Source organism: Komagataeibacter rhaeticus (assembly GCF_003207855.1).
In the GTDB taxonomy this organism is placed as follows: domain Bacteria; phylum Pseudomonadota; class Alphaproteobacteria; order Acetobacterales; family Acetobacteraceae; genus Komagataeibacter; species Komagataeibacter rhaeticus.
In genome coordinates, this window is the sequence record NZ_NKTZ01000004.1 from 228754 (window position 1) to 285884 (window position 57131).

Annotated in this window: 56 protein-coding genes and 1 tRNA gene (2 of these 57 only partly in view); 44 read left to right on the forward strand and 13 right to left on the reverse strand. The window is 64.9% G+C overall.

The genetic code is table 11. The features are described from left to right. Positions 1-549, reverse strand: partial view of a LabA-like NYN domain-containing protein gene (locus CFR78_RS06700; RefSeq protein WP_007399154.1) — the 5' portion only. It extends 60 nt beyond the left edge of the window; 549 of the gene's 609 nt are visible here — the first part of the coding sequence; its start codon is at positions 547-549; its stop codon lies beyond the left edge, outside the window. 196 nt (positions 550-745) lie between these two features. On the opposite strand from CFR78_RS06700, the gene folK reads away from it, so the two are divergent. The 20 genes from folK to gloA all read left to right on the forward strand — a co-directional run bounded on the left by folK (position 746) and on the right by gloA (position 20026). Continuing rightward, the gene (folK, locus tag CFR78_RS06705; RefSeq protein ID WP_007399155.1) at positions 746-1279 is read left to right on the forward strand and encodes a 2-amino-4-hydroxy-6-hydroxymethyldihydropteridine diphosphokinase; all 534 of its coding nucleotides are present in this window, start codon (positions 746-748) and stop codon (positions 1277-1279) included. 82 nt (positions 1280-1361) lie between these two features. Continuing rightward, positions 1362-1757 carry a DNA-directed RNA polymerase subunit omega gene (gene rpoZ, locus CFR78_RS06710; protein ID WP_007399156.1) on the forward strand — a complete coding sequence of 132 codons (396 nt, stop codon included), beginning with the start codon at positions 1362-1364 and terminating at the stop codon, positions 1755-1757. Positions 1758-1817: 60 nt separating this feature from the next. Next, entirely contained in the window at positions 1818-4109 is a 2292-nt protein-coding gene (locus CFR78_RS06715) for a RelA/SpoT family protein (protein WP_110581046.1), read from the forward strand. A 3-nt stretch (positions 4110-4112) separates the two neighbouring features. Continuing rightward, positions 4113-4526 (forward strand): holo-ACP synthase, encoded by a 414-nt coding sequence (acpS, locus tag CFR78_RS06720; RefSeq protein ID WP_034929181.1) that lies wholly within the window; start codon positions 4113-4115, stop codon positions 4524-4526. A 127-nt stretch (positions 4527-4653) separates the two neighbouring features. After that, on the forward strand, positions 4654-5460 hold the full coding sequence (gene lepB / locus CFR78_RS06725) for a signal peptidase I (RefSeq protein ID WP_110581056.1): 807 nt from the start codon (positions 4654-4656) through the stop codon (positions 5458-5460). Between the two features lie 2 nt (positions 5461-5462). Continuing rightward, positions 5463-6239, forward strand: coding sequence for a ribonuclease III (rnc, locus tag CFR78_RS06730; RefSeq protein WP_007399160.1), 777 nt, complete (start codon positions 5463-5465; stop codon positions 6237-6239). Continuing rightward, positions 6236-7153, forward strand: a complete 918-nt coding sequence (era, locus tag CFR78_RS06735) for a GTPase Era (protein ID WP_034929184.1) — start codon at positions 6236-6238, stop codon at positions 7151-7153. Before rnc ends, era begins: the two co-directional genes overlap by 4 nt. A 116-nt stretch (positions 7154-7269) precedes the next feature. After that, positions 7270-8013, forward strand: a complete 744-nt coding sequence (gene pyrH, locus CFR78_RS06740; RefSeq protein WP_007399163.1) for a UMP kinase — start codon at positions 7270-7272, stop codon at positions 8011-8013. Between the two features lie 55 nt (positions 8014-8068). Beyond that, positions 8069-8635, forward strand: a complete 567-nt coding sequence (gene frr / locus CFR78_RS06745) for a ribosome recycling factor (protein WP_007399164.1) — start codon at positions 8069-8071, stop codon at positions 8633-8635. Positions 8636-8764: 129 nt separating this feature from the next. Next, entirely contained in the window at positions 8765-9439 is a 675-nt protein-coding gene (gene uppS / locus CFR78_RS06750; protein ID WP_237701102.1) for a polyprenyl diphosphate synthase, read from the forward strand. Next, positions 9423-10265 (forward strand): phosphatidate cytidylyltransferase, encoded by an 843-nt coding sequence (locus CFR78_RS06755; protein WP_083824476.1) that lies wholly within the window; start codon positions 9423-9425, stop codon positions 10263-10265. The genes uppS and CFR78_RS06755 overlap by 17 nt, the downstream gene beginning before the upstream one ends. Positions 10266-10309: 44 nt before the next feature. Beyond that, entirely contained in the window at positions 10310-11467 is a 1158-nt protein-coding gene (gene dxr, locus CFR78_RS06760) for a 1-deoxy-D-xylulose-5-phosphate reductoisomerase (protein WP_034929190.1), read from the forward strand. A gap of 48 nt (positions 11468-11515) precedes the next feature. After that, positions 11516-12625, forward strand: a complete 1110-nt coding sequence (rseP, locus tag CFR78_RS06765) for an RIP metalloprotease RseP (protein ID WP_034929194.1) — start codon at positions 11516-11518, stop codon at positions 12623-12625. Positions 12626-12817: 192 nt separating this feature from the next. After that, the gene (gene bamA / locus CFR78_RS06770) at positions 12818-15235 is read left to right on the forward strand and encodes an outer membrane protein assembly factor BamA (RefSeq protein WP_007399169.1); all 2418 of its coding nucleotides are present in this window, start codon (positions 12818-12820) and stop codon (positions 15233-15235) included. Between the two features lie 7 nt (positions 15236-15242). Further along, on the forward strand, positions 15243-16100 hold the full coding sequence (locus CFR78_RS06775) for an OmpH family outer membrane protein (protein ID WP_007399170.1): 858 nt from the start codon (positions 15243-15245) through the stop codon (positions 16098-16100). A 10-nt stretch (positions 16101-16110) separates the two neighbouring features. Next, positions 16111-17196, forward strand: coding sequence for a UDP-3-O-(3-hydroxymyristoyl)glucosamine N-acyltransferase (lpxD, locus tag CFR78_RS06780; RefSeq protein ID WP_371440422.1), 1086 nt, complete (start codon positions 16111-16113; stop codon positions 17194-17196). Between the two features lie 94 nt (positions 17197-17290). After that, positions 17291-17776, forward strand: a complete 486-nt coding sequence (fabZ, locus tag CFR78_RS06785; protein ID WP_007399172.1) for a 3-hydroxyacyl-ACP dehydratase FabZ — start codon at positions 17291-17293, stop codon at positions 17774-17776. 130 nt (positions 17777-17906) lie between these two features. Next, a complete protein-coding gene (gene lpxA / locus CFR78_RS06790) occupies positions 17907-18758 on the forward strand; it encodes an acyl-ACP--UDP-N-acetylglucosamine O-acyltransferase (protein WP_007399173.1) in 852 nt (283 codons plus the stop codon). Continuing rightward, on the forward strand, positions 18748-19620 hold the full coding sequence (locus tag CFR78_RS06795) for an LpxI family protein (RefSeq protein ID WP_034929201.1): 873 nt from the start codon (positions 18748-18750) through the stop codon (positions 19618-19620). Before lpxA ends, CFR78_RS06795 begins: the two co-directional genes overlap by 11 nt. A 16-nt stretch (positions 19621-19636) precedes the next feature. Beyond that, positions 19637-20026 (forward strand): lactoylglutathione lyase, encoded by a 390-nt coding sequence (gene gloA / locus CFR78_RS06800; RefSeq protein ID WP_007399175.1) that lies wholly within the window; start codon positions 19637-19639, stop codon positions 20024-20026. A gap of 15 nt (positions 20027-20041) precedes the next feature. On the opposite strand, the gene CFR78_RS06805 is transcribed toward gloA, so the two are convergent. Continuing rightward, positions 20042-20269 carry a hypothetical protein gene (locus CFR78_RS06805; protein WP_166498127.1) on the reverse strand — a complete coding sequence of 76 codons (228 nt, stop codon included), beginning with the start codon at positions 20267-20269 and terminating at the stop codon, positions 20042-20044. A gap of 152 nt (positions 20270-20421) precedes the next feature. Between CFR78_RS06805 and rpmH the strand changes: the two genes are divergently transcribed. The 9 genes from rpmH to CFR78_RS06850 all read left to right on the forward strand — a co-directional run bounded on the left by rpmH (position 20422) and on the right by CFR78_RS06850 (position 27484). Beyond that, positions 20422-20556, forward strand: a complete 135-nt coding sequence (gene rpmH, locus CFR78_RS06810; RefSeq protein ID WP_007399178.1) for a 50S ribosomal protein L34 — start codon at positions 20422-20424, stop codon at positions 20554-20556. A gap of 76 nt (positions 20557-20632) precedes the next feature. After that, the gene (rnpA, locus tag CFR78_RS06815; RefSeq protein ID WP_034929207.1) at positions 20633-20983 is read left to right on the forward strand and encodes a ribonuclease P protein component; all 351 of its coding nucleotides are present in this window, start codon (positions 20633-20635) and stop codon (positions 20981-20983) included. Next, on the forward strand, positions 20980-21276 hold the full coding sequence (yidD, locus tag CFR78_RS06820; protein WP_110581047.1) for a membrane protein insertion efficiency factor YidD: 297 nt from the start codon (positions 20980-20982) through the stop codon (positions 21274-21276). Before rnpA ends, yidD begins: the two co-directional genes overlap by 4 nt. Beyond that, positions 21276-23030 carry a membrane protein insertase YidC gene (yidC, locus tag CFR78_RS06825; protein WP_034929212.1) on the forward strand — a complete coding sequence of 585 codons (1755 nt, stop codon included), beginning with the start codon at positions 21276-21278 and terminating at the stop codon, positions 23028-23030. Before yidD ends, yidC begins: the two co-directional genes overlap by 1 nt. Positions 23031-23041: 11 nt before the next feature. Beyond that, positions 23042-23713, forward strand: coding sequence for a ribosome biogenesis GTP-binding protein YihA/YsxC (gene yihA / locus CFR78_RS06830; protein WP_034929215.1), 672 nt, complete (start codon positions 23042-23044; stop codon positions 23711-23713). A gap of 72 nt (positions 23714-23785) precedes the next feature. Next, entirely contained in the window at positions 23786-24691 is a 906-nt protein-coding gene (argB, locus tag CFR78_RS06835; protein ID WP_007399183.1) for an acetylglutamate kinase, read from the forward strand. Positions 24692-24813: 122 nt separating this feature from the next. Continuing rightward, positions 24814-25662, forward strand: coding sequence for a 2,3,4,5-tetrahydropyridine-2,6-dicarboxylate N-succinyltransferase (gene dapD / locus CFR78_RS06840; RefSeq protein WP_007399184.1), 849 nt, complete (start codon positions 24814-24816; stop codon positions 25660-25662). Positions 25663-25685: 23 nt separating this feature from the next. Continuing rightward, on the forward strand, positions 25686-26843 hold the full coding sequence (gene dapE / locus CFR78_RS06845) for a succinyl-diaminopimelate desuccinylase (RefSeq protein WP_084149626.1): 1158 nt from the start codon (positions 25686-25688) through the stop codon (positions 26841-26843). Further along, positions 26843-27484 (forward strand): hypothetical protein, encoded by a 642-nt coding sequence (locus tag CFR78_RS06850; RefSeq protein WP_007399186.1) that lies wholly within the window; start codon positions 26843-26845, stop codon positions 27482-27484. Before dapE ends, CFR78_RS06850 begins: the two co-directional genes overlap by 1 nt. Positions 27485-27605: 121 nt before the next feature. Here CFR78_RS06850 and truA read toward each other — a convergent pair whose 3' ends face one another. From truA to def, 3 genes are all read right to left on the reverse strand, one after another. After that, the gene (gene truA, locus CFR78_RS06855) at positions 27606-28433 is read right to left on the reverse strand and encodes a tRNA pseudouridine(38-40) synthase TruA (RefSeq protein WP_007399187.1); all 828 of its coding nucleotides are present in this window, start codon (positions 28431-28433) and stop codon (positions 27606-27608) included. Beyond that, positions 28426-29361, reverse strand: a complete 936-nt coding sequence (gene fmt / locus CFR78_RS06860) for a methionyl-tRNA formyltransferase (RefSeq protein ID WP_034929222.1) — start codon at positions 29359-29361, stop codon at positions 28426-28428. Before fmt ends, truA begins: the two co-directional genes overlap by 8 nt. Before the next feature lie 81 nt (positions 29362-29442). Then, positions 29443-29985, reverse strand: a complete 543-nt coding sequence (def, locus tag CFR78_RS06865; protein ID WP_007399189.1) for a peptide deformylase — start codon at positions 29983-29985, stop codon at positions 29443-29445. A 223-nt stretch (positions 29986-30208) separates the two neighbouring features. On the opposite strand from def, the gene CFR78_RS06870 reads away from it, so the two are divergent. Continuing rightward, on the forward strand, positions 30209-30688 hold the full coding sequence (locus CFR78_RS06870) for an Hsp20 family protein (RefSeq protein WP_007399190.1): 480 nt from the start codon (positions 30209-30211) through the stop codon (positions 30686-30688). Positions 30689-30772: 84 nt separating this feature from the next. Beyond that, positions 30773-31033, forward strand: coding sequence for a DUF1150 family protein (locus CFR78_RS06875; protein WP_034929226.1), 261 nt, complete (start codon positions 30773-30775; stop codon positions 31031-31033). 133 nt (positions 31034-31166) lie between these two features. Here the strand turns inward: CFR78_RS06875 and hpf are convergent, their stop codons facing one another. The 7 genes from hpf to CFR78_RS06910 form a co-directional block, all read right to left on the reverse strand. Further along, the gene (gene hpf, locus CFR78_RS06880; RefSeq protein ID WP_034929229.1) at positions 31167-31802 is read right to left on the reverse strand and encodes a ribosome hibernation-promoting factor, HPF/YfiA family; all 636 of its coding nucleotides are present in this window, start codon (positions 31800-31802) and stop codon (positions 31167-31169) included. A 284-nt stretch (positions 31803-32086) separates the two neighbouring features. Continuing rightward, entirely contained in the window at positions 32087-32878 is a 792-nt protein-coding gene (gene lptB, locus CFR78_RS06885; RefSeq protein WP_007399193.1) for an LPS export ABC transporter ATP-binding protein, read from the reverse strand. Beyond that, positions 32875-34146, reverse strand: a complete 1272-nt coding sequence (locus tag CFR78_RS06890; protein WP_034929232.1) for an LptA/OstA family protein — start codon at positions 34144-34146, stop codon at positions 32875-32877. The genes lptB and CFR78_RS06890 overlap by 4 nt, the downstream gene beginning before the upstream one ends. After that, positions 34146-34883, reverse strand: a complete 738-nt coding sequence (gene lptC, locus CFR78_RS06895) for an LPS export ABC transporter periplasmic protein LptC (protein ID WP_034929234.1) — start codon at positions 34881-34883, stop codon at positions 34146-34148. Before lptC ends, CFR78_RS06890 begins: the two co-directional genes overlap by 1 nt. Beyond that, positions 34880-35935, reverse strand: a complete 1056-nt coding sequence (locus tag CFR78_RS06900; RefSeq protein WP_007399196.1) for a KpsF/GutQ family sugar-phosphate isomerase — start codon at positions 35933-35935, stop codon at positions 34880-34882. Before CFR78_RS06900 ends, lptC begins: the two co-directional genes overlap by 4 nt. 49 nt (positions 35936-35984) lie before the next feature. Further along, entirely contained in the window at positions 35985-36632 is a 648-nt protein-coding gene (locus CFR78_RS06905) for a ribonuclease D (RefSeq protein ID WP_007399197.1), read from the reverse strand. A 252-nt stretch (positions 36633-36884) separates the two neighbouring features. Next, positions 36885-36971: transfer RNA gene (locus tag CFR78_RS06910), tRNA-Leu, on the reverse strand. Positions 36972-37195: 224 nt separating this feature from the next. On the opposite strand from CFR78_RS06910, the gene CFR78_RS06915 reads away from it, so the two are divergent. From CFR78_RS06915 to CFR78_RS16230, 13 genes are all read left to right on the forward strand, one after another. Then, on the forward strand, positions 37196-38089 hold the full coding sequence (locus CFR78_RS06915; RefSeq protein ID WP_034929239.1) for a complex I NDUFA9 subunit family protein: 894 nt from the start codon (positions 37196-37198) through the stop codon (positions 38087-38089). Between the two features lie 153 nt (positions 38090-38242). Then, positions 38243-39697, forward strand: a complete 1455-nt coding sequence (locus CFR78_RS06920; RefSeq protein WP_034929242.1) for an NAD(P)-dependent oxidoreductase — start codon at positions 38243-38245, stop codon at positions 39695-39697. 2 nt (positions 39698-39699) lie between these two features. Further along, positions 39700-44232 carry a glutamate synthase large subunit gene (gene gltB / locus CFR78_RS06925; RefSeq protein WP_034929245.1) on the forward strand — a complete coding sequence of 1511 codons (4533 nt, stop codon included), beginning with the start codon at positions 39700-39702 and terminating at the stop codon, positions 44230-44232. A gap of 197 nt (positions 44233-44429) precedes the next feature. Continuing rightward, positions 44430-46274, forward strand: a complete 1845-nt coding sequence (locus CFR78_RS06930; protein ID WP_110581048.1) for a M3 family oligoendopeptidase — start codon at positions 44430-44432, stop codon at positions 46272-46274. Beyond that, complete coding sequence (locus CFR78_RS06935; protein WP_034929253.1) at positions 46255-47649, forward strand: ABC1 kinase family protein; 1395 nt, start codon at positions 46255-46257, stop codon at positions 47647-47649. Before CFR78_RS06930 ends, CFR78_RS06935 begins: the two co-directional genes overlap by 20 nt. A gap of 70 nt (positions 47650-47719) precedes the next feature. After that, positions 47720-49963, forward strand: coding sequence for an excinuclease ABC subunit UvrB (uvrB, locus tag CFR78_RS06940; protein WP_034929256.1), 2244 nt, complete (start codon positions 47720-47722; stop codon positions 49961-49963). Positions 49964-50006: 43 nt separating this feature from the next. After that, on the forward strand, positions 50007-50900 hold the full coding sequence (locus tag CFR78_RS06945) for an aldose 1-epimerase (RefSeq protein ID WP_034929365.1): 894 nt from the start codon (positions 50007-50009) through the stop codon (positions 50898-50900). Continuing rightward, on the forward strand, positions 50894-51430 hold the full coding sequence (greB, locus tag CFR78_RS06950) for a transcription elongation factor GreB (RefSeq protein ID WP_110581049.1): 537 nt from the start codon (positions 50894-50896) through the stop codon (positions 51428-51430). Before CFR78_RS06945 ends, greB begins: the two co-directional genes overlap by 7 nt. Positions 51431-51541: 111 nt before the next feature. Continuing rightward, the gene (gene gshB, locus CFR78_RS06955) at positions 51542-52552 is read left to right on the forward strand and encodes a glutathione synthase (protein WP_034929258.1); all 1011 of its coding nucleotides are present in this window, start codon (positions 51542-51544) and stop codon (positions 52550-52552) included. Positions 52553-52777: 225 nt separating this feature from the next. Then, a complete protein-coding gene (locus CFR78_RS06960) occupies positions 52778-53491 on the forward strand; it encodes a class I SAM-dependent methyltransferase (RefSeq protein ID WP_007399209.1) in 714 nt (237 codons plus the stop codon). Positions 53492-53669: 178 nt separating this feature from the next. Continuing rightward, complete coding sequence (locus CFR78_RS06965) at positions 53670-55034, forward strand: cbb3-type cytochrome c oxidase subunit I (RefSeq protein WP_240471348.1); 1365 nt, start codon at positions 53670-53672, stop codon at positions 55032-55034. A 2-nt stretch (positions 55035-55036) separates the two neighbouring features. Further along, the gene (locus CFR78_RS06970; protein WP_007399211.1) at positions 55037-55996 is read left to right on the forward strand and encodes a heme o synthase; all 960 of its coding nucleotides are present in this window, start codon (positions 55037-55039) and stop codon (positions 55994-55996) included. Positions 55997-56031: 35 nt separating this feature from the next. Further along, on the forward strand, positions 56032-56181 hold the full coding sequence (locus CFR78_RS16230) for a hypothetical protein (RefSeq protein ID WP_007399212.1): 150 nt from the start codon (positions 56032-56034) through the stop codon (positions 56179-56181). Between the two features lie 370 nt (positions 56182-56551). Here the strand turns inward: CFR78_RS16230 and CFR78_RS06975 are convergent, their stop codons facing one another. Continuing rightward, positions 56552-57131: the 3' portion of a Tim44 domain-containing protein gene (locus CFR78_RS06975; protein WP_034931468.1), read on the reverse strand. It continues 395 nt past the right edge of the window; the window shows 580 of its 975 coding nt (coding positions 396-975); its start codon lies beyond the right edge, outside the window; the stop codon is at positions 56552-56554.

The window sequence follows — 57131 nt, forward strand, 5'->3', positions numbered from 1 at the left end:
GCGCGGTGCGCGGCTTTCGATATGGCGGCGCATGAAGTTGGCCGAAATATCGGCCAGTTCAATGAACTGGTCGGCCTGCCGGCGCAGTTCATCACCGATCAGCGGCGGTGTGGTCTTGATCGAACCGACAACGGTGGTGCGCACGCCCTGACGCTGGACGGATTCCAGCAGGCGGCGGAAATCCGAATCCCCGCTGAACAGCACCGCATGGTCGATATGCGGCGCCATTTCCATCATGTCCACCGTCAGTTCCACGTCCATGTTGCCCCGCACGCGGCGGCGGCCATTATGGTCTATGAATTCGCGCGCGTTCTTGGTGACAAGCGTGTAGCCATTATAGACAAGCCAGTCCGTAAGGGGTTTGAGGGGTGAATATTCCTCGGTATCCAGTACGGCGGAATAGTAATAGGCACGCAGGACATTTGACTTGGCGCGAAAGAACTGCAGCAGCTTGCGATAATCGACCTCAAAACCAAGATTGCGGGATGCGGAGTACAGGCTGGTGCCGTCTATAAAAAGACAAAGCCGCTCCTGAGGTTGAAAAAACATTTATGATCTGTCCCTGAAACAAGAAAGTGAATATGTCATGACCGGGTTAAATTCAGGCTTGGCATGTATTTTGTATCGAGGTGTAAAGTCGTCTTGCAGCAATGATCCTTGATATGCAGAAACCCTGGCCCGACAGGAAGTTCCCCATGGGCAGGGATTACTAACCGACACGAAGCCGCCGGAATACAGTTTTCACATGACAATGCCGCAATATGCTGCCCCGGCAGACGATATAACAATTGCCGTAGGCGCCAACCTGCCACGCGAAAGTGGTGAAACTGCGGCCATGACCTGCCGGTGGGCGGTGCGCCAGCTTGCGCGCCTGCCCGGCCTGCGCGTGGCCGCGGTCTCACGATGGTATGAAAGTGCGCCGGTGCCCCCTTCGGGGCAGCCCCCTTACGTGAACGGAGTCGTGCGGCTGTCCGGCCGGGTGGACCCGGCCTGGCTGCTGGCACGGCTGCACGCGATCGAGGCCGAAGCCGGCCGCAGGCGCACCGTCCGCAACGCCGCCCGCCCGCTGGACCTGGACATCATCACCATGGGTGATCTGGTGCGCGCGGCACCCGACCCCGTCCTGCCGCACCCGCGCGCCACCGCGCGGGCGTTCGTGCTGCTGCCGCTGCGCGATGTCATGCCCGAATGGCGTGACCCCGTAAGCGGGCAGGGGCTTGATGCCTTCCTGCCCGGCGTTGCGGGGCAGGAGATTGCCCCCATGGCCGATGCCGACTGAAATGCTTGCGCCGGGACAGGGCAGCGGGTAATAAGGTAAATTCTGATCAACACAACCAATTAACAACCGGAGTTCATGCCTGATGGCACGCGTCACTGTCGAGGACTGCGTTGAGCGGGTTCCCAATCGTTTTGAACTGGTGCTGCTGGCGGCCCAGCGCGCACGCGCCCTGTCGCGTGGCGAGGAAATGACGATCGACCGCGATAACGACAAGAACCCCGTCGTCGCCCTGCGCGAGATTGCCGACCAGACCGTGGGGCTGGAGCAGATCCGCAGCGACCTTATCCGTTCGCTGGCGCGCGCGCCCGAACCCGAACCCGCGGATGAGGAAGTGGCCGACCTGATCCCGACCGAACACAACATCTTCGGCCTGCAGGATGTCTCGGCCGAGGAAGAGGCGCGTCATGCCGGCGGCGGCATGTCCGCCGAGGAACTGGAAGCCTCGGTCGAGGCCGCCCTGAGCGGACGGGGCCGGTAATATCTGACGAAGGGGTGGAAGGTGACTGACCCGGTCAGATCGGAAACGCCATCTTCCTCCATGCCCGTGCCCGTCACGGGCGGCGTGGCCGCGGATGCGGCCAGCCTTCCCGCCATGGCGGGGGGAGGGGAGCGCGTGATATCGTGCGAGGGACTGATCCGTCGCATTCACGCCTATGACCCCACGGCCGATGCGGACCTGATCCGCCGGGCCTTTGCCGTGGCCCAGGCCGCCCATGCCGGGCAGGCACGCGACAACGGCGATCCCTACATCACCCATCCGCTGGCGGTCGCCAACATACTGGCGGGATTCCATCTCGATACCGCCTCGATCATCACCGCGCTGCTGCATGACACGATCGAGGATACGGGGGTTACGCAGAAGGAACTGCGTGAGCAGTTTGGCGATACCGTGGCCGAACTGGTGGATGGCGTCACCAAGCTGACCCGGCTGGAACTGCAGTCCGACCGGACCAAGCAGGCGGAAAACTTCCGCAAGCTGGTGCTGGCCATGTCACGCGACATCCGCGTGCTGCTGGTCAAGCTGGCGGACCGGCTGCACAACATGCGCACGCTGCATTACGTGCAGCGGCTGGACCGCCGCCAGCGCATCGCGCGTGAAACGATGGAGATCTACGCCCCCCTTGCCGGCCGTATCGGCATGGACAAGGTGAAGGTGGAACTCCAGAACCTGTCGTTCGCGGCCCTTAAGCCCGAGGCGATGGCCACCATCCGCGCCCGCCTGAACTACCTGCGCGGGCAGGGGGCGGACGTGATCGAGGAGATCCGCCGGGAGCTTCAGGCCCTGTGCGCGCAGGCGGGGCTGGAGGGCGTGGAGGTGACGGGGCGGGAGAAGACGCCCTATTCCATCTGGGAAAAGATGCAGCGGCGCAACGTCGCCTTCGAGCAACTGTCCGACATCATGGCGTTCCGTATCCTCGTGCCCTCGCGGGAGGCCTGCTATGTGGCGCTGGGCGCGGTGCATGCCGCCTATCCGGTCATTGCCGGGCGGTTCAAGGACTATATCTCCACCCCCAAGGCCAACGGCTACCAGAGCCTGCATACGGGTGTGACCCTGCGCCACCCGCGCAACCAGAAGATCGAGGTGCAGATCCGCACGCCGGAAATGCATGACGTGGCCGAAAACGGCGTGGCCTCGCACTGGCTGTACAAGCAGTTGCCCGATGCGGCGGGGGGCAGGGAAGCAAAGGGTGTTGTGTCCGGCCTGCGCTGGGTGCAGGACCTGCTTGACATCCTTGAGGACTCGGCCGCACCGGACGAGTTCCTGGAAAATACCAAGCTCGAACTCTATCAGGACCAGGTTTTCTGTTTCACGCCCAAGGGGCAGCTGATTTCCCTGCCGCGCGGGGCGACGCCGGTGGATTTTGCCTACGCCGTGCATAGCCAGGTGGGCGATACCTGCGTGGGCGCGCGCATCAATGGCCGGCTCATGCCGCTGCGCCATGAATTGCAGAATGGCGATCAGGTCGAGATCATGACCGCGCGCGGCGGCACGCCCTCCCCATCGTGGGAGCGGTTTGTCGTGACCGGCAAGGCGCGCGCGCGCATCCGTCGGCATGTGGCGCTGCAGCAGCGTGAGGCGCATCTGGAAAGCGGGCGCGTGGCACTGGCCAAGGCCTTCCGGCAGGAAGGGGTGGACGGGTCGGAAAAGGTGCTGGAAAGCCTGCTGAAGGACCTGCGACTGCAATCGGTGGCCGACCTGTACGTAGCGGTAGGCAACGGGAACCAGTCCGCGCGTGAGGTCGTGCAGCTTGCCTATCCCGAACTGCGCCGTGCGCCGCGTGCGCCACGCATGGTGCCGGGACTGTCCATGCGCGCGCCGGGCGGCGGCGGGGCGGCCAGTGCGGCGGCCGGGCGGCGCAAACCCGCGGCAGGCATGGCGCTGGCCGGTGTGGGTGCGGGCATGGCGGTGCATTTTGCCGGGTGCTGCCACCCGCTGCCGGGGGACCGGATCGTGGGCATCGTCTCCACTGGCAAGGGCATTACGGTCCACACGCTGGGCTGCCAGACGCTGGAGACCTTTGCCGCCACCCCCGAGCGGTTCATGGACCTTGACTGGGATTACGACCTGATTGCCCGCAACGCCACCGGCACCCATACCGGGCGGCTGAGCGTGGTGACCGCCAACGAACCCGCCATGCTGGCCACGCTGACCAATATCGCCGCCAAGCACGAAGGGGTGATGGTCAACCTGCGCATCGTCAACCGCCAGCTTGAATTCATGGAGATCCTTGCCGATATCGAGGTGCGTGACCTGCGGCACCTGACCGCCATCATGGTGGCGCTGCGCGCGGCGCCCGGCGTGGTGCAGGTCGAGCGGGCAAGGGGGTAGGCCATGCTGGTCGGCATCGGGTCCGATCTGTGCGATGCCCGGCGCATCGAGACGGTTCTCGCCCGCCACGGCGCACGCTTTGAGCAGCGCGTCTTTACCGCGCGTGAGCGCGCGGCGGCGGAGCGGCGGCAGGGCAACGCCCGGCTGGGTACCTATGCCAAGCGCTGGGCGGCGAAGGAAGCCTGCGCCAAGGCGCTGGGTACCGGGTTTGCCCACGGCGTGTTCCACCGGGACATGGGGGTGGAAAACCTGCCCGGTGGCCAGCCGGTCATGCAGCTGGCGGGTGGCGCGCTGGCGCGGCTGCAGGAACTGCTTCCCGCCGGGTATGAAGCCCGGATTTTCCTGACCATGACCGATGAACACCCCTACGCCTTCGCCCAGGTCATGATTACGGCGCACAGGGTGGCCACCGCCTGAACCGCGTCCCGGCCCACGGGCCGGTGCTTGACAGGTGGGGCCCGCGTGGGCTTGATCCCTCCCCGTTATTCGTCCGGCAATGCCTGTCCGGTCGATGCCAGATCCGGATAAAAGAACAGTTATGCCCATGGACGATAACAAGACGGTTTCCGCTTCCTCCCATTCCGATGCGCCGCGCCGCGAGGGCGGGATACTGGACCTGGTCCGCACGGTCGTCATTGCGGGCGTGCTGGCGGTCAGCGTGCGCACGGTGCTGTTCGAGCCCTTCAACATCCCCTCCGGCTCCATGATCCCGACGCTGCAGGTGGGGGATTATGTGTGGGTTGCCAAATACAGCTACGGCTATTCGCATTTTTCCCTGCCCGGTTCGCCCAACCTGTTCACCGGCCGGATATGGGACAGCACGCCCCATCGGGGTGATGTCGCGGTGTTCCGCTTCACCAAGGATACGTCGATCGACTACATCAAGCGCATCGTGGGCCTGCCGGGGGATACGATCCAGATGCGCGAGGGCAGGCTGTACATCAACAACCAGGAAATCCCCCGCGAGCCGGAAGGCGAATACACCGCCATAGACGAACACCGTACCCGCATGGAAGGCAACCGCTACCGCGAGATCCTGCCCGGCAGCGGCGGCCACGGGCCGGTGGCGCATGATATCCTGAAACTGACCGATGAGGGCGGCAAGAACGACACGCCGGAATATGTCGTGCCGCCGGGCTATTTCTTCGCCATGGGCGACAACCGCGACGACAGTGCCGACAGCCGCTTCATGGGCGATGAACCGCAGGATCTGGGCTTCGTGCCGATGGAAAACCTGATCGGGCAGGCCAAGTGGATCTTCATGTCCGTCGATGCGGCGCATCCCTTCTGGCAGGTCTGGTACTGGCCGGCGGAGATCCGCTGGGGCCGGCTGTTCATGGGGGTGCGCTGACCGTGGCGGAAGACCGCGTTCCCGCGGCCGAGATCAGGCGGCTGGAAGCCTGTCTGGGCTATCACTTCACCCGGCCCGAACTGCTTCTGCGCGCGCTGACCCATCGTTCCGCCGCCCATGAGCGCAGTGGCAACCGCCGCACGCGCCAGAATGTGGCGACCCGGGGGGCCGGGTCCAACGAACGGCTGGAGTTCATCGGTGACCGGGTGCTGGGCCTGGTCATGGCCGAATGGCTGCTTGAGCGTTTCCCCACCGAGCAGGAGGGCGCGCTTGGTCCCCGCCACGCCCATCTCGTCTCGCGCACGGTGCTGGCGGAGGTGGCGCATGCCATGGCGCTGCAGTCCGCGCTGGACGTGGCCGAGCACGAGGCCCGCGCCGGGGTGCGGCAGATGGCCAACGTGCTGGCCGATGCGGTGGAGGCCATACTGGGCGCCATCTACCTTGATGGCGGTCTGGACCCCGCGCGCGCCTTCGTGCGGCGGATGTGGCAGGACGCCATCGTGGCCCAGGCCCGGCCGCCCAAGGACCCCAAGACCGCCCTGCAGGAATGGGTGCTGGGGCGCGGCCTGCCGCTGCCGCGCTACCGCGTGGTTTCGGCCGAAGGGCCATCCCATGCGCCGCGTTTTGTCATTGCGGTGGACGCGCAGGGAAAAACCGGGCAGGGAGTGGCGGGCAGCAAGCGCGCGGCCGAAAGCGATGCCGCGGCCGACCTGCTGCGCCAGCTGGGCACGGACGGGCAGGCCGCATCTTCCACCGACCGCAGGGGGCATGGACAATGACCGGGCAGGACCACGACACCACAACCACACGCTGCGGGTTCGTAGCCATCGTCGGCGCGCCCAATGCGGGCAAGTCCACGCTGCTCAACCGCATGGCGGGTACCAAGCTGTCCATTGTCAGCCCCAAGGCGCAGACAACGCGCTTCAGGGTGCTGGGCATCCTCATGCGCCATGGCGCGCAGATCCTGCTGGTGGATACGCCGGGCATCTTCCAGCCCAGGCGCAGGCTGGACCGCGCCATGGTCGCCGCCGCCTGGACGGGTTCGGATGATGCGGACATCACGCTGCTCATCGTCGATGCACGCGCGGGCATGACCGATGCGCTGCGCGCCATTGCCGCCCGTCTGGCCGAGCAGAAGCGCAGGCTGTGGCTTGTGCTCAACAAGACCGACCTCGTGAAGCGCGACACGCTGCTGCCGCTTACGGCGGAACTGTCGGCCATCCTGCCGGTCGAACATGTGTTCATGGTCAGCGCGCGCTCGGGCGAGGGGGTGGATGACCTGCTTGACCGCTTGGCGGCAGCCCTGCCCGTGGGGCCGTATCTCTACCCCGAGGACGACCTGACCGACCTGCCCGACCGCCTGCTGGCGGCCGAACTGGTGCGCGAGCAGATCTTCCTGCAGACGCATGAGGAAGTGCCCTACGCCGCCACGGTGGAAACCGAAGCCTTCCAGGAACGTCCCGACGGGTCCGTCCGGATCGAGGTGACGGTCTATGTCGCGCGCGCCTCGCACAAGGCCATCCTGATTGGCGAGCGCGGCAGCCGGATTCGCGCCATTGGCGAAAAGGCGCGCCATGAACTGGGCCGCCTGCTGGGGCGGACATGCCATCTTTTCCTGAACGTGAAGGAGCGGGCGGGATGGGATGAGGAGCGTGCCCGCCTGCGCGCCATCGGCCTGGATGATGCGTCCTGAATCCTCAAAAGAGGGCGGGATCGGCTTGTGGGGGGGGGCATCCCTCTATATGACAGGGCATGGTCGGGCGGCCTGCCCGTCCCCAGTCCTGTTTGCCTGACCTGCGCCGAGGATCAATGACCCAGTCCGTCAAACCCCAAGCCCCGTCATCCTACAAGCGCGTCCTGCTCAAGGTATCGGGGGAGGCCCTGATGGGCAGCGGATCGTATGGTATCGATCCGGCAACCGTTGATGGCATCGCCGCCGATGTGGCCGCTGTCGCCCGCACCGGCATCGAGGTCTGCCTTGTGATCGGTGGCGGCAACATCTTCCGCGGGGTGGCGGCGGCGGCGCGGGGCATGGACCGTGCGCAGGGTGATTACGCCGGCATGCTGGCCACCGTCATCAACGCCCTGCTCATGCAGAACGCGCTGGAGCGGCACAGCATTCCCACGCGCGTGATGACCGCCATCCACATGTCCTCCATCGCCGAGCCCTATATCCGCCGCCGCGCCGTGCGGCACATGGAAAAGGGACGGGTGGTGATCTTTGCCGCCGGTACCGGCAACCCGTTCTTCACCACCGATACGGGGGCCGCCCTGCGCGCGGCCGAAATGGAGTGCAATGCCCTGTTCAAGGGCACGCAGGTCGATGGCGTGTATTCCGCCGACCCGCGCAAGGTGCCCGATGCGCAGCGTTTTGACACGCTGACCTACCGCGATGTGCTGGCCAATGACCTTAATGTCATGGATGCCGCGGCCATAAGCCTGGCGCGTGAGAACCGGCTCCCGATCGTGGTATTCAACATCCATGAGCCGAATGCCTTCTCCCGCGTCATGCAGGGGCAGGGGCGGTTCACCACCATCGTGGCGGCGGACTGAATCCGGGCTGCTTTCGGGCATGTCGCGTGTATGAAGAATTAGAAGGAGGGCCACAGTGTCTGTCGATCAGAAAAGTTTGCTGGCGGATCTGACCCGCCGTATGGACGGCGCGATTGAAAGCCTGCGCCGTGACTTCGCGGGCCTGCGTTCGGGCCGTGCCAGCCCCGCCCTGCTGGAGCCGGTGCGGGTGGAAGCCTATGGCGGTGAAGTGCCGTTGACGCAGGTCGGCTCCATTGCCGTGCCCGAAGCCCGCATGCTGACGGTGCAGGTATGGGACCGCACGCTGGTGGGCGCGGTCGAACGCGCGATCCGTGACGCGGGGCTGGGGCTGAACCCGGCGGCCGATGGCCAGACCGTGCGCGTGCCCATTCCGCAGCTGACCGAAGAGCGTCGCAACGAACTGGCCCGTGCTGCCGGGAAATATGCCGAGAATGGCAGGATTGCCGTGCGCGGCGTGCGCCGTGACGGCATGGACCAGACCCGGAAACTGGAAAAGGCGGGTGACATCAGCGAGGATGATGTCAAGACATGGTCCGATGCCATCCAGAAGCTGACCGACCAGTACGTCAGGCGCGTGGACGAACTGCTGGTCGAGAAAGAGCGTGAGATCAAGCAGGTCTGATTTGATCCGTGAGCCTCATATCCATTCTGCTCCATCGTATGCGTGACTGAGGGGGGCAGCCAGCTCTTGTCGGGATCAGATCATCGTGCCACAGGCCATGCCAGCCTGCCCGGGCACGTCGCCATCATCATGGATGGGAACGGACGGTGGGCCAGCACGCGGGGCCTGCCCCTGCTGGCGGGGCACCGTGCCGGGGCGGATGCGGTGCAGCGCACCGTGCGCGCGGCCATAAGCCGTGGGGTGGGATGGGTCACGCTTTATGCCTTTTCATCTGAAAACTGGCGGCGGGCACCGGGTGAGGTCGCTGACCTGACCGGGCTGCTGCGCTACTACCTGCGCCACAAGGTGGCCGAACTGTCGCGTGAGGGGGTGTGCCTGCGCTTCATCGGTGACCTGGCCCGCTTCCCCGTAGATATACAGGAAGAAGCCCGCCGGGCGGAAACGGTCACGGCGGCCAATACCCGACTGGTGCTGGTGCTTGCGCTCTCCTATGGCGGGCGAGCCGATATCGTGCAGGCCGCCATCCGCCTGGCGCAGGCGGTGGGGCGGGGCGAGCGTGCCGCGACCGATATCGATGAGGCCACATTCGCGGGCGCGCTGCTGACGGCGGGCATGCCCGACCCGGACCTTGTGGTGCGGACCAGCGGGGAATGCCGCCTGTCCAATTTCCTGCTGTGGCAGTCGGCCTATGCCGAGCTGGTTTTCCTGGATACTCCCTGGCCGGATTTTGACGAGACGCATTTCGATACCGTGCTGAACATCTATTCACGGCGTGAAAGGCGATTCGGTGCCCGACCAGCCTGACAGAACGCCCGCCCCGCCCCCGCCGCCATCGGGCAACTGGAAGGACCTGCGTGCGCGCGTGCTGTCCGCCGCCGTGCTGGTGCCGCTTGCCGCACTCTGCGTGTGGCTGGGGGGGCTGGTCTATGGCGCGATGATCGTGCTGGCCATGGCGGGCATGGCGGCGGAATGGGCGCGCATGTTCGGCTTCGGGCTGGATGTGCGGCGTGGCCAGCTGTGTCTGGCATGGGCGGCGGCCATGGGTATTGCGGCCGTGGCCGGGCATTGGGGCGGCGCGCTGCTGGTCATGGCGGCCGGGCTTGTACTTGGGCCTGCGCTGTGGGCGGGGCAGGTGGCCATTGGCTGTGCCGGGCTGTCGCTGCTGTGGCTGCGCTACATGAGCGAGCCGGGTGCGGGGGTCGTGCTGTTCCTTGTTGCCTGTGTGGCGCTGAGTGATACCGGGGCCTATATGGCGGGCCGGCTGTTCGGCGGCCCCAAGCTTGCGCCGCGCATCTCCCCGGCCAAGACATGGTCCGGCTCCATTGGCGGGCTGTGCTGCGCCGTGGTGGCGGGCATGCCGGTCGCGGCCCTGATGCCCGGTGCCCAACCCGGTGCCCTGTGGCGTGGCGCCGTGTTCGGCGGCCTTGTGGCCATTGCGGCGCAGGTGGGGGATCTGGCGGAAAGTGCACTCAAGCGGGCGCGGGGGGTCAAGGATTCCGGCACCATCCTGCCCGGCCATGGTGGCCTGCTGGACCGTTTTGATGGCCTGCTGGTGGCGGCTCCCGTGGCGGCACTGCTTTCTTTGGGGGCAGCGGGTGGCGCCGCTTTCTGGTATGTGGGCCTGCACTGAAGCCATGGTCCCGGCCATGAACAGTTTTGGGGAATGACACAAGAATGAAAACAGTTTCCGTTCTGGGCAGCACGGGCAGCATTGGCTGTTCCACGGTGGACCTGCTGCTGCAGGCGCCCGATCAGTTCCGTACCGGCGCGCTGGTCGGTGGCCGTAATGTTGCAAGGCTGGCGGAACAGGCCCGCGCGCTGGGTGCGCGCCGCGCCGTCATTGCCGATGAAAGCCTGCTGCCGGAACTGGAAAGCCTGCTTGCGGGCAGTGGCGTGGAGACCGCCGGTGGCCGTGCCGGCGTGATCGAGGCCGCAAGCCTGCCGGTGGACTGGACCATGGCGGCCATTACCGGGGCCACCGGGCTGGAGCCGACACTGGCCGCCGTGCGCAACGGCACCCATGTGGCGCTGGCCAACAAGGAAGCGCTGGTCTGCGCGGGCGATGTGATGCTGCGGGCCGTGGAAGAGGCGGGCGCAACACTGCTTCCGGTCGATTCCGAGCATAATGCCGTGTTCCAGTCCATGGCGGACAAGCAGGTGGACCAGGTCGAGAAGATCATCCTGACAGCCTCGGGCGGCCCGTTCCGTCGTGCCACCCTGGAGGAGATGGAGAAGGCCCCGCTCGAAGCGGCCCTGAAGCATCCGACATGGAGCATGGGGGCCAAGATCACCATCGATTCCGCCACCATGTTCAACAAGGGGCTGGAACTGATCGAGGCCGCCCGCCTGTTCAACGTGACGGAAGACAGGCTGGACGTGGTCGTGCACCCGCAATCGATCGTGCACAGCATGGTGCAGTATACCGACGGTTCGGTCGTGGCCCAGCTTGGCTCGGCCGACATGCGCATTCCCATCGCCCATACGCTGGCCTGGCCCAGGCGCATGGCCACCAATTCGCCCCGCCTGGACCTGGCGACGCTGGCGCGGCTTGATTTCGAAGCCCCGGACGAGGTCCGCTTTCCCGCGCTGCGCCTTGCGCGCGAATCCCTGCGCGCGGGTGGCGCCATGCCCGCCATTTTGTCCGGTGCCAATGAAATCGCGGTCGAGGCGTTCCTGAAGCGCGAAATCGGGTTTCTGGATATTGCACGGATCGTGGAGGATGTGATGCACTCCATCGGTGCGCAGCGGGCCGACACGCTGGAGGACGTGCTGCACTGGGATGCGGAATCCCGCCGTGTCGCGCGTCTTCGCACCGTGGCCCGCGCGGCCTGACATGATTCTGGATGGCGTTTCGGGCCATCGGGAGATAGCGTAGCGTTCATGCATGATCTGATACGGACCGTTCTGGCCTTCTCCCTTGTGCTCGGGGTGCTGGTTTTCATCCACGAACTGGGTCACTACCTTGCCGCGCGCTGGCGCGGGGTGCATGTGGAGGTGTTCTCGATCGGGTTCGGTCGTCCGCTCCTGCGCTGGCATGACAGCGTGGGTACGGAATGGCGGCTGTGTCCGGTGCCGCTGGGCGGTTATGTGCGCCCGCACGGATTCGAGGGGCCGGAAGACGCGACCGAGGAGCAGAAGGCCGCCTGGCAATCCGGCCGTACCTTCCATGACAAGCCGGTCCTGTCGCGGGCGATCGTGATCATGGCGGGGCCGGTTTTCAATTTCCTGCTTGCCATCGTCCTGTTCACCGGGCTGTTCGCCACCGTGGGGCAGCCGCATATCCTCAATCAGGTGGCACAGGTCGTGCCCGGCAGCGCCGCCGCAGCCGCCGGGGTGGAAAAGGGTGACGTGATCCTGCGCGTGGGCGACCATGTCGTGCGCGACGTGGCCGACCTGCAGTCCTTTGTCGGCGGGCAGGCGGGCGCACAGACCACGCTTACGGTGCACCGGGGGGATGCGGATACGACGCTGCCCGTGCATATCGGCAGCGTAGCGGAGAAGGGGGGCGCGCCGCACGGGCAGATCGGTGTCTCCTTCGCCATGGAAATGGGCAGCCCCAGATCGCTGCCCGCCGCGTTCGTCGCGGCGGTAAGGGAAACCTGGAACGTCTCGGTCCAGACGCTGCAGGGGCTGTGGCAGATGATTACCGGCCAGCACAGCACCAGGGATCTTGGCGGCCCGCTGCGCATTGCCCAGATGTCGGGGCAGGTGGCGCAGTACGGGCTGCCCAGCCTGGTCTCGTTCATGGCGCTGCTGTCGATCAACCTTGGCCTGATCAACCTGTTTCCGGTGCCGATTCTTGATGGGGGTCGGCTGGTATTTTATATTTTTGAGGCTATTCTGGGCCGGCCCGTTTCCCGTCGGGTGCAGGAGATCAGCTTCCAGGCCGGCTTCGCGCTTATTGCGGGGCTGTTCCTGTTTTCAACCTTTAACGATCTGTCACATTTTGGCCTGTTTCAGTGGCTCGCTTCGCGTGCCGGACAGGGGTAAGATGCACGGAGTGATACAAGTGCTTGCACACGGTGGCGTATATCGGATAGGTCCGCCACGAAAGCTGATACATGACAGGAAGGGAGCCGGCCCTCCATCCGGTCTCAATGCATGGCTGATCCGCATGCCGAGTGGTGAGGAATAGCGATTTTGTCGAGTAAACGTTCAGCGCTGCTTGCGTCTGCCTGCCTTATGCCGCTGTTCTGGACGGCCGGGGCATATGCGCAGGATGAAGCGGCACAGAACACGCCATTCGGTGGGGACATGGCGCCGGTGTCCGGTGTGGACCAGCAGGAACCCGCGGTCGAAGCGATCAAGGCGCCCCCGCTTGAAGACCCGATCGAGGCGGTTGACATCAAGGGCAACAGCCGGATCGAGACCAGCACCATCCTGTCCTACATGGTTGTCCAGCCGGGTGACCGGTTCAATCAGGACCTGCTTGATCGTTCGCTCAAGACCCTTTACGCCACCGGCCTGTTCCATGATGTGACGCTCAAGCGCGTGGGCAACGTGCTGGAAGTGCATGTGGTCGAAAGCCCGATCGTCAACCGCATCGTGTTTGAAGGCAATCATTCCGCCAAGGACGAGGACCTGACGAAGGTCATTTCGCTGCGTCCGCGCGCGGTCTATTCCCCGCAGGGAATCTCGGCTGACAGGCAGAAGATCCTGGGCGTGTACGCGGAAAAGGCGCGCTACGCCGCAACCGTGACGCCGCAGATCATCCGCCTTGCGCATAACCGTGTCGATGTGATCTTCCACATCAACGAAGCGCAGAAAACCCTGATCAAGAAGGTAAGCTTCGTCGGCAACCGTGCGTTCAGCACGGCGGCGCTGGCCGGTGTCGTCTCTTCGAAGGAGACGGCGTGGTACCGCTTCTTCGCCTCCAGTGACCAGTACAACCCCGAACGCATGAAATACGATGCGGAACTGCTGCATCGTTTCTACCTGAAGAACGGCTTTGTCGATTTTCAGGTCAAGAACGCGACGGGTGAACTCTCGCCCGACCGAAAGAGCTTCTACATCACCTATACGGTGGATGAAGGCCCGCGCTACCGCCTGAACAAGATGGATGTGCGTTCGTCGCTGCGCCATGTCAGCGCGGAGTCCATGCGCAAATACATCTCCCTGTTCCACAATCAGTGGTACGATGGCTCGGCCATCCAGCACAATGCCACGGACATGCAGGAGATGCTGCAGGGCAAGGGCTATCCCTTCGCCATGGTCCATCCCGAAATTGCCCGCAACCCCGAGAAGCATACCGTCAACCTGCTGTTTGACATCAGCGAGGGGCCGCGGATGTATGTCGAGCGCATCGACATCAACGGCAACACCATTACCGAGGACAAGGTGATCCGCCGCCAGCTGCCGATGGCCGAAGGTGATCCGTACACCCCGCTGGACCGCAAGTATTCCAAGATGATCCTGGAGGATCTCGGGTTCTTCAAGACCGTCTCGATCGACCAGACCCCCGGTTCGGCGCCGGACAAGGTCAATATTTCGGCCGATGTGGTGGAAAAGCCGACGGGCGAGTTCTCGCTGGGTGGTGGTTACTCGACCGATGCCGGCGTGCTGGGCAACCTTGGCCTCAAGCAGCATAACCTGCTGGGCACGGGTATTGACGCGGGCTTTACCGGAACGGCCGCGTATTACGAGGACCAGGCGGACATTTCGCTTACCGATCCGTATTTCCTCAACCGCAACCTTGTGGCGGGCATCGACCTGTTCGGTATCCAGAACCGCTACATGACCTACCAGAGCTATTCCGAAGCGCGTATCGGCATGACGCTGCGCATGGGGTATTCCTATAACAACCACCTGTCGCAGTCGTGGAGCTATACGCTGACCGATCGTGACATCGGGGATACGTGGTCGGATTCGTCCTATTACATCCATGACCAGAATGGCTGGTCCCTGCTGTCGCAGCTCAGCACCACACTGACATACGATACACGCGACCGCAGGCAGCAGCCGCATAAAGGTTTCGTGGTACGTGTGGGCGGTGACTTTGCCGGTATCGGTGGCAATGAGCGCTACCTGCGTGGCAAGGTGGATGCCGCGTACTACATCCCGCTGGACAGCATCATGGGCAACCATGACTGGACCGTCAGCTTCCGTGCGGGTGCGGGTGACATCATGAACTGGGGCGGTGGCCGCAGCGACATCATCGACAACTTCTATCTGGGCGGCAACTCGCTGCGCGGCTTCATGGATGGTGGTGTCGGCCCACGAAGCTACGCCATTCCCGCGCGTGACGGTAACGTCATGCACTCACAGCAGGACTTCCTGGGCGGACGGTTCATGTATACCGCGTCCGCGCAGGTGGACTTCCCCATTCCGTTTGCATCGGCCATGGGGATTAAGGGCCGCTACTTCGTGGATATGGGCGGGCTGGACGGGCTGCGCGTGCGCCGCCGCTATACATCCATGAAGGACTGGCCCAAATATACCCCTGTCTATGACGATACGCTGACGCCGGTGGTCTCGACCGGCGTGGGTATTGCATGGAAAAGTCCGTTCGGTCTCGTGAACATCGATCTGGGCGTTCCGCTGCACAAGGGCACGAACGACCGGACCCAGTTGCTCCGCTTCGGCTTCGGCCAACAATTCTGAGGTGATAATGTTGCGTAAATCCGGCATCCGTCTGCTTGCCGCAACCGCTCTGATCGGGTGGGGAACCGTGATCGTACAGGGCGCCCATGCCCAGGGGAGTGGCGGGAATGCCGGCTGGTTCGTGCCCAAGGCCGCCCAGCCCGCCGCCCATGCGCCCCAGCACGAAGCCGCGCCAGCCCCCGTCGCCCTGCCTGCCGCCCCTGCCGACAGCGAGGACGCCCAGCCCCAGAATCCGCCCATCCTGCCCGTGCCGCCGGTGCCCAAGGCCCCGGATGTGCCCAAGAGCGCGCCGCCGCCCGCGCCGGTCATCGGCGTGATCAGCGTGCCGGAAGTGATGCGGCTGTCCAGCGCGGCGCAGCAGGCCGAGCGTGTGCTGGGCGCGCGCCGTGACGATCTGGCGCGTGAGGCGCAGAAGGAGCAGGCCGGATGGCGCGACGAGCAGCAGAAGCTGCAGGGCCAGGCCAAGACCATGTCGTCCGACCAGATCCAGACCAGCGAGCGCAAGCTGCAGGAACGTGTGATCGCGGCGCAGAAGGACTTCCGCAACCGCAACCGCATCATCCAGGAAGCGGCACAGGTCTCGCTCGGGCAGATCGAGCGCGAGCTTGTCCAGATCATCCGCCAGCTTGCCGCCAGCCGGGGCATGAACCTGGTGCTGCACCGTGAACAGGTGGCCCTGAGCCAGGAAAGCCTCGACATCACCCAGCAGGTGGCGACCCAGCTGAACGCGGTGCTGCCTACCGTGTTCATTCCCGCCGCGAATGTGGACCCGGAAGTGCTGGCCAAGTCCGGCACCATGCCGACCACGGCCGATGCCGACAGGCCTGCCGCCGCACCGGCTTCCGTCGCTCCCGCCAAGCATTAAGGTCCGCTTCATGACAGTGACGCCGGATAACATACCAGGCGATCCACGTTTTTTTACAAGGCATGGGCCATTCGGGCTGGAGGAACTGGCACGCCATGGCGGTGCGGAACTGCGGGCCGCAGTGAACGGTTCGGCGGCCCCCGGCAGCTTTACCGGCATCGCGCCGCTGCAGTCCGCCACGCTCGGGCAGGTAAGCTTTCTTGACAACAGGCGCTACCTGCCCCTGCTGGCGGGAACGGGGGCCGGGGCGGTCATTGTCGCCCCTGCCTTTGCCGACAAGGTGCCTCCTCACGCCGCGGCCCTGGTATCCAGAACGCCGTACCAGGCCTGGGCGCGCATTGCGTCCCTGTTCTACCCGCCGCCGCCGGTCAATCCGGGCATCCACCCGACTGCCGTGATCGGGACCGGGTGCGTGATCGATCCCACCGCCGCCATCGGTGCCTTTGCCGTGCTGGGGGACGGGGTGCAGGTGGGGGCGGGCGTGGATATCGGCACGCATGTCAGTATCGGCCCGGGCGTGCGGATCGGGGCACGGTGCCGCATTGGCGCCCATGTCGCCATATCGCATGCGCTGCTGGGGGAGCGGGTGACACTCCTGCCCGGCGCGCGGATCGGGCAGGACGGGTTTGGCTTTGCCGTAACGCCCGAAGGCTTTGAAAGCGTGCCGCAGCTTGGCCTGGTCGTGCTGGAGGACGGGGTGGAAATCGGCGCCAACTCCACCGTTGATCGCGGGTCGATGCGCGATACGGTGATCGGCGCGGGCTCACGCCTCGACAATCTGGTGCAGATTGGCCATAATGCGCGGCTGGGGCGCTGCTGTATCGTCGTGTCCCAGGCGGGCATCTCCGGTTCGACCGAGCTGGGTGATTTTGTAACGGTCGCGGCCCAGGCCGGGCTGATCGGGCATATCAAGATCGGTACCAAGGCGCGGATCGGGGCGCAGTGCGGTGTCATGTCCGATGTGGAGGCCGGGGCGGATGTCATTGGCAGTCCGGCCATGCCGTTCCGGGAGTTTTTCCGCAATGTGGCCTTCCTGCGCCGGATGGCCAAGAAAACGACGCAGGATGGAGCCGGGGAAAAGGCCGACAGGGCCTGATTGCCTGTTTCCATCAGATATTCAACCGGTAGGAACCGGCCTGTCCCGACTGTTGGCAGGCCAGCGCTCCTGACCGAACAAGTGGTTGGACGACGTGGATAAAGAAGTAGAGGCACTGCCAGCGGACGCAACGCCCGCAGTTCTGGAATCGATCGACATCATGCGGATCATGGAAGCGATACCCCATCGCTACCCGTTCCTGCTGATTGATCGCATGGTTGACATCACGCTGGGGCAGTCGGCGGTTGGCATCAAGAATGTCACGGTCAACGAGCCGCATTTCCAGGGGCATTTCCCGGCGCGGCCGGTCATGCCGGGTGTGCTGATCATCGAGGCGATGGCCCAGACCGCGGCCTGTCTGGTGGTGCTGACGCTGGGGCCGGCGTTCGAGGGCAAGCTGGTCTATTTCATGACCATCGACGGCGCCAAATTCCGCCGACCCGTGGGGCCGGGCGACCAGCTGCGCATTCATGTCGAAAAAGAACGCAGCCGCGCCAATGTCTGGAAATTCAAGGGTATTGCGCGCGTGGATGGCGTATCTGTCGCCGAGGCGACATTCAGCGCCATGATCATGGGTTGATCCCGCACGCGGTTGTTTAGGTGGGGTGTGCGCCCCGGGGCGCGCCCGCAGCCTGCGCCGGTTCTGCAGGCCATAGTTACTTGCGGGGATGGAGGCTATTCTGGCAGGAAGTTCATCTGACGGTCACCAAATGGATGAACGGCGTGGAAAACCGCCCGAAATCCATCCGTCATCCATCGTTTCCAGCCGTGCGCGCATCGGGCGCGGCGTGCGGATCGGCCCGTGGTGTACGGTCGGCCCGGATGTGGAGATCGGGGAAAATGTCGAGCTGATCTCCCATGTGGTGATCGACGGGCATACCACCCTGGGTGAGGGCGTGGTGTGCTACCCTTTCACCACCGTGGGCATGGCGCCGCAGGACCTGAAATACCGAGGCGAGCCGACGGCCTGCGTGGTCGGCGCGCGTACCATCATCCGTGAGAACGTGACCATCCACCGTGGTACGGCAACCGGCACCGGCGTGACCCGTATCGGACCGGACTGCCTGATCATGGCCAATTCCCATGTGGCGCATGACTGCACGTTGGGGCGTGGTGTCATCATCGTCAACAACGTGGTCATGGGTGGCCATGTGGTGATTGGCGATGGCGCGCGCATCATGGGGGCGGCTGCACTTCACCAGTTCGTGCGGATCGGCCATGCGGCGCTGGTCGGGGGCGTATGCGGGGTCGAGGCCGATGTCATCCCTTATGGCAGCGTGCTGGGTAACCGGGCGCGTCTGGTGGGGCTGCACTGGATCTGGCTGCGCCGCAATGGCGTGCAGCCTGACGAGATCCGCCGCATGCGACAGGCTTTCCGGGCGCTGTATCCCAAGGCCGCCCATGCTACGGACGCGGTTTTCCAGACCCGGCTTGAGCATGTCCGCCAGACCTATGGCAATGACCCGCGCGTGGTCGAGATCCTTGATTTTATCGCAGCCCCCACCCATCGCGGTCTGGTGCGTGTCCAGAGTGGGGACATGATCGAGAGCGATGGCGCCTGAAGTCCTGCCCGATGGCCGGCTTCATGGGGCGTGTGTCGGTATTCTGGCCGGTGGCGGGCCGCTGCCGGGCCAGGTCGCGCGCGCGGTGGAACGGGCGGGCGGGCGTGTTTTCATAATAGGGTTCCAGGGTTTTGCGGAACCTGAAGTAATCGGGCACTGGCCGCACCGCATGGTCCGGCTGGCGGCGGCGGGCGAGATCCTGTCCGCCCTGCATGAGCACGGTTGCCGTGACCTTGTGCTGATCGGGCCGGTCAGGCGGCCATCCCTTGTCAGCCTGCGGCCCGATGCCGCGGGCGCGCGCATTCTCACGCGCATCGGCAAGGCCCTGTTTGCCGGAGACGACGGGCTTCTGGGGGCCATCGTGCGCGTGCTGGGGGAAGAAGGCTTCACCATCCGTGGCGCGCATGAATACCTGCCCGGTTCGGTTGCCCGTCCCGGTGCGCTGGGCACGCTCACGCCCGATGCCACGGCGCGCGCCGATATTGCCCTTGGCCGCCATGTCGTGCGGCAGCTGGGCCAGCTTGATATCGGCCAGGGCTGCGTGGTGCAGGGGGGGCTTGTGCTGGCGGTCGAGGCGCTGGAGGGCACCGACAGGATGCTCGAGCGCGTGGCCACCCTGCGGCAACCCGACCGCCCCGGTGGCGTTCTGGTCAAGATGGCCAAGCCGGGGCAGGAACGCCGGGCCGACCTGCCAACCATCGGCCCGCGCACGATCGCAGGCGCCATGGCCGCGGGCCTGCGTGGCATTGCCATGGAAGCAGGTGCTACGCTGATCACCGATCCCGCCGCATGTACTGCCATGGCCGATGAGGCCGGTCTTTTCCTGACCGGCATTGGTGGTGGGGACGAAAAGATAACCTGAAAGGGAAGAACGCCGGATGGGAACTTACCTGCATACGATGGTGCGCGTGCGCAACCTTGAGGCCAGCCTTGATTTCTACCGCCTGCTGGGCATGCATGAACTGCGCCGCCGGGACGTGCCGGAAGGGAAATACACCCTTGTGTTCATCGGGTACGGTGACAATGCCTCCGGCCAGGCGGAAATCGAGCTGACCTATAACTGGGGCCAGGATGATGGCTACGCGGTTGGTACGGGGTTCGGCCATTTTGCCGTGGGCGTGCCGGATGTGAAGGCGGTGGTGGAAACGGTGCGCGAAGGCGGCGGCAAGGTCACGCGCGAGCCGGGACCGGTCAAATTCGGCACGAGCTTCATTGCCTTTGTTGAAGACCCGGATGGCTACAAGATCGAACTGATCCAGAAGCCCTGATGCCCGGCCCCGGCCTTATGGCGCGGGGCGGGCAAGCAGGCGGCGCATGATGCCCAGTTCCCTTGTCACGGCATCCAGTGCGGTCAGGATATCCTGTGCCGCCCGCCTTGTGCGTTCGTCCTGGCTCAGGGCCAGCGAATCCGCGCGCAGCATGGCGGGGGAGAGATGGCCGCGAATGTCATGGATATGCCGCCGCAGCGTTTCATCACGGGACGGGGCAGAGTCGCTGGCGGGGCTGGTCATGTAAATCATCCGGTTGTGGCGCAGATGGGTATCAGCATTGACGTTGCCCCGAAGCGGCAGTATAAGGCGCCGCTCGGGGCATCCGCGTCATGCGGTGCCCGGTAGACTTATTTCCGTAACCTGTCTGTCATTGTCAATCTGGGAGTGCCGTTGTGAAGCGCACGTATCAACCCTCGAAGCTGGTCCGCAAGCGTCGCCACGGCTTCCGTTCGCGTATGGAAACCGTTGGTGGCCGCAAAGTTGTTGCAAACCGTCGCAGCAAAGGCCGCAAGCGTCTTTCTGCCTGAGGCAGGTGACGTCTGTACGTTCCGGGCATGACACTGCCCGGGGCCATGAATGTCTCTATAACAGGGGCGGCTGAAAGTGGCCGATCAGTCCACGCGCCTTAAAAAACGCGCCGAGTTCCTGCGGGTTGCGGCCAAGGGCCGCAAGGCGCCCGCGCCGGGGCTGGTGCTTCAGGCGCTTGAACGCGGCGACACGGAAGCAGCCCGGTACGGTTTTACCGTTACCAAGAAAGTGGGTAATTCCGTCGTGCGTAACCGCGTGCGGCGGCGCCTGCGTGAGGTGGTCCGGCTTCTGGGCCGCGAAAAGGCGCTCAGGGGCGTCGACATCGTGGTGATTGGCCGGTCAGGCACATGCGGGCGGCGGTTTGACGCCCTGATGGGCGATTACCGCAAGGCCCTGCGCAAGGCGGGGGTGAAGGAAGAATCGTGACGGCGTCTTCCCTCAGTCCACTTGCCCATATGCTGCGTGCGGGCATCCGCGCGTATCAGCTGGTGATCCGCCCCATATGGGGCGCGCATTGCCGTTTCACTCCTTCATGCAGTCATTACGCACGCGACGCGATTGCCCACCATGGGGCAATGCGGGGCAGTGTGCTGGCGGGCTGGCGCATCCTGCGCTGCAACCCGTGGAATGCGGGTGGGCACGATCCCGTTCCCGGCACGGCCTGCGGCTGTGACATGCATGACTCCATGAAAAACAGTAAAAGTCTGGCGGGTCGCTGATGGATATCAAGCGTTTTATGGTGGCAACGGCACTGTCTGCCGTGGTGCTGGTCGGTTTTGAATATTTCCTGCCACAGCAGAACCATAAGACGGTCGAGCAGCAGGCCCCCGCGCCGGAAGCGCCGCCGGCGTCCACCCCGGTGACGGCCGCGGCGCCATCCGCTTCCGACCAGCCGGACCCGCGCGTGGCGATCGATGCCGACCGCGTGCATGGTTCGCTCGATCTGCGCGGCGCGCGTCTTGATGACCTTGTGCTCAAGAATTATCATGAGACCGTGCAGAACGGCAGCCCGCTGGTGCGCGTGCTGGAACCGCGCGGGCAGGAGCAGCCCAACCTGGTGGAAGTCGGCTGGGCCAATGTCAGCGGTGGCCATGTGGCCGTGCCGGATGCCAACACGCTGTGGACCGCCGACCATGACAGCCTGACCCAGGCCCGGCCCGTCACCCTGAGCTGGGACAATGGGCAGGGCCAGATGTTCAGCATCACCGTCGCGATTGACCAGAACTACATGTTCTCGGTCACGCAGAAGGTGACGAACCATGGGGGCGAGCCGGTCTCGCTCTATCCTTTCTCACGCGTGGAACGGGGCTATACCCCGGTCGAGACGGGGGGCTACCTTGTGCATGAGGGGCCGATTTCCGTCATTGACCACCGGCTGGATGAAAGTTCCTACAAGTCGCTGCGCAAGGGCGCCGTGCCGCCGGGCAATATTGCCTGGACCAAGGCAGGCCAGGGCGGCTGGGCCGGCATTACCGACAAATACTGGCTGGCCGCCGTCATTCCCCAGCAGGATAGCGATGTCGCAGGCACCTATGCCTATCAGGGTGCGGGCAATGGGGATAAGGGCACCTATGATGTCGGCTTTACCGCGCGCGCGCCGCTGGTGGTGGCGGCGGGCGGCGAGGCCAGCACCGCAAGCCATGTCTTTGCCGGCGCGAAGGAAGTGCCGCTGCTGGAAAAATATGAGTCCAGCCTGCATATCCCCGATTTCTGGAAAGCGGTGGATTTTGGCTGGTTCGCGTTCCTGACACGCCCGATCTTCACGGTGCTGGACTGGCTGAACACCATGCTGGGCAATTTTGGCCTTGCGCTTATGGCGTTCACGCTGCTGGTCAAGGCGCTGTTCTTCCCGCTGGCGACCAAGCAGTTCCATTCCATGGGCAAGATGCGCCAGCTCCAGCCCAAGATCAAAGCCCTGCGTGAGCGCTACAAGGATGACCAGATGGCGCTCAACCAGCAGATGATCGGGCTGTACAAGCAGGAAGGCGTGAATCCCGCCAGCGGCTGCCTGCCCATGCTGCTGCAGATCCCGGTTTTCTGGTGCCTGTACAAGGACCTGTATGTCACGATCGAGATGCGGCACGCGCCCTTCTTCGGCTGGATCCATGACCTTTCGGCGTTCGACCCGACAAACCTGTTCACCCTGTTCGGCCTGATCCCGTGGAATCCGTCGGTCATCTCGCCCATGCTCCAGCTTGGCCTGTGGCCCATTGCCTTCGGCCTGACCATGTTCGCGCAGATGCGGCTCAACCCCACGCCCACGGCAGACCCCGCGCAGCAGAAGATGTTCCAGTTCATGCCGATCATCTTTACCTTCTTCATGGCGCGGCAGCCGTCGGGGCTGGTGATCTACTATTGCTGGAACAACCTGCTGACCATGGCGCAGCAGACCCTGATCCAGCGCCGCATGAATAAAAGCACGCCTGCCGTGCCGCCGCCTGCGAAGCCCAAGCTTCCGGCCAGGAAGAAATAGATACGCGGAGCATGACGGTGGAATTTTCCTCCTCCACACCAACACCCGAAGAAGTGGAACGTGACCGGGAAACCGGTCGCGTCCTGTTCGCGGGGGAATTCAACTTCGTATTCGGCGCGCAGAAGCTTGGGCAGCTGCCCGACCCGATCCTGCCCGAAATCGCCTTTGCCGGGCGCTCCAACGTGGGCAAGTCCAGCCTGATCAATGCGCTGACCGGCAGGCGCGCGCTGGCGCGGGCTTCCTCGGAGCCGGGGCGGACCAAGCAGCTCAATTTTTTCGAGATGGCCCACCGCCTGACGCTGGTGGACATGCCCGGCTATGGTTTTGCCAAGGCCGCCAGGGCGGTAAAGGAAGACTGGCAGGGCATGATGTTTTCCTACCTGCGCGGCAGGCCGACGCTGCGCCGTGTGGTGCTGCTGCTGGACAGCCGGGTGGAGGTCAAGGCAAGCGACCGGGAAATCATGAAGATGCTGGACCGCGCGGCCGTGACGTTCCAGGTGGTGCTGACCAAATGCGACGTGCCCAAGCCGAACGCGCTGGCGGCCAAGCTGCGTGAGGTCAGCGAGATCGTGGCCACGCATGCGGCGGCCTTTCCCCATGTGCTGGCCACCAGCAGCGAAACGGGGCTGGGGATCGAGGATCTGCGCGCGGAACTTGCACGGCTGGCCAACCCGCCGGCATAGCCATCCCGATCAGGGACTGCCCCGGCATGGCGGCAGGATGGATGACACGTCAGGAGCGAAGGGACCGTTCGGATGACAGCAACAGGACCGGGCGACCGGGAAGCACAGGTACGGGCCGAGGTTCTGGCCAGGGCGCTGCCCTACCTGCGGCGCTATGCGGGTGATACCGTGGTGGTGAAATATGGTGGCAGCGCGATGGTCGATACCACGCTGTCCACCGCGTTCGGCCATGACATCGCGCTGCTCAAGCAGGTGGGCGTGAACCCGGTGGTGGTGCATGGCGGCGGCCCGCAGATCAGCGCCATGCTCAGGCGCCTGCAGATTGAATCCACCTTCATTGATGGCCTGCGCGTGACCGATGCCGCCATGATCGATGTGATCGAGATGGTGCTGGCGGGCAAGGTGAACAAGCAGGTGGCGGGGCTGATCAACCGCGCCGGTGCGCTGGCGGTTGGCATTTCGGGCCTGGATGGCGGGCTGATCACCGCGCGCCGCCTGCTGCGCCGCGCGCGGGAGAACGGGGTGGAAACCGACCGGATGCTCGATCTTGGCTTTGTGGGGGAACCCGCGCGCATTGACCCGCGCGTGATCTACGCGCTGTCCGGCTCGGGCCTGATTCCGGTGATCGCCCCCATTGGGGCGGGTGAGCAGGGCGAGACCTATAACATCAACGCCGATACGGCCGCCGGTGCGATTGCGGGGGCAGTCAGTGCCAGCCGCCTGCTCATGCTGACGGATGTGCCCGGTGTGCTGGATGGCGATGGCAGGCTGATCCCGGAGCTTACGGCAGAGGACGCGCGCCGTGGCATTGCCAGCGGCATGATCTCGGGCGGGATGATCCCCAAGGTGGAAACCTGCCTTGAAGCCGTGCGCGCGGGTGCGAAGGCGGCTGTCATCCTTGATGGTCGGGTGCAGCATTCCTGCCTGCTTGAACTGTTTACCGAAGCCGGGCCGGGCACCCTGATCCGCGGCGCGTAGCCATACCCGGACCATGCGTTGACATCGGCCCCGATCCTTCGCATGGTCCGCAGGCAATCAGTACAGGCGGGGGCACCCGGCGCAGGCCGCAGGGATCCCGCCCCAGACAGGATTTTACCGATATGACCGATACATCCCTCCGGAGCCAGATCGAGGCCCTGTGGGAGCGTCGCGAGACGCTGTCCACTGCAACCACCGGCGCTGACCGTGAAGCCGTCGAGACCGCGCTGCTGGCGCTGGATTCCGGCAGGCTGCGCGTGGCAACACCCGGCGAAGGGGGCTGGACCGTCAATGAATGGCTGAAGAAGGCGGTGCTGCTCTCCTTCCGCCTGAACGACAACCGCCTGGTCGAAGGCGGTGGCGCGGGCGCGCCCAGCTATGACAAGGTACCGCTGAAATTCGCGGGCTGGGACCAGGCGACGTTTGCCGATGCCGGTTTCCGCGCCGTGCCCGGTTCCATCGTGCGCCGCTCCGCCTTCATAGCACCCGGCGTGGTGCTGATGCCCAGCTTCGTCAATGCCGGCGCGTATGTGGACAGCGGCACGATGGTCGACACCTGGGTCACGATCGGCAGTTGCGCCCAGATTGGCAAGAACTGCCATATCAGCGGTGGCGTGGGCATTGGTGGCGTGCTGGAGCCGCTGCAGGCGGCCCCCGTCATCATCGAGGACGGCTGCTTCATCGGTGCCCGTTCGGAAGTGGCCGAGGGCGTTGTGGTCGAGCGGGGCAGCGTGCTGTCCATGGGGGTTTTCCTTGGCGCGTCCACCAAGATCGTGGACCGTGCCACGGGCGAGGTGTTCATGGGCCGCGTGCCCGCCTATTCCGTCGTGGTGCCCGGCACGCTGCCGCCGCGCCAGGCCACCAGCACCGATGGCAGGCCGCTGCCGTCACTGGACTGCGCGGTGATTGTCAAGCGCGTGGATGAACGCACGCGCTCCAAGACCTCGATCAACGACCTGCTGCGCGGCTGAGCGGCATCATGACGGACGGCGCCATGACGGATACGCAGCAGGACCCCGGTGGCGTCGTCACCCTTGCGCGTGACCTGATCCGCTGCCCGTCCGTAACACCGGATGACGGCTGCGCCATCAAGACCCTGGCCGCCGTGCTGGAACGGATCGGTTTCAGTGTGACGATGCTGCCGTTCGGGGAGGGGAGCGCGCACACCCCCAACCTGTTCGCGCGCCTGGGCACGGCGCAGCCCCATATCTGCTTTGCCGGGCATACGGATGTCGTGCCGGTGGGGGATGCGGCGCAGTGGTGCCATGACCCCTTTGGCGGGGAGATCCACGACGGTATCCTGTTTGGCCGCGGTGCGTGCGACATGAAGGGGGGCATCGCCGCCTTTGTTGCCGCCGTCCGGCTCTATCTCCATAAGGTGGGCACGCCGCCGGGGTCGATCAGTCTGCTGATTACCGGCGATGAGGAAGGCCCCGCCACCAACGGCACCGTGCGCGTGCTGGAATGGATGGCGGAACATGACCAGATCCCCGATTTCTGCGTGGTGGGGGAGCCGACCAATCCCGCCGGCATGGGGGAGATGATCAAGATCGGCCGCCGGGGCAGCCTGAACGCCCGTATTGTCGTGCCGGGCACGCAGGGGCATGTGGCCTATCCGCACCGGGCGGACAACCCGGTCCACCGGCTTCTGGCACTACTGAATGAGCTGACCGCCGCCCCGCTGGATGGCGGCAGTGACTGGTTCGAGGCTTCCAGCCTGCAGGTCACCAGCCTTGACGTGGGCAACACGGCCACCAATGTCATTCCCGCACAGGCCGAGGCCCGGCTGAACATCCGCTTCAATGACCTGCATACCGGGGCTGACCTTGCGGGCTGGCTCCGCACGGTGGCAGCCCGTCATGCGCCCCGGGCACGGGTGGACATCTCCATAAGCGGTGAATCCTTCCTGACCGAACCGGGGGTTGCGGTGGAGGCCCTGCGGGCGTCCGTACGGGCGGTTACCGGCCATGTTCCCCGGCTGGACACGGGGGGCGGTACGTCCGATGCCCGTTTCATCGCCTGTTACTGTCCCGTTGCGGAATTCGGGCTGGTGGGTGCCAGCATGCACAAGACGGACGAGCATGTCAGCCTGACGGACCTGCGGCAGCTGACGGCGATTTATACCGGTTTTCTGGAAAAGGTAATGCATTGATGTCTGATCGCGGCGCATCTCCCGGCCCCAGCGCGGCGGGGTTTGGCGGTATCCTGAAGGGAATGCTGCTGCTGGGCCGTGGCCGGGCGGAGGGCATCACCTATTTTGGCGGCACGCGTGATGCCGTGCTGTCGGCCCTGGCGCCCCGGCTGGCACTGTGGCTGGTGCTGGGGGGGCTGACCATCGGCTATGCCCCGCAGGCCATAAGCGGGGTGAAGGTGCTGTTCGCGCTGTGTCTGATCCTGCTGCCCGCCGTGGTGACCTATAGCCTGGCGCATCGCTGGAAGCGCGAGGCGCTGTGGCCGCGCTATATCACCGCCACGTGGTGGACGGACTGGGTCACGCTGTTCGTGGGGCTGGGGGTGGCGCTGCTCATGGCGCTGGCATCCCCCAGGCTGCTGCAATCCGCCATGGGGGCGATGATCCTCAATGGTGTGGAGTTTGCCTACAGCCTGTGGCTGACCTGGTATGTGGCGCGTATCGGCCTGCTGCTGCGCCGGGGGCAGGCTGTGGTGCTGGTTCTGGCCATCCTTGGCAGCCTTGGGCTGCTGGTGCTCCTGACCGGCCTGCTCTCACCGGGGCAGCGTGCGTGGCATGAATTCCTGTACCCGATGCTGGTGCAGCAGGGTGCTGCGCACTAAACCCGTCTGCCAGCAGATCAGAAGGTTTTGGTGAAGCGTTTTTCAAAAAGCTTCGAAGCATGCCGCCTTTTTGAAAAAGGCGGCACCCAGACACTTCCCTTGCTTTTCATCAATGGATTATTCAGCGGCTGAAGGGGTTTTCAGCGTAACCCACGCCGGTCAGGCACAGCCCTTCCGGTGGGGCGGTGGGGCCAGCCGCGCGGCGGTCACACGCGGCAAGGGCATGCGCGACCTGTGCGGGCTCCCAGCGGCCTTCGCCCACCAGTTTCAGGGTGCCCGCCATGTTGCGGACCTGATGGTGCAGGAAGGAGCGGGCCGCCGCTTCAATGACCACGTATTCCCCTTCACGCTTCACATCCAGCCGGTCCAGCGTGCGGACGGGGCTGCGTGCCTGACAGGCCGTGGCGCGGAAGGATGTGAAGTCATGCCGGCCCAGCAGATGGGCTGCCGCCTGCCGCATGCCGTCCACGTCCAGCGGCGCGCGGACATGCCACACCTGTCCGTCCTCCAGCGCGGGGCGGGCGGCGCGGTTGAGGATACGGTAGCGGTAGGCGCGTGAAATGGCGGAAAACCGTGCATTCCACTGTGGCAGGACCGGACGGGCCATCAGCACCACAACCGGGTGGGGCTTCATGTAGAAGTTCAGCCCGTCGCGTACCGTGGCGCTGGACAGGGTGACATCGGCCGGAAAGTCCAGATGCGCGACCTGTCCGCTGGCATGCACGCCCGCATCGGTGCGGCCTGCGGTAATGCTGCGTACGTCGTGGCCATTGGTCAGGCGGGTGGCGGCATCTTCCAGCAGGCCCTGTATCGACAGCAGTCCGGTCGTTTTCTGGCGCTGCCAGCCAACAAAACCACGGCCATCATATTCCATCAGCACCGCCCAGCGGCAGACCGACGGGGGCGCGGCATCATCCGGACGGGAGAGGGCAGGCGTGCTGTCAGGCATCGGGCTGCTCCATGCCCAGTCGTGTACCGGGTGCGATGGCCTGCCCGCGCAGGAAATCACCGGCTTCCATCATGCCGCGCCCGGGGCGCTGCAGGCGGGTGATGCGCAGTATCGTGCCATCCCCGCAGGCAACATGAAGCCGGTCATCCATGACGGTGCCGGGGGCTGCCCGTGTGCCGCCCGGTGCGATTTCCGCCGCCCCGATCTTGATGACCGTGCCGTCCAGTACCGTAAAGGTGCCCGGCCACGGGGTCAGGGCACGGATCTGGCGGTCAATGGTGGTGGCCGGGGTCCGCCAGTCGATGCGTCCGTCCTCCCGGCTCAGGCGCTGCACGTAGGTTACGCCCGTATCGGGCTGCGGCGTGCCGGGATGGGGGGGCTGGCGCAGGGCCTCGACAATCAGCCGCCCCCCCATGGCCGCCAGGTCATCATGCAGCGTGGTGGCGGTGGTGCGCGGCGTCAGCGCCACATGGTCGCGCAGCAGCATGGCCCCTGTATCCAGTCCTGCGTCCATCTGCATGATGGTGACGCCGCTTTCACTGTCCCCCGCCAGGATGGCGGCCTGTATGGGGGCGGCACCGCGCCAGCGCGGCAGCAGGCTGGCATGGATGTTCAGGCAGCCGCGACGCGGGGCTTCAAGCATGTTCACCGGCAGGATCAGCCCGTAGGCGGCCACCACGGCGGCATCAAGGTCAAGGTTGCGGAAATGGGCGTGTTCTTCCGCATTGCGGCGCAGCGAGAGCGGGGTGCGCACGGCAATGCCCAGTTCTTCCGCCGCCTGCTGCACGGGGGAGGGACGCAGCTTCTTGCCCCGGCCCGCGGGGCGGGGGGGCTGGCTGTACACGGTTACGATGTCATGCCCGGCCTGGTGCAGGGCGCGAAGGGCGGGCACGGCAAAATCGGGCGTGCCCATGAAGGCCAGTCGCATGGCGTTGGGGTCCGTTCAGGCTGGGCCGGACCCTTTTTGTAGAAAACCCAAGGCCCCGGCGGTGTGATCCACACGCGTGGGTCAGTGCTTCTGGCGCTGTTCCTTGGCCAGGCGGCGCATGATCATGTTGCGCTTGAGCGTGGAGAGGTGATCGACAAACAGGATGCCTTCCAGATGGTCGATCTCGTGCTGCAGGCAGGTGGCCAGCAGGTCATCGGCTTCCAGTTCCTGCACCTTGCCTTCCATGTCCTGGTAGCGCACGCGCACCGCTTCGGGGCGGACGACCTCGGCATACTGATTGGGCAGCGACAGGCAGCCTTCCTCACGCGCGGCCATGCTGTCCGTCTCGGCAATCACCTCGGGGTTGATCAGCACGATGGGGTTGCGCGGGCCGTCCTTGTCCGACACGTCGACAATGGCAAAGCGCATGCCAAGTCCCACCTGCGGCGCGGCCAGGCCAATGCCGGGGGCCTGGTACATGGCCGCGAACATGCGGGGGATGATGGTGCGCAGGCCGTCCATGTCCTCGGGGCGGACAAGGCGGGTTTTCTGGCGCAGGACCGCCTGGGGCGCGACCAGGATCGGCATGGGGGTCGCCTGAGCGATGACATCATGTTCAATCATAGATCGCCATTTAGCGTGTCCGTACCCGTGATGCCAGTAGGGATAGGGTCAAAATGGCGCAGGGTACCGGCATGACGGAACGGGAGCCTCCCCTTGCGCATGGCTATTATTCTCCCATATCGTAAAAAGACGGAAGCGGATGCCTGAGCGGGTCCGCTTCACGTTTCTTGTCTCGCTCGCAGCAGAGGAGGCCGATTTGTCGGGAAGAGTCTTCGGGTCCCCCATGTTCCTGGGGTTTGACCATCTTGAACAGATGCTTGAACGGGCATCAAAAAACGCAACGGACGGCTATCCGCCCTATAATATAGAGCAGGTCAGCCCCACGACCCTGCGCATCACGCTGGCGGTGGCCGGTTTCGTGATGGAGGACCTGCACATCACGCAGGAAGACAACCAGCTGGTCATCCGCGGGCGGCAGAGTGACGACGGGCAGGGGCGTATTTTCCTGCATCGTGGCATCGCGGCCCGCCAGTTCCAGAAGGCGTTCGTGCTGGCCGAGGGAATCGAGGTGGGCGGAGCGTGGATGGATAACGGCCTGCTGCATATCGAACTGGCCCGCCCGCAGCCGGAAGTACGCGTGCGCAAGATCGAGATCTCGCGCGCGCCATCAGCCCCCCCTGCGTCGCGTGATCGTGTTCCACCCGTGGTGGATGTGCCCATGGGGCGCAAGCAACGTGTCGTGAGGGTGATTGACGAGGAATGACAGCATAAGCCGTAATGGAACGGCCAGTATTGCGATGCGGACCCGAAGGGACGGACATCCCTTCATGATGCAGGAGATAACGCGATGAGAGTCACGACACAGAATGGCCGGGTACTGCTGCAAAATGACCCGGAAACGGTAGCCGGCCCCCATGCCGTAACGGCCGGTGAACTGCGGGGACTGGGCATGGAAACGGTGGCCTACATCCGCGCGGTGGAAGTGGAAGGTCAGGGCGCCTTTGCCATCCATGCCGCGGATGGTACCCCGCTTGCGGTAACCGATGACCACGAGACGGCCGTCAGGGCCATCCTCCAGCATGAAATGATGCTGGTTCCCCTTCACTAATTCTTTTCTTTCTTAGACAGAGGCCCTGTCCGGCATGCACGGACAGGGCCTTTTATGGTGTGGCAGACCCCACAACGCACTGGGACAGGATGGGGGAGGACCGGCGTCACGGCCCTCCCACCCCGTAGGGGTCTCACACCGTCTGGTTGCCTGCCCTGACCGTGGGATCAAGCCAGCCGATGTTGCCATCGGGCCTGCGGTAGAGCACGTTGACGGTATCGGTCCTGCTGTTGCGGAAAAGCTGGATCTGGCTGTCGGCCAGGTCAAGGCGCATCACGGCCTCGCTTACGCTCAGGGTCGGGATCTCGGCCGGGCGCTCGGCAATGATCGTGGCATAGGGTCCGGCGCTGGCCAAGGCCGAGTCCTCTTCCTCAAGCGGGCTTTCCTCCTCGCCTGCGGCGGCGGGGGTGGTCATGCCGGGGCGCAGGACATAGCTGCGCCCGAATTCGGGCACCTGCTGGCGGGTTTTCATGTGGCCATGGTTGGTGGCCTTGCGGTGGTAGCGGCGCAGGCGGCGGGCGATGTGTTCGGCCGCATCGTCAAAGGCCGAATGGGCATCGGCGGCTTCGCCCTCGCCGCGCAGGGTCAGCCCGCGTGAGGCATGGAGGTTGATGTCACAGGTAAAAAACGAGCGCGCACGGCTGAAGGTAACGCGCGCTTCCATGGCCTGCCCGAAATACTTTTCCGAAATACGGTCCAGATGGGCGCTTACCCGGTGTTTCAGGGCATCGGACAGGTCGATCTGCTTTCCGGCAACACTGATGTGCATAAGGGACAACTCCTTATCTGATCACAGCGCAGTCACCTGCGGGAGACGCAGTACGGTCGTTCAGTTCATGATGATGTCTCTACAGGGCCGAGCGTGTGCTCCCATGCGGGCTGCGATGCGTATGCTATTGTGTTGTACCAGTCGGGCACATGGTCCCGAACGGGAAACATTTGGGCATGGTTGCACGCCTGCTGTCCATTCCTTATTTGCATAAGAGATGGCAGATTTTCCTATCAATGGGGGCTTGCATTCCACCCCCTGCCTACAGGGGATGGACATCGTGGCTAGAGGGTGAATTTCTCGCCCAGATATACGCGGCGCACGTCCTCGTTCGCCACGATTTCCTCCGGCCGCCCTTCGGTCAGCACCTGCCCGCTATGCATAATGTAGGCCCGGTCAATGACTTCCAGCGTCTCGCGCACGTTGTGGTCGGTAATCAGCACCCCGATGCCGCGATCCTTCAGATGGGCCACCAGGTCACGGATTTCGCCCACCGCGATGGGGTCGATACCGGCCAGGGGTTCGTCCAGCAGGACATAATGCGGCTGGCTGGCCAGCGCGCGGGCAATTTCCAGCCGCCGCCGCTCACCACCCGACAGGGCCAGTGATGAGGAATGCCGCAGGCGTGTAATGCCGAATTCCCCCAGCAGGCCATCCAGCATCGTCTGCCGTCGGTCGGGGTCCGGTTCCACGATCTCGAGTGCCGCCATGATGTTCTGCTCAACGGTCAGGCCACGGAAGATGCTCGATTCCTGTGGCAGGTAGCCAATGCCCATCCGCGCGCGGCGGTACATGGGCAACTGGGTTATGTCCGCGCCATCCAGCGTGATGGTGCCCATGTCGGGCCGGACCAGACCCACGATCATGTAGAAGCTGGTGGTCTTGCCCGCGCCATTGGGGCCAAGCAGGGCCACGGCCTCGCCCCGCTGCACCTGCAGCGAGACATCGCGCACCACCTGCCGCTTCTTGTAGCTCTTGCCGATACCGCTGGCGATCAGCCCGCCGGAGGGGGGGGCAACCGGCTGTTCGGTCGTGGCCGCCCCGTCTGCCGCTTCTGCCTTGGGCGTCGTGTTCATCGTGCTGATCCCTTGTCACCCTTGCCAGCCTGGTTCGGAATGACCAGGCCGCTCACACGTGAGCCGGGGTTGTCGGTCAGTGTCGCGATATCGGTATGCATGTTCACGATGGCCGATGTGCCGCTGACCTGATTTTCCCCACGGGTGATATGCACGTTGCCCACCAGTCGGGCAATGCCCGTATCGGGCACATAGACGCCCCGGTCCCCGGTTACGGTTTCGGTGCGGGTACGGATCACGATATGGCCGAAGGCATCGACATGGTCGATCGTGCCCGCACCGGGGGCGGGCCTGTCATCGGCGGTATCGACCGGCGTGTCCTTCTTGCCGTTGGGATGTGTCTCGTTCCATTCGCGCCGGGGGTGGCTGCGCTGGTCCTTCGGCCTGTCATAGCCCACCAGCACGTCGGCACGGATCTGCCGCCCGTCATCGGTGGTCATGGTGGCATTGCCACGGGCAACGGACATGTGCTCGTGCGAATGATATTCCAGCACGTCGCGCGCGGTCAGGATGTCCTGCGGGGTCGTCATTTTCAGGTGCTGGCCGGTCATGACCAGGATCGCCTGGTCCACATCATAGACCGCATGGTCGCCCCATGCCTGGTCGCTGGTATTGAAGGCATGGACATGGCCCAGGGCTTCCAGCCGGTACACCTCGCTGGCGCCACCGGGGCCGCTGCTGTCGCCCGGGGCATTTGTGGATGCGGCACCTGTACCCGCGCCACCGGGCGCGCCCGCCGGGGCCGGCCTGTCGGGGGTGGGCAGGTCCTGGGGCAGGGTATCGGATGTGGTGGCGAGGCTGGTATCCACATCAGGGTCGCCGGGCAGGGCGGGCGCGGCAGGGGGCTGCGCTGCGGGGGATGCGGCAGGCGTGGCCGAGTCGTCGGTGATGTGGGGGCGTCGGGTTTCAAGCGGGGGGGCAACCCCCATATGGTCGGCCAGCGGGGCGCCGGCGCCCGGTGGCTTCGGTGCCGCCGTGGCCGGGCCGCCCGCCTGCGGGGCCTGGGCCGCTGTCGTGGGGGCCGTGGCCTTCTTGCGGTAGAAGGCGACCAGGCGGTCGGCGCGCACCGTCACGTCGCCCCGGATGGCCTGGGCGCGGTCATAGGCGGTGACGGTCTGGGCATTCTGGTCCCAGTCAAAGCCGCCCGCGGCCGTGACATTGATCTGCTGGCCGTGTGACATGTCCAGCCCCTGCGCCATGGCGGGGGCTGCCGCCACCAGCCCGAGCATGAGGCCGCCCAGCGGGAGGGTGGAGCGCGCGCGCGCCATCAGTTCGGTCTTTCCGCTGCGTTGAGGATCATGCGCCCCGGCCCGCGGAACAGCATGACGCCGCCATGGATGTCCAGCATGCCGCCCTGTACGTCCATCACGCCCATCGGGCCTTCGCCATGGATCCAGCTGTCGGTTACGATAATGTTGTGGCGCATGTCGATATCGGCGGTGGGGGTCAGCATGAGGGTTCCGTCATTGCGATAGAGCGTGACCGCATGCGTCAGGTCCAGCATCTGGGCATGCTGGATATAGACGCCTTCACTGGCGGTCACGTACAGCCAGTTTCCGTTATCCATCAGGGTATCGGCGGCGGCGTTGGTCAGGTCAATCCGTTCGGATGAGATCTGGCGCGCCTCATCGGCGGTGATCATGTAGGGGCGGCCATGTTCGTCCAGCCCGCGATAGGTCGGGTTGAGCATGCTGCCGCTTTTCACGCGCACATGGCTCATCTGCGCCATGGTGCCGGTATGCATGATCACGGCGCGCTGCACGGCGGGCCATGCCGCGATGGAGCCAAGCAGGACAAGGGCCAGCAGCGGCAGCATCCACTTGGCCGAACGCATGATGGTCTGTCGCCGCGCAAGATCGGCGGCATTGGGCAGCAGCCGCGTGCGGGTGGACTGGTCGAATATGCTGCGCTGGCGCTCCACATCGGCGGCGCTGCGGGCATAGTCCTCGCGCTCGATGCGGTCGGGCGCGTTGCCCCCGTTCCTGTCGTCAGGCTGGTCCGTCATGCAATGCCAGCACGCAGCAGGTCGTGCAGGTGGACGATGCCGACGGGCTGGTCCGTGTCATTCAGCACGAAGATGCTCGAGATCGGTCGGGGGCGGTCATTCATGATGCGCAGCGCTTCCGCCGCCAGAACGTCGGAGCCAATGGTCTGGGGCTGGGTGTTCATGATGTCGGCGGCGCGCGTATGGTCAAGGTCCAGTTCCAGCGCCAGGCGCAGGTCACGATCGGTGATCAGCCCGACCAGGCGGTTGTTCGCATCCACCACCCCCATGCAGCCAAAGGCCTTGCGTGTCATTTCCATGATCACCTGCCGCAGCGGCGTGTCGGGTGTGCCCAGCGGCATGCTCGGGCCGGGATGCATGAGTTCACGCACGCGGCGCAGCTGCGTGCCCAGCCGCCCGCCGGGGTGGAAGACGCCAAAGTCACTGGCGCTGAACCCGCGGCGCTGCAGCAGCACGATGGCCAGCGCATCGCCCAGCGCCAGCTGCATGGTGGAACTGGTGGTGGGGGCCAGGCCGTTGGGGCAGGCTTCGGGCGCGCGGGGCAGCAGCAGCACGATATCCGCCGTGCGTGCCAGAGTGGAGTGCGCGCAGGATGTCATGGCGATCAGCAGCATGCCGAAGCGGCGGGCATGGGAGATGACGTCGGCCATTTCCGCCGTCTCGCCGGAATTGGAGATGGCGAGTACCGCATCCCCCTTCTGCAGCATGCCCAGATCCCCGTGCGAGGCCTCGGCCGGATGCACGAAGATGGCCGGCGTGCCGGTGGAGGCCAGGGTCGCCTGTATCTTGCGCCCGATATGCCCCGACTTGCCGATGCCGGTCACCACCACGCGCATGTTGTCCGACAGGATGCGCTCGACCGCCTGGATGAAGGCCTGCCCCAGACCGGCTTCCCCCGGTCTCGGGGGGGCCTCCAGTGCGGTGATCATGGCCTGCAGGCCGGCGGATTCGGTGCGCAGCACGCCGCATGCATCCAGCAGTATGCGCGCCTGTGGCGTCGGCATGCTTGCATCGGGGGGGGAGGGGGGAAAGGGGGAAAGGCTGCTGTTCATGCCCGATCTGTGTTGTTGCGACAGGCTGCCGGCGGGGCCGGGAGCGGTGTCAGGCGGCCCGATGCGCGAAAATGTCCGGATCCTGATAGCCCAGTATATCAAGACGTGCACGCGCTGGCATGAAATCAAAGCAGGCCTGCGCCACGTCGCGCCGGCCTTCGCGGTGCAGCAGGGCCTCCAGCCTTTCCCACAATGCATGCAGGTACAGCACGTCGGATGCCGCATAGCATAGCTGTTCGCGCGTCAGGTCCGTAGCACCCCAGTCCGAACTCTGCTGCTGCTTGCTCAGTTCCACCCCCAGCAGTTCCCGGCACAGATTGGCCAGGCCATGGCGGTCGGTATAGGTGCGCACCAGCTTGGAGGCGACCTTGGTGCAGATGCACGGCGCTACGGTCACATTGAACGTGTGCTGGAGAATCGCCACGTCGAACCGGGCGAAATGCATGATCTTGGGCACGCGGGCATCGGTCAGCACGCGCACCAGGTTGGGAAAGCCGGCCGCCGTTGCGTGGGGGGGAACCTGCACGAGGTGGGCCTGTCCGTCCCCTGCCGAAAGCTGGACCAGGCACAGGCGGTCACGATGCGGGTTGAGGCCCATCGTTTCGGTATCGACGGCCACCATGCCGGTAAAGGTCACATCGGCGGGCAGGTCGCCGCGATGGAAATGGATGGCATCGGGTACCGGGCTTGCAGCCATGTTGAGAACGCTCCGTCACGATAGGCCCTTCACGGTGGCAGGTCTGGCAGGCAACCGCAAGGAAGGCCGGCCGTTGCAGTGCAGGTCCGGCAGGTGCCGGGCCGCGCGGGCGAACCTGCGCGCGAAGGATGCATAGGGGGCGGTTTACACCAATTTGAACCGGGAAACAGGCAAAAAAGATACGGGGCAGACCCGGCGGGGCTGCCCTGACCAACCCCCGGAGGGGAGTAGTATCCGATTTTTCAGAAAAGCTGGTGCCCAGAAGAAGACTCGAACTTCCACGACCTTGCGGCCACAGGTACCTGAAACCTGCGCGTCTACCAATTCCGCCATCTGGGCTCAGAGGCTCCCCAGCGGAGGCCGCCGGGGTGGTGTGAGCGCTGTTTAGTCCGGCACGCGGGGGCGGTCAACAGGCTAAATGGTTTTTTTTGAAATCAGGCGCATTTTTTTCTTTTCGCCCCGTGGCATGGGGCGCGCGGGCGGGAGAATTGACTGTGCCGCCCCCGGCCCCGCATGCGAAAAAAGGCGGCAGCGCACTCACGCGCCACACACGGGAGCAGGTCATGACACGGAAGGTGGCAACGGTTTTTGGTGGATCGGGCTTTGTCGGGCAGTCCGTCGTGGGGCGTCTGGCGCGGGCGGGTTATGTGGTGCGCGTGGCCGGGCGCACCGCACGGCTGGCCGCGACCCTGCGCATGCTGGGGGATGTGGGTCAGGTGGTGCCCGTTGTCGCCTCCATCATGGACGAGGCGGGCTGCGTCGCGGCGCTGGAGGGGTGTGACCTGGCCATCAACCTGGTGGGAGTCCTCTCGCCACGCGGGCTGGCGACGTTCGAGGCGATCCATGTCGAAGGTGCCGCGCGCGTGGCCCGTCTGGCCGCCTGCGCGGGGGTGGAGCGGCTGATCCATGTCTCGGCGCTGGGGGCGGATGTCAGCAGCCCGTCCGCTTACGCCCGCAGCAAGGCGGAAGGGGAATGCGCCGTCACCCGCGCCATGCCAGGGGCGGTGATCATCCGCCCCTCGCTCATATTCGGGGTGGGCGGCCCCTTTCCCGCCATGTTCGCGCGCATGGCGCGCTTCATGCCGGTGGTGCCGGTGTTCGGGGCGGCCACCCGTTTCCAGCCGGTCTGGGTGGGGGATGTGGCCGAAGGCATGCTGCGCCTTGCAACCGATGGGTCCATGGCCGGGGTCGTGTTCGAATTTGGCGGCCCGCGCATCATGACCATGCGCCAGATCGTGGCGTGGTCGGCGCGCTGGGCGGGGCATCCGCGCCCGCTGTTCGAGGTGCCGCGCTGGCTGGCCAATGCGCAGGCCGGCGTGCTGGAGCACCTGCCCGGCAAGGTGCTGACGCGTGACCAGGTCAGGCTGCTCTATGTCGATAACGTCGTGGCGCCCGGCGCGCGCACCATCGAAATGCTGGGCATAACCCCCGCGCCGATGGACCTGATCCTGGGATAAGGGAGGGAAACTGGGGAAATTTGCCGTTTTTCCCCATAAAGGTCAGCACTGCTGTCTTTTATTTTCGCGCGGTGGTGCGTAGGTCTGTCCTTCGCCATGGGCGCGCTGGTGCTGCCGTGGCTTCCTTCTCATCCGCACACCAGGGGCAGACCGATGGCCGAGCGCATGCTGAAATTCGTCTCTGTGGCGCAGGAGCAGCCGGACAAACGGCCTGCCGGGGCGCGCCGCAGGGATTTTAACGAAATTTATGCCGAGTTCGTGCCCGCAAAGGCCGAGACGCAGGCTTCGCGCTGTTCGCAGTGTGGCGTGCCGTTCTGCTCGGTACACTGCCCGCTGGGCAACAACATCCCCGACTGGCTGATGATGACGGCGGCGGGACGGATGGAGGAGGCATACGAACTGTCGTCCGCCACCAACACCTTCCCCGAAATCTGTGGCCGCATCTGCCCGCAGGACCGCCTGTGCGAAGGCAACTGCGTGATCGAGGAAGGATTCGAAAGCGTCACCATCGGCGCGGTCGAGCGCTACATTACCGATACCGCCTTTGATAACGGCTGGGTCAGGCCGGTAAAGCCGATGGTCGAGCGGGATGAAAGTGTTGCCATCATCGGTGCCGGTCCCGGCGGGCTGGCCGCTGCGGTGCAGCTGCGCGAGCAGGGCTACCAGGTCCATGTCTATGACCGGTACGACCGTGTTGGCGGCCTGCTGATGTACGGCATCCCCGGCTTCAAGCTGGAGAAGGATATCGTCCTGCGCCGCCACAGGCTGCTGGTGGAATCGGGCGTGCAGTTCCATCTGGGCAAGGGCATTGGCGATACGGACGGTGCGGACAGCATCGCGTTTTCCACCCTGCGCGCGCGCCATGACGGCGTGCTGATCGCAACGGGTGTGTACAAGTCGCGCGATATCGGTGGCCCCGGCGCGGGGCTGGGCGGCATCGTGCGCGCGCTGGATTACCTGACGGCATCCAACCGTGTCTCGCTGGGGGACACGGTTGCCGAATATGACAGCGGCGAACTGAATGCCGCGGGCAAGTCGGTGGTGGTGATTGGCGGTGGCGATACGGCCATGGACTGCGTGCGTACCGCCATCCGGCAGGGTGCGAAGTCGGTGAAGTGCCTGTACCGCCGCGACCGCGCCAACATGCCCGGCTCGGTGCGGGAAGTGAAGAATGCCGAGGAAGAGGGCGTGGAGTTCGTCTGGCTTGCCGCCCCGCAGGCATTCGAGGGCGAGGGCGGCGTGACCGGCGTGCGTGCGACCCGCATGAAGCTGGGCCTGCCCGATGCCTCCGGCCGCCAGTCGGTCGAGCCGGTGGAAGGCAGCGCCTTTACGCTGGAAGCCGACATGGTGGTCAAGGCGCTGGGCTTCGACCCCGAACCGCTGCCCACGCTGTGGGGCCAGCCGGAACTGGAGGTCTCGCGCTGGGGCACGCTCATGGTCGATCGCAAGACGTTCATGACCAGCCTGCCCGGCGTATTCGCGGCCGGCGACATCGTGCGCGGGGCCAGCCTGGTGGTGTGGGCCATCCGCGACGGGCGGGATGCCGCAGCCCAGATGCACGCATGGCTTGAGGAATTGACGGCCGCACAGGCCGAGGTGGCGGAGTAAGCATGATGGACCAGTTTGAAAACCAGCCCACCGGTTTCGTTCAGGAATGGCAGGACAATGCACAGGCCATCTCCGGCCTGTACACCCCCGCTGATGAGCATGATGCCTGTGGTGTGGGCATGGTCGCAGCCCTTGATGGCAAGCCGCGCCGCGACGTGGTGGAAGCGGGCATCGCGGCCCTGAAGGCCGTGTGGCACCGGGGTGCTGTCGATGCCGATGGCAAGACCGGCGATGGCGCGGGCATCCATGTCGAGATCCCGCAGGATTTCTTTGCCGACGCGATCCATGCCGGTGGCGCCGAAGGCGGGGTGGACAGCCAGATCGCGGTGGGCATGGTCTTCCTGCCCAAGACCGATATCGCGGCCCAGGAACGCTGCCGCCAGATCATCGAAAGCGAGATCCTGGCGTTTGGCTACAGCATCTATGGCTGGCGGCAGGTGCCCATCAATACCGACTGCATTGGTGAGAAGGCCAATGCCACCCGCCCCGAGATCGAGCAGATCCTGATCCGCAACCTGCCCGGCAGTGCCGAGGCCGAGTTCGAGCGCGACCTGTACGTGATCCGCCGCAAGATCGAGAAAAGTGCGATCGCCAATCAGGTGGACCTGTATGTCTGCTCGCTGTCGTGCCGTTCACTGATCTACAAGGGCATGTTCCTGGCCGAGCACCTGACGGAGTTCTATCCCGACCTGCTCGACCCGCGCTTCGTCAGCCGCTTTGCCATCTATCACCAGCGGTACTCGACCAACACCTTCCCCACATGGAAGCTGGCCCAGCCCTTCCGCAGGCTGGCCCATAATGGTGAGATCAACACCATCTCGGGCAACGTCAACTGGATGAAAAGCCACGAGACCCGGCTGGCCGATCCCGTCCTTGACCCGTACATGGACGACCTCAAGCCCGTGGTGCAGGCGCAGGGGTCGGACACGGCGTGTTTTGACAACGTGTTCGAACTGCTGACATTCGCCGGTCGTGACGCGCCCATGGCGCGCTGCCTTATGGTACCGGCCAGCCTGGGCGGCAATTCCGCCATGCCGCAGCGCCACCGGGACATGTATTCCTACTGCAACGCGGTGATGGAGCCGTGGGACGGGCCTGCCGCCATCTGTGCCACCGACGGGCGCTGGATGGTGGCCGGCCTTGACCGCAGCGGCCTGCGCCCGCTGCGCTATACCGTGACCGGCAGCGGCCTGCTGATCGTGGGGTCCGAGACGGGCATGGTAAAGGTGCCCGAAGCCGATATCGTCAGCCGTGGCCGCCTTGGGCCGGGGCAGTCGCTCGCACTCGACCTGCATACGGCAAGGCTCTACAGCAACGAGGAACTGCTGGATGAACTGTCCGGCCGACAGGATTTCTCCGCCTGGGTCAGGCGCACGCAGGAAATCTCCAGCATCGTCCGCCCCGATGGCAGCGAGCCGGTGCTGTATGATGCCGAGATGCTGCGCCGCCGCCAGCTTGCCGTTGGCCTGACGCTGGAAGACCTTGAGACCATTCTCCAGCCGATGGTGGAAAATGCGTCCGAGGCCATCGGTTCGATGGGGGATGATACGCCGCTGGCCGTGCTGTCCACCCGCTACCGGGGGCTTGCGCATTATTTCCGCCAGGCGTTCAGCCAGGTCACCAACCCGCCCATCGACAGCCTGCGGGAGACGCGGGTGATGAGCCTCGTGACCCGGCTGGGCAACCTTGGCAACATCCTGGAGGAAAGCGAGAGCCAGTGCGACCTGCTCCAGCTGCCCTCTCCGGTGCTGACCACGGGTGAATTCCAGGCGCTGGTCGATTTCTGTGGCAAGGATGCCTGCATCATCGACTGCACCTTCCCCGCCGCCGACGGGGAAGCGGGCCTGCGGGCCGCCATCGCCCGCATCCGGGCCGAGGCCGAGGACCGCGTGCGCCAGGGCTGCACCCATGTCTTCCTGACCGATGAGCACCAGTCGGGTGAACACGCCTACATTCCCATGATCCTGGCAACGGCTGCGGTGCATACGCATCTTGTGCGCCAGTCGCTGCGTACGTTCACCTCGCTCAATGTCCGTTCGGCGGGGGCGCTGGACGTGCATGCCATCGCGGTCACGATCGGGGTGGGGGCGACCACGGTCAATCCGTATCTTGCGCAGGAAAGCATCGCCGACCGCCACCGCCGTGGCCTGTTTGGCAAGCTGACACTGAGCGAGTCGGTGGAGCGCTACCGCAAGGCGGTGAACAAGGGCCTGCTCAAGATCATGTCCAAGATGGGTATCTCCATCGTGGCATCGTATCGTGGCGGCTATAATTTCGAGGCCATCGGGCTGTCGCGCGCGCTGACGGCGGAGTTCTTTCCCGGCATGCCCTCGCGCATTTCCGGCATCGGCCTGACCGGTATCGCGCGCAATGTGCTCAGCTTCCATCACAAGGCATGGAACCGGCAGGTCGAAACCCTGTCCGTCGGCGGGCGCTACAAGCTGCGCCGCAGTGGAGAGGTGCATGCCTTTGACGGCAACCTGATCCACATGCTCCAGACCGCCGTGACCACGGGCAGCTTCTCGGTCTACCAGCGTTATGCCGATGCGGTGCGCCGCCAGCCGCCGGTGGCGCTGCGTGACCTGCTGGATTTCCGTGGCGGGCGCACGGCCATCCCCGTGGAATCGGTCGAGAGCATCACCGAACTGCGCAAGCGCCTGATCGCCCCCGGCATTTCGCTGGGCGCACTCAGCCCCGAAGCGCATGAAACGCTGTCCATCGCCATGAACCGCATCGGCGCCAAGTCCGATTCGGGTGAGGGCGGTGAAGACCCGGCACGCGCGAAGCCGCGCCCCAACGGGGATAACGCATCCTCTGCCATCAAGCAGATCGCGTCGGGCCGTTTTGGCGTGACCGCGCAGTATCTCAATGACTGCCGCGAGATCGAGATCAAGATGGCGCAGGGGGCCAAGCCCGGCGAGGGCGGGCAGCTTCCCGGCTTCAAGGTCACGGGCCTGATTGCAAAGCTGCGCCATGCGACCGAAGGCGTGACCCTGATCTCGCCCCCGCCGCACCATGACATCTATTCGATCGAGGACTTGGCCCAGCTCATCTACGATCTCAAGCAGATCAACCCCGAGGCCACCGTGACCGTGAAGCTGGTCGCCCGCTCCGGCATCGGCACGATCGCGGCCGGTGTGGCCAAGGCCAAGGCGGATGCGATCCTGATTTCCGGTCATTCCGGCGGCACGGGCGCAAGCCCGCAGTCTTCGGTCAAGTATGCGGGCATGCCGTGGGAACTGGGTCTGGCGGAAGCGCATCAGGTCCTGATGCTCAACCGCCTGCGCCACCGGGTGAAGCTGCGCGCCGATGGCGGGCTGAAAACCGGGCGTGATGTGGTGATCGCCGCCATGCTGGGGGCGGAGGAATTCGGCATCGGCACCGCAAGCCTTGTGGCCATGGGCTGCATCATGGTGCGCCAGTGCCATTCCAACACCTGCCCCGTGGGCGTGTGCACGCAGGATGACGAACTGCGCCGCAAGTTCGAGGGCACGCCGGAGAAGGTGATCAACCTGTTCTCCTTCATTGCCGAGGACGTGCGCAACATCCTCGCCTCGCTGGGTTTTGCCACGCTGAACGAGATCATCGGCCGCACCGACCTGCTGCATCAGGTGCTGCGCGGGGCGGACTACCTTGATGACCTTGACCTCAATTCGCTGCTGGCCCAGGCGGACCCCGGCCCCTATGGCCGCTACTGCACGCGAGAGGGCCGCAACGAAGTGCCCGAGACGCTGGATGCGCAGATGATTGCCGATGCGCGCCCGCTGTTCGACCATGGTGAGAAGATGCAACTGCAGTACAACGTGCAGAACACGCATCGCGCCATCGGCACGCGCATTTCCTCGCTGATCGTGCGGCAGTTCGGCATGAGCACGCTGGCACCGGGCCACCTTACGGTGCGGCTGCGTGGTTCGGCCGGGCAGTCGCTGGGGGCGTTCGCGGTGCAGGGCCTCAAGCTCGAGGTGCTGGGCGATGCCAACGACTATGTGGGCAAGGGGCTTTCGGGGGCGACCATCGTGGTGCGGCCTTCGCCTTCCTCCAGCCTTGTCTCGAACGAGAACGCGATTATCGGCAACACGGTGCTGTATGGCGCCACGGCCGGTGCGCTGTATGCGGCAGGCCAGGCGGGCGAGCGCTTTGCGGTGCGTAACTCGGGTGCCACCGCCGTGGTCGAGGGCTGCGGGTCCAACGGCTGTGAATACATGACCGGCGGCACGGTGGTTATCCTGGGCGATACGGGCGACAATTTTGGCGCGGGCTTTACCGGCGGCATGGCGTTTGTATACGACGCCAGCGGCACCTTTGCCGAGCGCGTGAACCCCGATACCGTCATGTGGTGCCGCGTGCAGGACCCGAAATGGGAAGCCGTGCTGCGTGAACAGGTCGAGATCCATGCCCGCGAGACCGGCAGCCACTATGCCGAACTGCTGCTGCATAACTGGGACAGGACGCTGCCGCGTTTCTGGCATGTCGTGCCCACGGAATATGCGCGTGTGATCGGCTTCGAGGCCCCGGCCCTGGCGCGGGGAGCGTAAGCCGCCGCAGCCTTTTTTCCAGTCATGACCAGCAGGGGAGCCGGGCGGCAATGCCCGGCTCCTTTCGTATGCGGGGCAGAATATTGGCCAGCGGGGTCGCGCGGGCTTGCGGGACGCATTAGGTTTGACCACATGGGAATCGCGGGGCTGGCGCATGGGTGCCGGGCCTGCCTGATGTGATGGTTGGTGGTCGATCTATGTCCAAAGCGTATTTTTCCGCTCCCGTATCCGCCCTTTCGCCCGTGCGGGAGGAAGCGGGCCAGCCCTCTGGCGGTGCGCCCGGCCTGTCGGGCCTGCCGCGATGGGACCTGTCGGATCTGTATGAAGGCCCGCAGGCCCCACAGCTTGCCACCGACCTGGATCAGGCGGATGCGGATTCGCAGGATTTCGCCCGCGTGTGGCAGGGCCGCCTGGCCAGCGTGGCCGGCGGCGAACTTGCGCAGGCCATTGCCGAATACCAGCGGATTGACGAAGTGCTGGGCCGGGCCGGGTCATATGCCCAGCTGCTGTTCGCGGCCAATACATCGGATTCGGAGGTGGCGCGCTTCGCCCAGTCGGTCAATGAGCGGCTGACCGCTATTTCCACCCATCTGCTGTTCTTCACGCTCGAGATCAACCGGATTCCCGATGACGTGCTGGCCGCCCAGATGAGCGATCCGGCACTGGCCCACTGGGCGCCTTTCCTGCGTGACCTGCGTGTCTTCCGCCCCTACCAGCTTCCCGACGAGGTGGAGGCGGTGCTGCATGAAAAATCGGTCACCGGCCCGGCCGCGTGGAACCGCCTGTTTGACGAGACGATGGCCGGGCTGCGCGTGCGCGTGGGCGGCGAGAGCCTGACACTGGGCAACGCGCTGGATACCATGTCCAGTCCCGATCGCAGCGTGCGCGCCAGTGCCGCGCGCGCCATTGGCGATGAACTGGGCCGGAACGTGAAGCTGTTCTCGCTCATTACCAACACGCTGGCCAAGGACAAGGCGATCATGGACGGGCTGCGGCATTACCCGCGCCCCACATCGGCGCGCAACTGCGCCAACATGGTCGAGGACGAGGTGGTCGACGCGCTGGTGCAGGCCGTGACCGAAGCCTATCCGCGCCTGTCGCACCGCTATTACGCGCTCAAGGCGAAGTGGCTGGGGCTGGAAAAGCTGGAATACTGGGACCGCAATGCCCCGCTGACCACGCAGGATGAACCGCTGATCGGGTGGACGGAGGCGACCGGGCAGGTGCTGGGTGCCTATGAGGGCTTCGATCCGCGCATGGGAAAGGTGGCGAAGGAATTTTTCGACCATGCATGGATTGACGCGCCCCCGGTGCCGGGCAAGGCGTCGGGCGCGTTCGCCCATCCTACGGTGCCGTCGGTCCATCCCTACCTGCTGCTCAACTACCGTGGCCGCACGCGCGATGTGATGACACTGGCGCATGAACTGGGTCATGGCGTGCATCAGGTGCTGGCGGGACGGCAGGGCTACCTCATGTCCAGCACGCCGCTCACCCTGGCCGAGACCGCCAGCGTGTTTGGCGAGATGCTGACCTTCCGCGCGCTGCTTGATGCCCAGACCGATCCCACACGCCGCAGGCTCATGCTGGCGGCCAAGGTGGAGGACATGCTCAACACCGTGGTGCGTCAGGTCGCCTTCTACCGTTTCGAGACACTGGTGCATGAGGAACGCCGCAAGGGTGAACTGCTGCCCGCGCGCATTGGCGAGATCTGGCGCCAGACCCAGGCCGAAAGCCTTGGCCCCGCCTTCAACTTCACGCCGGATTATGATGTGTACTGGACCTATGTCCCGCATTTCATCCATTCACCATTTTATGTGTACGCCTATGCCTTTGGTGATTGTCTGGTAAACGCGCTATACGGTGTGTTCCACTCCGGGCATCCGGGTTTTCAGGACAAGTATCTCGACATGCTGGCGGCAGGCGGCACGAAGCGGCACCGTGAACTGCTTGCCCCCTTCGGGCTGGATGCGGCGGACCCCGGTTTCTGGCAGAAGGGGCTGGATGTGATCGCCGGATTTATTGATGAACTGGAGCGTGTCTGACGTGGCGGATGAACGGAATATCGACAATACCGGCCTGTTTGGTGAATTCCGCCGCATGGTGCGCACGTCGGGCACGGTGGGCGGCATTGCCGCCCGTATTGCCGGGCACAAGATGGGGTTCCGCCCCTCCAGCCAGAGCATCCATGCCGAGGACCTGAAAAGCGTGCTGGGCGGGCTGAAAGGCCCGCTGATGAAGGGCGCGCAGCTTCTGTCCACCATTCCCGGTGCCCTGCCCGAGGAATACGCCAAGGAACTGGCCCAGCTTCAGGCCAATGCGCCGCCCATGGGGTGGAATTTCGTCCGCCGCCGCATGTCCGCCGAACTGGGACCGAACTGGGAGCGCAGTTTCCGCTCCTTCAGCCGCGAGGCCTCGGCCGCCGCAAGCCTGGGGCAGGTCCACCGCGCGGTCCTGCCCGACGGGCGGGAGGTGGCGTGCAAGCTGCAGTATCCGGACATGAAATCAACGGTCGAATCCGACCTGCGCCAGTTCCGTCTGGCGGTGGGACTGTTCTACCGGCTGGACAGCACGATCTGCCAGGATGACGTGCTGGAAGAACTTCAGGACCGGCTGTACGAGGAACTGGATTACCAGCGCGAGGCCGCGAACATGCGGCTCTACCACCTGATGCTGGCCGATTTTCCGGACGTGACCATTCCCCGGCCCATCGATGCCCTGTGCACCCGGCGCCTGCTGACCATGGAATGGGTCAACGGGCGCGGCGTGCAGAAGGTGCTGGACACCAACCCCACGCAGGAAGAGCGCAACAGCATGGCGCGTGCCCTGTTCCGCGCCTGGTATGCCCCGCTTTACCGTTACGGCGTGATCCATGGGGACCCGCACATGGGCAATTTTACCGTGCGCGATGATTTCGGGATCAACCTGCTTGATTTTGGTGCGATCCGCATTTTCCCGCCGCGTTTTGTACAGGGCATCATCGACCTGCACAGGGCGATCGAGACGGATGACGAGGATCTGGCCATGCATGCCTATGCGGCATGGGGCTTTACCAACCTGTCGCGTGACACGATGCGTGTGCTCAATGAATGGGCGCGCTTCATCTATGGCCCGCTGCTGGACGACCGTGAACGCTTCATTCAGGAAGATAACGACCCGCAATACGGCCGGGCCGTGGCCGAGCGGGTCTATAACGGCCTGAAGCGTACCGGGGGGGTGCAGCCGCCGCGCGAATTCGTGCTGGTGGACCGGTCCGCCGTGGGGCTGGGCAGCGTGTTCCTGCGGCTGAAGGCAAAAGTGAACTGGCACCGGCTGTTTCAGGAAGTGGCGGCGGATTTCAATGAAGCCGCACTGGCCCGGCGGCAGGCCGATGCCCTGCGCGAAGCCCGCGTGCCGCCGCCCCTGGGCGCACGGGCGTGATGGGAAGGGGGGTGCGATCCCGCCATGTGGCCCTTGCGTCGCGGCGGCGGCATCCCCACTGTGTCTAGTCATGGCAACAGCATCGCGTAGCAGGAAAAAGAAAACGACCGACATCGACCCGGCGGACATGCCTGTCCTGTTCCAGCCGGAGCGGCAGGCGGCAAAGCCCAAGGTCAACAGGTTCCGGGTCCATTCCCCTTACGAACCCGCAGGCGACCAGCCCACGGCCATTGCCGAACTGGTCAGCGGCGTGGAGGGGGGCGAGCGGGACCAGGTACTTCTGGGTGTGACCGGGTCGGGCAAGACCTTCACCATGGCCAAGATCATCGAGGCGACGCAGAAGCCGACCCTGGTGCTGGCCCCCAACAAGACACTTGCCGCCCAGCTTTATGCGGAGATGAAGCAGTTCTTCCCCGATAACGCGGTGGAGTATTTTGTCAGTTACTACGATTACTACCAGCCCGAAGCCTATGTGCCCCGGTCGGATACGTATATCGAAAAAGACAGCCAGATAAACGAGCAGATCGACCGCATGCGCCACGCCGCCACACAGGCGCTGCTGGAGCGTAACGATGTGATCATCGTGGCCTCGGTCTCGTGCATTTACGGTATCGGCTCGGTCGAGACCTATTCGCGCATGGTGGTCAAGCTGGAAGTTGGCGGCGAGATTGACCGCGACAAGCTGATCAGGGGGCTGGTTGAACTACAGTACCGTCGTAACGATGCCGCCTTCCAGCGCGGCACCTTCCGCGTGCGGGGCGAGACGATCGATGTCTTTCCCGTCCAGAACGAGGACCGGGCCTGGCGCATCAGCCTGTTCGGCGATGAGATTGACGAGATCAGCGAATTCGACCCGCTGACGGGCGAGAAGACTGGCGATCTCGAATCCATCAGCATCTATGCCAACAGCCATTACGTCACCCCACGCCCCACGCTGACGCAGGCGATGATGGGCATAAAGCAGGAACTGCGCGAGACGCTGGCCCGCTTCAGTGAGGAAGGCAAGCTGCTGGAGGCCGAGCGCCTGCAGCAGCGTACGACCTTCGACCTTGAAATGATCGAGACGACAGGCGTGTGCAAGGGGATCGAGAACTATTCGCGCTACCTGTCGGGCCGCGCCCCGGGGGAGCCGCCGCCCACCCTGTTTGAATACCTGCCCGAGGACGCGCTGCTGATCGTGGATGAAAGCCATGTGACCGTGCCCCAGATTGGCGGCATGGAGCGCGGCGACCACGCCCGCAAGTCGGTGCTGGCGGAATTCGGCTTCCGCCTGCCATCATGCCTGGACAACCGCCCGCTCACCTTTGCCGAATGGGATTCGTACCGCCCGCAGACCGTGTTCGTCAGCGCCACCCCCGGCCCGTGGGAAATGCGCCGGACGGAAGGCGTGTTTGCCGAACAGGTGATCCGCCCCACCGGCCTGATCGACCCGGTCACCATCGTCCGCCCCGTGGAGCACCAGGTGGACGACCTGCTGGCCGAATGCCGCCAGACCATTGCCGATGGCGGGCGCGTGCTGGTCACCACCCTGACCAAGCGCATGGCGGAAGACCTGACGGAATACATGAACGAGGCAGGCATCCGCGTGCGTTATCTGCATTCGGATGTGGACACGCTGGAGCGTATCGAGATCATCCGTGACCTGCGGCTGGGCGCGTTTGACGTGCTGATCGGCATCAACCTGCTGCGGGAGGGGCTGGATATTCCCGAATGCTCGCTGGTGGCCATTCTTGATGCCGACAAGGAAGGCTTCCTGCGTTCGCGCACCTCACTCATCCAGACCATAGGCCGTGCCGCGCGTAACGTGGACGGGCGCGTGCTGCTCTATGCCGACAGGATGACCGACAGCCTTGCCTATGCCATCGAGGAAACCGCGCGCCGACGTGAAAAGCAGAACCTGTGGAACGAGGAGCACGGCATAACACCCCAGTCCGTGCGCAAGCATATCGGGGAGGCCATCTCCTCGGTCTTCGAGCAGGATTACGTGACCGTGTCCCCCACGGCCGATGGCAGCGTGCAGGAAATGGTGGGCAAGGATTACAAGGCCGCCATTGCCGAACTGGAAAAGAAGATGCGCGCGGCCTCGGCGGAACTGGAATTCGAGACCGCGGCCCACCTGCGTGACGAGATCCGCAGGCTGGAAGCCCTGGAACTGGGTATTGAGCCACCGCCGCTGCCGCAGTCCAGCGCGGGCAGGCCGGGCACCAGCCCCAAGGCGATCGCACGGCGCAACCGTGGCCCGGTGCCGCTGGGGCCGGGGGGCGGCGGGTATGATCCGCAACAGGCAAAGGGCAGGGGCAGGCGGCGTGGATGACAGGGCGACACCCGCACCCTGTGCGGGCCAGCATGAGCGTGGCATCTCCTCCACGCTGGAACTGTACGCGGGGGAGACGGCCCTGGGGCTGCTGCCCGACGTGGGGGGGAGCATCGCATACTGGCGGAGCGGGGATATGGAATTCCTGCGCCCCGTAACCGACCCCCACCTTGTGGCCCAGCATGGCCGGGCGGTGGCGGGTTACCCGCTTGTGCCGTTTTCCAATCGTGTGGCAGGCGACCATTTCCGTTTTGAGGGAGTGGACTACCACCTTGCCCCCAGTTTTGCCGGCGAGAACTGTGCCATCCACGGCAACGGGTGGCAGCGGCGGTGGCGAATCGACATGCTGTCGGACAGCAGCGCCACCCTGACGCTGGAGCACACGGCCACGCGCGAACTCGCGCCCCAGTGGCCGTTCAGCTATCGCGCGCAGCTGCGCTATGACCTGCGGGAAGCAGGTCTTTCCATCGGTCTCCTGCTGGAGAACACCGATACCCGCGACCAGCCCGTGGGCATGGGGTTCCATCCCTATTTTCCCCGTCATGACGGTCTGAAACTGGGTTTTGCCGCCAGCAGTGTCTGGACGAACGGGCCAGACCACATGCCTGCCCTGCGCATTCCGGCGGAAGGGCCGTGGTCGTTCGCCCATATGCGCGATGTGGGGCAGGCCGCCATTGACAACTGCTATGGCGGGTGGTCCGGCAGTGCCTTCCTGCGCTGGCCCCGCAGGGGCTATGCGCTGACGGTGGAAGCCAGCCCCGAACTGCGCCATCTGGTCCTGTTCACACCCCCCGCGCATCCCTATATCGGGCTGGAGCCGGTCAGTAACATGAATGATGGCCTCAACCGTCCCGGTATAGCCGATGCCGGCATGCGCGTACTGGCCCCCGGCCAGAAGATGGAAGGCCATATCCGCATGACGGTGGCCCGATGCTGAACGGCCGCGCGCCGTCCGGCCCGAAGGATGGCAAGCCCGGTTCCACCAGCCTGTCATGTTATGTCACACCGGCGGGAATCGCCGTGATGCGCGCCGAGCTGAATGTCCTGCTGCGCGATGAACGGCCGAAGATTGTCGAGATCGTTTCCTGGGCGGCAGGCAATGGCGACCGTTCCGAAAACGGGGATTACCAGTACGGCAAGCGGCGCCTGCGCGAGATCGACCGCCGCATCCGCTTCCTGACCAAGCGTATAGATAACGCCGTTGTTGTCGATCCGGCGGCCCAGCCCCAGCGCGGGCGGGTGTTTTTTGGCGCGACCGTGACCTATGTTACGGAACGCGACGAGGAACGGACGGTTACCATCCTTGGCGTGGACGAGGCCGACATGGCGGCGGGGCAGATCAGCCTTGTCTCGCCCGTGGCGCGTGCGCTGATGCGCGCGGCCGTGGGCGACGAGGTCCGGCTTGCCACCCCGCGTGGCGAGGAGATGATAGAGGTTCTGGCCATTTCCTATCCGCCCGCGCCGTAACAAGGGGGCTGGCAGTGCGGCCCAAGGCATATTATGACATTTGTCGCGGACAGTTTCAGTCCGTGACTGTCGGCTGGAGCCGGTTCCGTCCCGTGTGGAGAAAACACTTACATGTCACGCCCCCTGAAGGTTGCCGTCCAGATGGACCCGCTTGGTGGTATCGACATCAATGGCGATTCAACCTTTGCCATGATGCTGGAGGCACAGGCCCGGGGGTATGAACTGTTCGTCTACCAGGTCGAGGCACTGAGCCTGAGCGAGGGCCGCACGGCCCCCCATGGCCGGCAGCGTACCGACCGCGTGACGGCCCGCGCCCGTCCGGTCACGGTGCGGCGCAAGGCGGGGGATCACGCCACGGCCGGGGCCGAGCAGGTGATTGACCTGGCCGGCATGGACGTGGTGCTGATGCGCCAGGACCCGCCATTCGACATGGCCTACATCACCGCCACCCATATCCTGGAACATATCCATGGTGTGGGACCGGACCGGGCGCTGGTGGTCAACAATCCCGCCGCCGTGCGCAACGCGCCCGAAAAGATACTGGTCACGCACTATCCCGACCTGATGCCGCCAACACTGGTGACATGGGATGTGAAGGCAATACTGGAATTCCGGGCGAAGTGGCGGGACATCATCGTCAAGCCCCTGTTCGGCAACGGGGGGGCGGGCGTGTTCCGCATCCGCGAGGATGACCCCAACCTCAACGCCCTGCTGGAAATGCATTTCGCCCGCTCGCGCGAACCGCTGATGATCCAGCGCTACGAACCCGCCGTACGCAGGGGGGACAAGCGGATCATCCTGGTCGATGGCCGGCCCGTCGGCGCGATCGACCGCATCCCGGCGGAAGGGGAGACACGCTCCAACATGCATGTGGGTGGCAGGCCCGTCCGCGCGGAACTGACCGCGCGTGACCGCGAGATCTGTGACACCATCGGCCCCATGCTGCGTGATGCGGGGCTTATTTTTGTGGGAATTGATGTGATCGGTGAATGGTTGACCGAGATCAATGTCACCTCGCCCACCGGCCTGCAGGAAATCGACCGTTTTGACGGGATCAATACGGCAGGCCTGATATGGGACGCGATCGAGGCCCGTCTGGCGGCCGGGACCGTGGGCGCCTAAGGGCATGGGCGATGGTGTTCATGGCAGGCACGGTGGTCGTGATGGCCATGCCATGTGGCATGGCATCAGGTATGGATTACAGGCGGTTGTGCGGGCCGGTTGGCGCGCGGGCATGTCAGGTGGAATTGCAATGCAGCAGAACGGGACGGATTTGATCATGGCGGATGCAGCACGAAAGCGGGCCGGGTGTGCCATCTTCCATGACCAGGGCATGGGAGCGGCCTGATGAGCGACGTCCTGCATGATGAGACCGCCGAGAAGGTGGTGGAAATTCCCTCTCCCAAATCCGCCATGGACGCGGCTGCGGTCAAGGCCGCCTACCGCCGCTGGGCCGGTGTGTACGATGCGCTGTTCGGCAGTGTTTCGGCCTTCGGGCGCAGGCGCGCGGTGGAAGCGGTGAACGCGCTCCCGGGCCGCAGGGTGCTGGAAGTGGGTGTGGGCACCGGGCTGGCGCTGCCCTATTACCATGCCGACAAGCATATTACCGGCATCGACCTGTCGGGGGACATGCTGGACCGCGCGCGCCAGCGCGTACGCCGCCTGAAGCTGGCCAATGTGGACAGGCTGCTGGAAATGGATGCCGAGGCCACCCAGTTCGAGGACGGTGCCTTTGACATCGCGGTGGCGATGTTCGTGGCCTCCGTCGTGCCGCATCCGCGCGCCCTTCTGGCCGAACTCAAGCGTGTGGTCAGGCCGGGCGGGCATATCCTGTTCGTCAACCACTTCCTGGCGCAGGGCGGCGTGCGGCTGGCGGTGGAGCGCGGCATGGCGCGGGCTTCGCATTCGCTGGGCTGGCATCCGGATTTTGCCATTGAATCCCTGCTGCCGCCAGCCGACCTGCGCCGCGCGACGCTCCAGCCGGTGCCGCCGGCGGGCCTGTTCACGCTTGTCACGCTGGAGCGGGAAGCCGGTACCTCCGCCAGCCCCATGGTGGCCTGAGCGCGACGATTGCCCCGGACCGGGAGCCCTGCCCCTGTGGCAGGGCTGAAATGACATCTGCGCGACTGCCGGAGCGGCCTGCAGGGTCGTTTTTGCGTACCGGTCGGGGTATATGATGAAATCATGGTAACGATTGGCCATGCCGGGATGCGGTGCATGGCAGCAGGGAGTACATCGTATGCCCACAGGCACACAGTTCGGGGCAGATGCCGCGCGGGGGGCAGCCACGTCCTGTAGCTACAGGACGGTCGGCATGCTGTACCTCGTCATGGCGATCGTGGCGGGCCTGGCGGGTGGCCTGCTTGCCGTGGGCCTGCAGGCCGGCCTGCTGCCACAGGGGCTGCTGGACGCATGGGCGGGCGGTGATGCGGCGGGGGCGGCGGACCGTATCGCCCGCCGTCATGGCATGATGATGGTGTTCTTCTGTGCGCTGCCGGCGTTGTGTGGCGGGTTCGGCAACTGGTTCGTGCCGCTTCTGCTGCGGGCCCGCGCGCTGGCCTTCCCGCGCATGGCGCTTGCGGGCTGGGTACTTGTGGCGGCGGGTTTTGTCGCGGTGCTGGCGGGCCTGTCGCCCGCCGTGGCGCCCCAGGTTTCGGTACTGGCCCTGATTGCCTGGTGTCTGGGCATGCTGCTGCAGGCCATCAACATGGTGGCCACGATCCTGAACATGGGACCGATGGGCCAGCGCCTGCGTGACCTGCCCATGTTCGTATGGGCACAGGGCCTTACGGCGATGATGGCTGTCATGGTCATGCCGGTGCTGGCGGGCGGGCTGACGCGCATCATGCTGGCGGGGGGCGATATGGGCGCGCGGATCGACACGCTGCTGCATGTCTTTGCCGGCCCCGAGATCGCCCTGCTGCTGCTGCCTTCCATCGGGATCGTGTCACAGGTTGTCGAGACATTTTCCAATGTTCCGCTGCAGATGCCCCGCGTGGTGCTGGGGGCACTGACCGTCATGTCCGTCGGCGGCGCATCGGTGTGGGTTCATGACCTGCTGCATGGCGGGCTGGAGCACATGCAGGCCCCAGCCGCCATGGTGCAGCTTGGCCTGATCGTGCTGCCGGTACTGGCCGTTCTGGTGGCCTGGGGGCGGACGGTGCGCATGGGGCGGGTCCGGGCGTCGGTTCCGATGGAATGGGCGGCGGGGTTCGTGGCGCTCCTGCTTGCGGGGTCGGTCATGTCGCTGCTGCCCGGTGGCATGGCGGATGTGCATGCGGCCACGCTCTATGCCGCGGTCTTCGCGCTGTTTGCCGGCTTCTATTACTGGATTGGCAAGATGGTGGGGCATGTTGCCCCTGCTGGTGCCAGCCGCGTGCATTTTGGCCTGACGGCTGGTGGCACGGTGTTGTCGCTGCTGGCGTTCCATGGCATGGCTGGCGTGCTGGGGGCGGTGCTTATGGGCCTGTCGGTGCTGGTGTTTGCCGGTATCGTGGTGCGGGCGGGGCTGCGGCCGGCCGAAGCCCTGCCGGATAATTACTGGGGCCCCGGCGCCCGTACGCCGGAATGGCAGGCGCACACGCCCGCCCGTGGGGATGCATGAGCATGAGCGGTTCCGCCACACTGCCCGGTGCGCCTGAGGGCGCGGGCCTGACCTATGATGCCAGCCGTGTCGGTACTGATGCGCGCGACTGGCTGGCACTGCTCAAGCCGCGTGTCATCTCGCTTGTCGTGTTCACGGGGGCGGCGGGACTGGCCATGGCGCCGGGGCCGCTCAACCCGCTGGTGGCGGCGGTCAGCATCCTGTGCATCTGCATGGCGTCGGGGGCGGCGGGTGCCATCAACATGTGGTACGACCGTGATATCGATGCGGTGATGAAGCGCACCGTGACCCGTCCCATCCCCGACGGGCGGATCAGGCCGGAGGCCGCACTGGGTTACGGTATCGGCCTGTCGGTTGCCTCCGTTATCCTGATGTGGCTTGCAACGAATGCGCTGGCGGCGGGCATCCTTGCCTTTTCCATCTTCTTCTATGCCGTGATCTATACGATGTGGCTCAAACGCTCCACGCCGCAGAACATCGTGATCGGTGGGGCCGCGGGCGCCTTCCCGCCCATGATCGGGTGGGCTGCGGCCACGGGTTCCATGGCGGTGATGCCGGTGGTGATGTTCGGCATCATCTTCCTGTGGACGCCACCGCATTTCTGGTCCCTCTCGCTTTATGCGTGCAAGGATTACGGGCGGGCGGGCATCCCCATGCTGCCGGTGGTCAGGGGGGCGCGCCATACCCGCTGGCAGATCCTGTGGTACACCATCATCTTGACTGCCGTCTCGCTTGTGCCGTCCTTTCTGCACCTGGCGGGCTGGCTTTATACGGGTGTTGCCAGTGTGCTGGGGGCGGGGTTCATCTACTGCGCCATTCAGGTACTGCGCGACAGGCAGGATGCCAACGGGGTCAGCCTGACAGGGGATGGGGCGGCGCGGCGGTCGTTCCGTTATTCGCTGGCCTATCTGTTTTTCCTGTTCTGTGGCCTGCTGGCCGATCATGCCTTTATCGTCCACTGACGGGACCATTTCTTACCCATAGGGAGTTCGAGCTGATGGATCAGGTGCCAACACCGGGCCAGATTACGCCACAGATGGAAGCACGGGAGGCGATGCGCCGCCATGCGGGGCGCATCCGGGGCGTGGCCCTTGCGCTTTCGGCGCTGGCGGTCATCCTGTATGCGCTGAGTCTGGCACATCTGTAAAAGACCGTTTGATAAGTCAGTTCATGATAACGCTTTAAAATTAATGAAGTTTTTGGTGAAGCTTTTTGCAAAAGCTTCGAAAGAACGCTGTCTTTTTAAAAAAGACAGCGTTTTTTTATGGGCAGGTTTCCGGAACGGTCCGCAGGCGCGACGGTGCCCGGTTTCTGATCATGCTGCCCGGCTTTGCCATTCCGCAGATTGATGCATGCCGGTCCTGTTTTCATGGGCCAGCCGACCTGCCGGGCGCTTCCTGGCCAGCCGCGGGATTATGGGTATGGGTGCCAGCCGGGCCGCGCCTGTGGTCCGGTCATGAAAAAGGCCCGCATCGGGTGATGCGGGCCTGTTCCGGTCCGGGGGCAGGCGCCGCCGGTCAGTGGCGCGTCTGCTGGATGGCGGAAAGCAGCCAGGTGCCCGTACCCGCCGCGCGGACGAAAGTCCACAGTTCGGCCACGGTGGTGCGGTTGGCCGGGTCCCCGTCAATTACGCGGCCGGTCATGTCCGTGGTGATGTCGATCATGGAATACTGCATGGCCACGGTTGCGTAATCCATGCCATTCTCACGCCAGCTTTCCACCAGATCGCCGCGTTCGAAACGTATGTCGGACACCACGTTGCGCGCGCCACGGCTGGCCAGCTCGCTTAGCTGGTTGTTGAAGTAGGACACCATTTCCGGCGTGGCCATGTGCTGCATGGCGGCCACGTTCTGCTGGCTCCATGCGGTCTGGATATTGATCAGCGCCTGCTGGAAGGCCTGGTAATCCGCCGCCGTAATGGCCACCCCCACGGGCTGCCCGCCACCACGCGCGCTCCCCCCGCCAACCGGGGCGGCACCGGGGGAAAACGGGCTGCTGACGGTGTTCCCCGCTGCCCTGCCGCTGAAACGGCGGATGGCCCACCGCACGATGAAGAATACGAGTGCCAGCTGGATCAGCAGGCCCAGGAAGCCACTG

Excerpts from the sequence above, each read along its gene's own strand:
- CFR78_RS06970 (WP_007399211.1), top strand. The coding sequence starts at position 55,037 with ATGAGCGGTTCCGCCACACTGCCCGGTGCGCCTGAGGGCGCGGGCCTG.
- bamA (WP_007399169.1), top strand. The coding sequence starts at position 12,818 with ATGCCGCTGTTCTGGACGGCCGGGGCATATGCGCAGGATGAAGCGGCA.
- lpxD (WP_371440422.1), top strand. The coding sequence starts at position 16,111 with ATGACAGTGACGCCGGATAACATACCAGGCGATCCACGTTTTTTTACA.
- lptC (WP_034929234.1), bottom strand. The coding sequence starts at position 34,883 with ATGACGGACCAGCCTGACGACAGGAACGGGGGCAACGCGCCCGACCGC.
- folK (WP_007399155.1), top strand. The coding sequence starts at position 746 with ATGACAATGCCGCAATATGCTGCCCCGGCAGACGATATAACAATTGCC.
- CFR78_RS06795 (WP_034929201.1), top strand. The coding sequence starts at position 18,748 with ATGGCGCCTGAAGTCCTGCCCGATGGCCGGCTTCATGGGGCGTGTGTC.
- fmt (WP_034929222.1), bottom strand. The coding sequence starts at position 29,361 with ATGCGACTGGCCTTCATGGGCACGCCCGATTTTGCCGTGCCCGCCCTT.
- CFR78_RS06870 (WP_007399190.1), top strand. The coding sequence starts at position 30,209 with ATGTTCCTGGGGTTTGACCATCTTGAACAGATGCTTGAACGGGCATCA.
- CFR78_RS06935 (WP_034929253.1), top strand. The coding sequence starts at position 46,255 with ATGAACTGGAGCGTGTCTGACGTGGCGGATGAACGGAATATCGACAAT.
- dxr (WP_034929190.1), top strand. The coding sequence starts at position 10,310 with ATGAAAACAGTTTCCGTTCTGGGCAGCACGGGCAGCATTGGCTGTTCC.
- dapD (WP_007399184.1), top strand. The coding sequence starts at position 24,814 with ATGACCGATACATCCCTCCGGAGCCAGATCGAGGCCCTGTGGGAGCGT.
- acpS (WP_034929181.1), top strand. The coding sequence starts at position 4,113 with ATGCTGGTCGGCATCGGGTCCGATCTGTGCGATGCCCGGCGCATCGAG.
- dapE (WP_084149626.1), top strand. The coding sequence starts at position 25,686 with ATGACGGATACGCAGCAGGACCCCGGTGGCGTCGTCACCCTTGCGCGT.
- CFR78_RS06920 (WP_034929242.1), top strand. The coding sequence starts at position 38,243 with ATGGCCGAGCGCATGCTGAAATTCGTCTCTGTGGCGCAGGAGCAGCCG.
- CFR78_RS06715 (WP_110581046.1), top strand. The coding sequence starts at position 1,818 with ATGCCCGTGCCCGTCACGGGCGGCGTGGCCGCGGATGCGGCCAGCCTT.
- CFR78_RS06965 (WP_240471348.1), top strand. The coding sequence starts at position 53,670 with ATGCCCACAGGCACACAGTTCGGGGCAGATGCCGCGCGGGGGGCAGCC.
- CFR78_RS06905 (WP_007399197.1), bottom strand. The coding sequence starts at position 36,632 with ATGGCTGCAAGCCCGGTACCCGATGCCATCCATTTCCATCGCGGCGAC.
- CFR78_RS06890 (WP_034929232.1), bottom strand. The coding sequence starts at position 34,146 with ATGGCGCGCGCGCGCTCCACCCTCCCGCTGGGCGGCCTCATGCTCGGG.
- CFR78_RS06930 (WP_110581048.1), top strand. The coding sequence starts at position 44,430 with ATGTCCAAAGCGTATTTTTCCGCTCCCGTATCCGCCCTTTCGCCCGTG.
- lpxA (WP_007399173.1), top strand. The coding sequence starts at position 17,907 with ATGGATGAACGGCGTGGAAAACCGCCCGAAATCCATCCGTCATCCATC.
- hpf (WP_034929229.1), bottom strand. The coding sequence starts at position 31,802 with ATGCACATCAGTGTTGCCGGAAAGCAGATCGACCTGTCCGATGCCCTG.
- gltB (WP_034929245.1), top strand. The coding sequence starts at position 39,700 with ATGATGGACCAGTTTGAAAACCAGCCCACCGGTTTCGTTCAGGAATGG.
- CFR78_RS06900 (WP_007399196.1), bottom strand. The coding sequence starts at position 35,935 with ATGAACAGCAGCCTTTCCCCCTTTCCCCCCTCCCCCCCCGATGCAAGC.
- uvrB (WP_034929256.1), top strand. The coding sequence starts at position 47,720 with ATGGCAACAGCATCGCGTAGCAGGAAAAAGAAAACGACCGACATCGAC.
- CFR78_RS06850 (WP_007399186.1), top strand. The coding sequence starts at position 26,843 with ATGTCTGATCGCGGCGCATCTCCCGGCCCCAGCGCGGCGGGGTTTGGC.
- truA (WP_007399187.1), bottom strand. The coding sequence starts at position 28,433 with ATGCCTGACAGCACGCCTGCCCTCTCCCGTCCGGATGATGCCGCGCCC.
- lptB (WP_007399193.1), bottom strand. The coding sequence starts at position 32,878 with ATGAACACGACGCCCAAGGCAGAAGCGGCAGACGGGGCGGCCACGACC.
- CFR78_RS06805 (WP_166498127.1), bottom strand. The coding sequence starts at position 20,269 with ATGACCAGCCCCGCCAGCGACTCTGCCCCGTCCCGTGATGAAACGCTG.
- gshB (WP_034929258.1), top strand. The coding sequence starts at position 51,542 with ATGTCACGCCCCCTGAAGGTTGCCGTCCAGATGGACCCGCTTGGTGGT.
- argB (WP_007399183.1), top strand. The coding sequence starts at position 23,786 with ATGACAGCAACAGGACCGGGCGACCGGGAAGCACAGGTACGGGCCGAG.
- yihA (WP_034929215.1), top strand. The coding sequence starts at position 23,042 with ATGACGGTGGAATTTTCCTCCTCCACACCAACACCCGAAGAAGTGGAA.
- era (WP_034929184.1), top strand. The coding sequence starts at position 6,236 with ATGACCGGGCAGGACCACGACACCACAACCACACGCTGCGGGTTCGTA.
- greB (WP_110581049.1), top strand. The coding sequence starts at position 50,894 with ATGCTGAACGGCCGCGCGCCGTCCGGCCCGAAGGATGGCAAGCCCGGT.
- rseP (WP_034929194.1), top strand. The coding sequence starts at position 11,516 with ATGCATGATCTGATACGGACCGTTCTGGCCTTCTCCCTTGTGCTCGGG.
- rpoZ (WP_007399156.1), top strand. The coding sequence starts at position 1,362 with ATGGCACGCGTCACTGTCGAGGACTGCGTTGAGCGGGTTCCCAATCGT.
- gloA (WP_007399175.1), top strand. The coding sequence starts at position 19,637 with ATGGGAACTTACCTGCATACGATGGTGCGCGTGCGCAACCTTGAGGCC.
- lepB (WP_110581056.1), top strand. The coding sequence starts at position 4,654 with ATGGACGATAACAAGACGGTTTCCGCTTCCTCCCATTCCGATGCGCCG.
- pyrH (WP_007399163.1), top strand. The coding sequence starts at position 7,270 with ATGACCCAGTCCGTCAAACCCCAAGCCCCGTCATCCTACAAGCGCGTC.
- def (WP_007399189.1), bottom strand. The coding sequence starts at position 29,985 with ATGATTGAACATGATGTCATCGCTCAGGCGACCCCCATGCCGATCCTG.
- CFR78_RS06960 (WP_007399209.1), top strand. The coding sequence starts at position 52,778 with ATGAGCGACGTCCTGCATGATGAGACCGCCGAGAAGGTGGTGGAAATT.
- CFR78_RS06915 (WP_034929239.1), top strand. The coding sequence starts at position 37,196 with ATGACACGGAAGGTGGCAACGGTTTTTGGTGGATCGGGCTTTGTCGGG.
- yidC (WP_034929212.1), top strand. The coding sequence starts at position 21,276 with ATGGATATCAAGCGTTTTATGGTGGCAACGGCACTGTCTGCCGTGGTG.
- CFR78_RS16230 (WP_007399212.1), top strand. The coding sequence starts at position 56,032 with ATGGATCAGGTGCCAACACCGGGCCAGATTACGCCACAGATGGAAGCA.
- CFR78_RS06875 (WP_034929226.1), top strand. The coding sequence starts at position 30,773 with ATGAGAGTCACGACACAGAATGGCCGGGTACTGCTGCAAAATGACCCG.
- CFR78_RS06775 (WP_007399170.1), top strand. The coding sequence starts at position 15,243 with ATGTTGCGTAAATCCGGCATCCGTCTGCTTGCCGCAACCGCTCTGATC.
- uppS (WP_237701102.1), top strand. The coding sequence starts at position 8,765 with ATGGATGGGAACGGACGGTGGGCCAGCACGCGGGGCCTGCCCCTGCTG.